We start from the raw sequence: 45,016 nt of genomic DNA, 5'->3' as shown, positions 1-45,016 counted from the left end.
CGCCGTGCGACAGGCCGGGATACATAGCGAAGGCCATGTTCGCAGAGATCATATATTCCTGGAACGCGGTCGAGACGACGTGGGGCATGCCCTGCCCGCCGAATGCCTCGGGAGCGCCGAGCGTGCCCCAACCCGACTCGACGAACTGCGCATAGGCAGCTTTGAAGCCGTCGGGAGTCGTCACCGATCCGTCGTCGTGCCGGGTGCAGCCCTGCTGGTCGCCGGAATAGTTGATCGGGAACAGGACCTCGGCGACGAATTTGCCGCCCTCGTCCAGCACCGCATCGACCACGTCGGGAGTCGCGTTCCGGAAGCCGGGGATGTTCGCATGGCCCTGCAGGCCGACGACGTGCTCCAGTACGAAGCGCGTATCGCGGACGGGTGGCGTATACTGTGGCATGGGATCAGTGTCCTTTGGTATCTTGCGCGCGACCGGCTTCCAGCAGCGTGACGAAATCGGTGAGTTCGGCGATGGCGGCATCGATGTCGCGCTTCTGCACCTCGAGCAGTTCGATCCGTGTCCGGCCACGATCGATCGCGACCTGGCGCTGAAGACGGCGACCGTCGCCGATATCGTATAGGTCGATCATCTCGCGGATTTCGCCGAGCGAAAAACCGACCCTCTTGCCGCGCAGGATCCAGGCCAGCCGTGCGCGATCCCGGTGCGAATAGAGCCGCTGCGTCCCCCGGCGCTGCGGCGCGATAAGCCCCTCGTCCTCGTAGAAGCGAAGTGCGCGCGCGGTCACGTCGAATTCTGCGGACAAGTCCGAGATCGAGAATTGATCCTGCCCGGGCCGTAACGGCACCGCCGCCTGGGCGACGGACATTGTTGAATTTCGAGCGGCTTTCGGCATGAAGCGTTCAAAATAGATACGCCTTACGTATACGTCAACCGGCGCAGAGCGATCGTCCGCCGGGTGTGCGAAGCGTTGCGGCCTCCGACACGGATCCGCTTTGCCGATCGACCGCAAGCGCAGCGAACGACGCGCGGCCGACGCACAATTGGTTGCAGGCGCCCGGCACTTCGGGCGGGAAGATGATCCGTTCGCCATCGAAGATTGCGGTCATCCGGCACGCACCGAAACGTATGTCGAGCCGGCCACCCGATCGCACCACCGTCCCCGACGCCGCACAACCCTGACCCTCGCCGTAATCGACCAGCGCACCAATCCGCTCATCGCCGCCCGGCCGCCCCGGAACGATGCACACGCGGTCGGTATCCCGCGCCCAGGAACCGAGGATGGGAGAGCCCGGGTCGGGGACAAGACCGCGGACCAGCGCCGCGGCTTCCAGTCGGCCGCCGGGCGTATCGGTATTGCCGACCGCGGTATCATGTCGGGAACATCCGGCGAGCAGCAGCAGAGCAAGGGCGACAAACCTCACAGCGCGATCAGCCCGTTACCCTCGACACGGCGATAGAAACAGCTGTCGGCACCGGTATGGCATGCCGGGCCCGCGGGATCGACGATCAGCCACAGCACATCCTGGTCGCAGTCGATCCGCATCTCGACGACGCGCATGACGTTACCCGAGGTTTCGCCCTTCTTCCACAACCGCCCCCGGCTGCGCGACCAGAAAACCGCTTCGCCGCTCGCTTGTGTCGCCGCCAACGCATCGGCGTTCATGTGCGCGACCATCAGCAGCGCCCCGGCACGATTGGTAACCACGGCCGTGACGAGGCCGGAAGCATCGTATTTCGGGTCGAGCATCAACGAGGTTTCGCGGGGATCGGGCATGCCGCTGTTCTAGCCTTCCGGCCGGCCAAGAGAAAGCGGGTGTGCGGTTCGGCGGTGGCCGCACGCGGATGCACTCGGCTCAATCCTTGCGGATAGCCTTTATCAGCTCCGCTTTCGACATCGCCGATCGCCCCGCAACTCCGATCTCCCGCGCCTCCCTCAGTATATCGACCTTGGTGCGATCCTCCAGCCTGGTCGCCCGCTGATCGAGCGTGCCGGCGGCTTTCGCATTGGCGATCCGCGCCGCCTTTCCCTTCGACGCGCCTTGCTTGCGCAGGTCGTCGTACAGCGTGTCGTCCTTCACGGACGGGCCATGATCCGTCGCCATCTGAGTGCTCCTGTCCGAAGCGTCCCGAACGAGCGATGCGACGGATCGCTCCTTTGATCATGACAAAAGCGCGACAAACGCGGATGTCGGACCTATATGGCGGTCGCTTCGCAAGTGGACCCCCACCCCATGCCGACGACCCATCCGTTCGATGACGACACGCTGCACGAGGAGTGCGGCATCTTCGGCGTGTCGGGAAGTGATGGCGCGGCCGCGCTCGTCGCGCTCGGGCTCCACGCGCTTCAGCACCGGGGTCAGGAGGCCGCGGGGATTACCAGCTTCGACGGGTCGAACTTTCACACGCACCGCGCGATGGGGCACGTCGCGGGCAATTTCGACCGTGACGATATCATCCGCGCGCTGCCGGGCACCGTCGCGTCGGGCCATGTCCGCTATTCGACGACCGGCGAGACCGCGCTTCGCAACGTACAGCCGCTTTACGCCGACCTGTCGACCGGCGGCTTTGCGATCGCACACAACGGCAATATCTCGAACGCGATGAAGCTGCGGCGCGATCTCGTCCGGCGCGGGTCGATCTTCCAGTCTACCAGCGACACGGAGACGATTATACACTTGGTCGCGACCTCGAACTACCGCACGCTGATGGATCGGTTCATCGATGCGCTGAAGCAGATCGAGGGTGCCTATTCGCTGATCGTCATGACGCCGGAGGGAATGATCACCTGCCGCGATCCGCTCGGCATCCGGCCGCTCGTCATGGGGCGGCTCGACGAGTCGATCATCTTCGCGAGCGAGACGGTGGCACTCGACGTCGTCGGCGCGACGTTCGAGCGCGCCGTGGAACCCGGCGAGCTCATCATCGTGCAAGGGTCCGACATCCGTTCGATCCATCCGTTCGCACCCGTCGCGTCGCGGCCGTGCATCTTCGAATGGGTCTATTTCTCGCGCCCCGATTCGATCGTCGATGATCACTCGGTCTATTCGGTGCGGAAGAACATCGGCGCGCAGTTGGCGGAAGAATCGCCGGTGGAGGCGGATATCGTCATTCCCGTCCCCGATTCGGGCGTGCCCGCCGCCATCGGCTATGCGCAGGCGTCGGGCATTCCGTTCGAACTCGGGATCATCCGGTCGCATTATGTCGGCCGTACGTTCATTTCGCCCGGCGACAAGGTCCGGCATCTGGGCGTCAAACTGAAGCACAATGCCAATCGCGCGCTCATCAAGGGCCAGCGGGTCATCCTCGTCGACGACTCGATCGTCCGCGGCACGACCAGCCTCAAGATCGTCCAAATGATGCGCGATGCGGGGGCGGCGGAGGTGCATATGCGGATCGCCAGTCCGCCGACGCGGCACAGCTGCTTCTACGGCGTCGACACGCCCGAGCGCGCCAAGCTGCTCGCCGCCAAGCACGATGTCGGCGGGATGACCGATTTCATCCATGCCGACAGCCTGGCCTTCGTGTCGATCGATGGGCTGTACAAGGCGCTGGGTGAGGCGCGGCGCGCGGACATCCGTCCCAAATATTGCGACGCGTGCTTCACCGGCGACTATCCCACCACGCTCACGGACCAGGACGAAAGCGTTCAGGTCGACCAGTTTGCGCTCCTTGCCGAGCGGATGAACTGAGGGTTCCCATGACGAAACCATTGCAGGACCAACTCGCGCTCGTGACGGGCGCCAGCCGGGGCATCGGCGCCGCAACCGCGATCGCGCTCGGCGCGCTCGGCGCGCACGTCGTGCTGACCGCGCGGACGGCCGGCGGGCTGGAGGCGGTCGAGGAGGCGATCCACGCCGCCGGCGGCTCGGCGACCATCGCGCCGCTCGATCTGACCCAGGCCGACAGCATCGCCAGGCTGGGCACCGCGATCGGCGAGCGGTGGCAGGCGCTGGACATGCTGGTCCTGAACGCCGCCACGCTTGGATCGCTGGCGGCAGTGCCCGCGATCGACCCGAAGGAATTCGCGCACCTGCTGACGCTGAACGTCAGCGCGCAGGTCGCGCTGATCGCGGCGTTCGATCCGATGCTGCAAAAGGCGAAGGCCGCGCGTGTGGTCGGCATCACCTCGAGCGTCGGTCGTAAACCGCGCGCCTTCTGGGGGGCGTACGGCGCATCCAAGGCGGCGTTCGAGACGATCGTGCAGGCGTATGGCGACGAGATGGCGGGGATCAGCGGCATCCGCACCGCGATCGTCGATCCGGGCGCGACCCGAACGGCGATGCGGGCAAGGGCCTATCCGGGGGAGGACCCGGCATCGGTCAAGGACCCGCAGGTCGTCGCGGTGCGGATCGCGGCCTTGATGGAAGACGGGTTCGCGCAGGGGCATTTCGAGCGGGTAGGATAAAGCCACTACTCCTTGACCAACGTGACCTGCGCCACGGTGATCCCACCGCCGCGAAACCCGCCCTCGCAATACATCAGGTAATAGCGCCACATCGCGACGAACCGCGTGTCGAACCGCGCGGGGAGCCGCCCCTCGGCCACCGCCGCATCGAACGCCATCCGCCACCGACGAAGCGTTTCGGCATAGTCAGGACCGAAAGTGACGTGATCCATCCATGCCAGCCCCCGCGCCCCGGCCAGCGCGCGAAACCGGCTGTCGGACAGCAGCATCCCGCCTGGAAATACATGGCGCTGGATGAAATCCACCCCGACCGCGTAAGCCGGAAATATGTCGTCGGCGATCGCGATATACTGGATTGCGGCGCGGCTGCCCGGTTCAAGGACGCGAGCGATCGTGTCGAGATACGCACCCCAATAATGCTGACCGACGGCTTCGACCATCTCGATACTGACCACCGCGTCGAAGGTGCCGACGACGTCGCGGTAATCGGTCAGCGTGACGGTCACGCCGTCCGGTATCCGCGCCTCGACCGCCGCCTTCTGTTCGGTCGAAAGCGTCAGCGCCTGGACGCGCCGCCCCGCCGCTACCGCGACTTGCGCGAACGAGCCCCAGCCGCAGCCGATCTCCAAGATCGTGTCGCCGGGCGCGGTGCCGGTCCGGTCCAGGATCGCCGTGAGCTTGCGATCCTGCGCCGCCGCCAGCGTATCGCCATCGCCGAAGATCGCGCTGGAATAGGTCATCCCCGGATCGAGCCATTCGCGGTAGAAATCGTTGCCGAGATCGTAATGCTCGGCGATATTGCGTCTCGCCCCCGCGCGGTGGTTGCGGCGTAGCGCGTGCCAGCCGCGGAGCGCGAGCCGCTGCCATCCGCCCGCCCGCGCCGACGCCCCGAGCGATACGCGGTTGCGCATGAACAGATCGAACAAGGGCACCGGATCGGGGCTCGACCAGTCGCCCGCCGCCCAGCCCTCGTACCAGCCGACCGATCCTGCGGTCGCGAGCCGGACAAGCGCGCGCCAGCGGTGGATGGCCACGATCGGCAACGGGCCCTCCCGCCGCCCGCCGAGCAGCCGGCGCGTTCCGTCCGGCAGGCTCGCCTCGATTCCCCCTTCGACCAGTCCGGCGTCGATCCGGTCGAGCAGACGGTGGAACATGGGCGCGAGCATCCGTGCGATCGCGCCGCCACTTCGCTTCTCCACCGTCATGCCTTGCGCGTTCATCGCGCCGGTCCATGCCGGAGCGGCACGGTGTAGGAAAGGTCAGACCGCCGCGTTCGCCGCCAATGCCCGCTCGCGCCCCTCGCGGTGACCGATGATCTTCGCCGGATAGTCGCGCGGACGGCATCCCGCCTCGTCCGGATCGTGGATAGCGGCACCGGCGACACCCGCCAGTTCGGGCACCCAGGTCCTGATATAATCGCCCGCGTCGAACTTCTCCGACTGGCCGAGCGGCGCCATGATCCGCCCGAACATGTTCGAATCGACGCCTGTGCCCGCGACCCATTGCCAGTTGACGCTGTTGTTGCCGTAATCGGCATCGACCAGACAGTTCCAGAACCAGCGTTCCCCCTCGCGCCAGTCGATCAGCAAATGCTTCACGAGGAAACTCGCGGTGATCATCCGGACGCGGTTGTGCATCCAGCCGCTCGTCCAGAGTTGCCGCATCCCGGCATCGACGATCGGATAGCCGGTGCGGCCCTGCTCCCACGCCTTCAGGTCCTGCGGGCTGTTCCGCCAAGGCAGCGTGTCGTAGCGCGAACGGCCGTTGATCTCGCCGTAATCGGGCATTTCGAGGACCACGCCGTCGGTGAAATCGCGCCAGGCCAGTTCCTTGCGGAACGTCTGCAGCCCCACTCCCTGCCCATCCAGGGCGTGCCAGACATGCCGCGCGCTGACCTCGCCGAAATGCAGATGCGGCGACAGACGCGATGTACCCTCGACGGCGGGCAGGTTGCGATCGGTGTCGTAACCGGCGGTGCTCTTCGCGAACCGCTCGACCGCGCGGCGCGCATCCGTTTCGCCCGGCGTCCAGTCCCTGAAGCCCGCTGACCAGTCGGGCCTGGTCGGCAGCAACGCCCAGCCGGCGAGCGCGTCGCTTTTCGGCCAGGCATCGGGCGCTGCGATCCGGTCGGGAACGGGTAGCGGGCGGTCGGGCGGCATCCGCTGCGACAATGCCTTCCAGAACGAGGAATAGACCCTGAACTGGTTACCGGAACCGGTGGTGACGCTCTCGATCCGCGCGAGATGGTTGCCTTCGTGCAAGTACAGAGCATCGCCAAGCGCATCCTCAGCCTTGCGCCACCACGGTTCGTAATGGCGGATGGCATGGATCCGGGTCGCGCCGGTTTCGGCCATCAGTTCCTTCAGGACGGTGACGGCATCGCCGCGGCGAAGGATCAGGCTGCTGCCCTTGGCTTTCAGCGCTTTGCCATGCGACTCCAGGCTATGGTGAAGCCACCAACGCTGCGCGCCGCCCATCGCCCATTCCCCGGGGGCGTCGTCGTCGAGGATGTAGACCGGGATGACCGGGCCCTCACCGGCCGCGGCGATCAGCGCCGGGTGATCGTGGAGGCGCAGGTCCTGGCGAAGCCAGAGGAGGGTGGATTGGGTCAATCAAATCCTCCCCGCTCGCGAGGAGGGGAACCGCGCTCGCAGAGCGTGGTGGAGGGGGTTCTCCACGAGCCATATCGCCTGTGGAGAACCCCCTCCACCAGCTTCGCCGGTGCCCCTCCCCGTGCGGGGGAGGAATTAGATAACATGCGGTTCCTTTTCCACCTGCCAGGTCTGCCCCTTGCTCAACAGCTTTTGTAGATCAGGCATCTTCCCCGCGCTCGCCTGCGCGTTCTGCGCGATTACCGCGCTTTCGAAGGTCGGGGCGGGGTCGTCGTACAGGACGCCGAGCGCCATCGGATGGCTGCCGAACGGCATCTCGACCAGCATGTGCGCGAGGCTGCGGTTGGTCTGGTCGTGGACGACCAGCGCGGAGACATCGCCGTCCACCACATCGACCACGTCGAGCGTCAACGTCGCGGTGTTCAGGGTCAGCCCCCTGGTACCGCCCGCGAACACCAGCGGCTTGCCATGCTCGACCCACATCTGCGCACCGGCGGCGTTCGCCTTTTCAGTGAAGGGCGCGAACACGTCGTCGTTGTAGACGATGCAGTTCTGGAAGATCTCGCAGAACGCCGTGCCCTGATGCGCGTACGCCGCCTTCAGGACGCCCACGAGGTTCTTGTGCACGTCGATCCCGCGCGCCACGAACCGCGCCCCGCTGCCGAGCGCGAACGCGCACGGGTTGGCGGGGCGATCGACCGAGCCGAGCGGGGTCGAGGGGCTGAGCGTGCCGACACGCGAGGTCGGCGAATATTGGCCCTTGGTCAGCCCATAGATCTCGTTGTTGAACAACAGTACCTGGCAGTTCAGGTTGCGGCGGATCAGGTGCATCGTGTGGTTGCCGCCGATCGACAGCGCGTCGCCGTCACCGGTTATGATCCATACGTCGAGGTCCGGATTGGCCAGCTTCACCCCCGTCGCCACCGCCGGCGCGCGGCCATGGATGGTGTGGAAGCCGTAGGTCTCCATATAATAGGGGAAGCGCGAGGAGCAGCCGATGCCGCTGACGAACACGGTGTTCTCCGGCCGCGCGCCGATTTCCGGCATGGTGCGCTGCACCGCCTTCAGGATCGCATAGTCGCCGCAACCGGGGCACCAGCGCACCTCCTGATCGGTTTCCCAATCCTTGGGCTTGGTGGCGGAAATTGGCGTCATGTCGTTCATGGTCGCGGGAGCCTTCGAACTGGCCGGAAGTGGAGGAAGTGGAGGAGTGCCATCACATCCTCCACATCACGCGAAATAGCCGTCGATCGCCGCCTCGATCTCCGCGATCTTGAACGGCTGGCCGCTGACCTTGTTCAGCGGTCGCGCGTCGACGAGATACTGGTCGCGAAGAACCGTCTTGAGCTGGCCGGTGTTCATTTCGGGGACGAGGATATGCTGATAGCCGCGCAGTAGGACAGCCATATTGCGCGGCATCGGCCAGATGTGGCGGATGTGGATGTGATGGACGTCCAGCCCCCGCTTGCGCGCCCGCCGCACCGCCTGGTGGATCGGGCCGAAGGTGGATCCCCAGCCGACGATCGCGAGCATGCCCGACGTCTCGCCCAGCTCGACCTGCTGGTCGGGCACGACGATACCATCGACCTTGGCCTTGCGGATGTCGGTCATTTCCTGGTGGTTGGCCGGCGCATAGTCGATATTGCCGGTGCCGTTCTTCTTCTCGATCCCGCCGATGCGGTGGAGCAGCCCCGGCGTCCCCGGCTTGGCCCAGGGGCGCTTGAGCGTATCGGCATCGCGGGCATAGGGAAGAAACCCACCCTCGGGCTTTTCCGTGGCGAACGTCACCGGGAACGGCGCGTACGTGCTCATGTCGGGCACCTTCCACGGCTCGGCGGCGTTCGCGATATAGCCGTCGGTCAGCACCATCACCGGGGTCATATATTGCGTCGCGATCCGCACCGCCTCGATCGCCACGTCGAAGCAGTCCGCCGCCGACCGCGCGGCGATGACCGGCATCGGCGCGTCGCCGTTGCGGCCATAGACCGCCTGGTACAGGTCAGACTGTTCCGTCTTGGTGGGCAGACCCGTGGACGGCCCGCCACGCTGCGAATTGACGATCACCAGCGGCAATTCGGTCATGATCGCCAGACCCATCGCCTCGCCCTTAAGCGCGATGCCTGGGCCCGAGGATGAGGTAACCCCCAGATGCCCGGCATAGGACGCGCCGATCGCCGAAGCGATCGCGGCGATCTCGTCCTCCGCCTGGAACGTGGTGACGCCGAACTCCTTCAGCCGCGACAGGCTGTGCAGGATGGCGGACGCCGGGGTGATCGGATAGCCGCCGAAGAACATCGGCAGCCCCGCCAGCTGTGCGCCCGCGACGAGGCCCAGGCTGATCGAATCCGCCCCCGTCACCGTCCGCCACAGCCCCGCCTCGACCGGCGCGACGCCGACATGATGCTGCTTCATCGGGCCCGCCAGCTCGGCGGTCTCGCCGTAAGCGTGACCCGCGTTCAGGGCCGCGATGTTCGCCTCCGCAAGCGTCGGTGCCTTGGCGAACTTCGCGGTCAGCCAGTCGACGATCGGCTGCCGGTCCCGGTCGAACATCCAGAGCGCAAGCCCGAGCGTCCACATGTTCTTGCATCGAAGCGCTTCCTTGTTGCCGAGCCCGAACGGCTTCACCGCATCCATCGTCAGCTGCGAGATATCGAAGCTCATCAACTGCCATTTGCCGAGCGATCCGTCGGTCAGCGGGTTGGCAGCGTACTTCGCCTTGGCGAGGTTGCGGTCGCCGAACTCGCCCTCGTCGGCGATGATGAGACCGCCGGGGCGGAGCGCGTCGACATTCGTCTTGAGCGCCGCCGGGTTCATCGCGACCAATACGTCCAGCTCGTCGCCCGCGGTCTCGATCGCGGTCGAGCCGAAGTTGATCTGGAATGCGGAGACGCCGAACAGCGTGCCCAGCGGGGCGCGGATCTCGGCGGGGAAATCGGGGAAAGTCGCGAGGTCGTTGCCCGCCAACGCGGTGGACAGCGTGAACTGCCCGCCCGTCAGCTGCATCCCGTCGCCGCTGTCGCCGGCAAAGCGCACGACGATCGACTCGGATGGCGGATGGGCGGACGCCTCGGCGGGGGTCACTTCATGCGCGGCGGTGGCCATCATTATTCCTGTGAGACTATCGAATTCGCACATCCTCTATGCCCGGGATGCACGGGAACCAAGTTAGAATGATCCGGGTAGGAGACAAGCGGGGGTTGGGGCCGGGTATCGACCGCGAGCGCCTCGCCGAGCGTCAGGATCGCCGCGACGTGCCGCCGCGCGATCTCCAGCGTGTCGTCGCCATAGCCGCCGCCGACCGTGCTGGCGAGCGGGATGCCACGCTCGCGGACCAACCGTGCCACCAGATGTTCGCGCTGCGCCAGTCCATCCAGCGTCAACGCCAACCGCCCCAGCCGATCGCCGGCGAACGGATCCACCCCGGCCTGGTACAGGACGATCTCGGGCCGCATCTCGTCGAGGAACGGTGCCAGCGTTTCCTCCAGCGTCATGAGGTAGGCGGCGTCTTGCAACCCGTCCGCCAACGGCACGTCCAGCGTCGATCGCGCCTTTCGCGCCGGAAAATTCTTCGCCGCATGGATCGAATAGGTCGCGATCCCCGGGCGGCCGGCGAGCAGCGACGCGGTGCCGTCGCCCTGATGGACGTCGACATCGACGACCGCGACACGCGCCACGACGCCCTCTTCGATCAGCCGCACCGCCGCGATCGCGAGATCGTTGAACACGCAATACCCCGCCCCCGTCGCGGCGAGCGCATGGTGGCTGCCGCCTGCGCTGTTCGCCGCGAAGCCATGCTCGAGCGCCAGCTGAGCCGCGAGCCACGTGCCGCCCGGCACGACCTGTGCGCGGCGCGCGACCGTATCGGTCACCGCGAAGCCGATCCGCCGTTCCTTTTCGCGCGGCACCTGCGCGGACAGCACTTCGCCGACATAGTCCGCGTCGTGCACCGCCTCCAGCCAGCGGCGCGGCATCGGTTCGGGTTCGTGCCACGCAATCCGACCCCCCTCGTCATGCAACAGATCGCGGATCGCGCCGTTCTTGCCCCAGCGATAGGTCGATCGCACCGAGGTCTTGAACACGTAATCGGGGTGGTGGATGATCGGGATCACGGGGCACAGGTAGCGATGAAGGACCGATCGCCCAAGCAACCGATATCAAGAGCGACGGCAAAAGGAGAGTGCGCATGACCGATACGCTGATCGATGTCCCCGCAGCGAAGCCTGCCGAAGCCGCGCCCTATGTGCGGCCGGATGCGCGCGGCTTCCTGGCGTATCTCAACAGCGTGCCCGGCCCCAAGATGCACGAGATGGACGCACCGGCGGCCCGGCAGGTGTATCTGGCGATGAAGGACGTCGCCGATCTGCCGCTCGGCGAACTCGGCGCGGTGGTCGATCTGGAAATTCCGGGCCCGGCAGGCACGATCCGCGCGCGACTGTTCGATGTCGCGGCCACTCGCGCGCCCGGGCCGGCGATGATGTTCTTCCATGGCGGCGGGTTCGTGATCGGCGATATCGACACGCATGCCAGCGCCTGCGCGGCGATATCGCGCGGGCTGGGCATGCCCGTGATTTCGGTCGATTATCGCCTGGCACCCGAATGCCCCTGGCCCGCCGCGCCGGAGGATTGCGAAGCGGCGTCGCGCTGGGTCGCGGGAAGCCCGGCCGCGCTCGGACGGACCGTGACGAGCCTCGTCCTGTGCGGCGACAGCGCCGGGGGCACGTTGACGATCACGACCGCCATGGCGTTACGCGACGAACCCGCCGCGGTACCCGTCATCGTCCAGGCCCCGTTGTATCCCGCTGCCGATGCGATGAAGGAATATCCGTCCTATGCGCAGTTCGCGGAGGATCATCTTCTCACGCGCGACGGCATGGAATGGTTCATGGCGGCGTATCGACCCGATGCGACGCACTGGCGCGCATCGCCTTTGTCGGGTGACCTGACAGGCTTGCCACCCGCCGTTATCGTTACCGCCAGCCTCGACCCGATCCGCGACCAGGGCCGCGCCTATGCCGCCGCGCTGATCCAGCATGGCGTGCCCGTGGTGTACCGCGAGGCGGTGGGCAATGTGCATGGCTTTCTCAGTCTGCGGCAGGCGATCCCGTCGAGCCAGGGCGACGTCGCCGGCTTCCTGGCGGCGGTGAAGGCGATGGTCGCGGAGGTCGAAGGTGCGCGGGTATCGGCGCAGGCCGCGGGAGGATCTGTCACATGATCGACCCCGTCTCCCTGCCCTACCGCCCCTGCGCCGGCATCATGCTCCTCAACCGGCAGGGCCAGGTTTTCGTCGGGCAGCGGATCGATTCGACGCTCGAGGCGTGGCAGATGCCGCAGGGCGGGATCGATCCGGGCGAGGACGCACGGGATACCGCGGTGCGCGAACTGGGCGAGGAAACTGGGATCGCGCCCGAACATGTCGAACTGATTGCGACCGCGCCCGAGGACCTGACCTACGACCTGCCGGCCGAGATGGTCGGCAAGGTCTGGAAGGGCCGATATCGCGGCCAGCGGCAGCGGTGGTTCCTGTTCCGGTTCCTCGGCACCGACACGGACGTCGATATCGCGACCGCGCACCCGGAGTTTCGCGCGTGGCGCTGGATCGATCCGGACGACCTTCCGCACATGATCGTGCCCTTCAAGCGCGATCTGTACGAGCAGGTGCTGGCCGTCTTTCGGCCCCATCTCGACGCAGCGGCCGCCGGGACGGTTCCCAACCGCGGCGGCTGACGGTAAGGCCTGCACGTGTCGCTTATCCTCGTGTCCTTGCCTGCGCTGGTCCTGATTGCCGCCGCGCCGATCCCGGCGGCGACCGCGCATAATCCGGGCGGCGCGGCGGACCAGACCGACGTCCCCATTCCGGAGGCGATCCGCGCGATGCTGGATGCGGCAATCGCATCGGGCAACGACACCGACGTCGCGACGATCGTCAAATATGCCCGTACCGCCGATCCGCTGAGCGGCGACGCGGTGTCCGCCATCGCGCAGGCATGGCGGACCGACCGCGACCGCCAGCATACCGACCGGGTCCGTGAGGCGCGGTTCGTCGATCTGTGGACCGGCAAGGCCGAGCTGGGCGGTTTCCTGACGACGGGCACGTCGGATACCAAGGGGCTGACCGGTGCCTTGTCCGCCACGCGCGAGGGCATTCTCTGGCGCCAGAAATTCCATGCACAGATCGATTACCAGGAAAGCCTCGGCATCACGACGCGCGAGCATTTTCTTGCCTCGTACGAGCCGAACTACAAGCTCGACGAGCGGGCCTATGTCTACGGCGCGTTCAGTTATGAAAGCGATCGGACCCTGGGGTTCTACGATCGTTATTCCGGATCGGTCGGGCTTGGTTACAGCGCGATCAAGAAACCTGCCATGTCGCTCGATATCGAACTCGGCCCCGGCTACCGCGACACCGGCTTCACCGACGACACGCGCCAGAGCAGCATCGCCGTCCGCGGGACGCTGGATTTCAAATGGCATCCGCTGTCGGGCGTGACGGTCAGCCAGGCGGCATCCGCCTATGTCCAGCGTTTCGACAGCACGCTGGGCGGTACGACGGCGCTCGCCGCGAAACTGATCGGGCCGTTGTCGGGGCAGGTGTCATACAATATCCAGTATGAAAGTGAGCCGCCGGCGGGGTCGTCCGGCACCAACACCACGACACGCGCCGGGCTGGTCTACAGCTTCTGACGCTTTGCGCCCGCGCGTCGCGGACGATAGGGTCCGGCGATGACGCTTTCCGCCACCGAGACCGACGCCGTCGCCGCGCTCGACGCCGAAGCGATGCTGGCACAGGTCGAGACATGGGCCGCAATCAACAGCGGCACGGGCAACCTGTCCGGGCTGGCGACGATGGCGGCAATGTTGGGCGACTCGTTCGCTGTGCTCCCGGGAGAGATACAGCTGGTCGAACCGGCGCCCGTCGAAACCATCGCTGCGAACGGACGAGCCGTGGCGCTCGACCATGGCCGGCACCTGACGCTGTCGGTTCGCCCGGACGCGCCGGTGCAGCTGTTGCTCACGGGGCACATGGATACGGTGTACCCGGTGGATCACGCGTTCCAGACGGTCGCGCGGATCGATCAGGCGACGTTGGGCGGCCCCGGCGTCGCCGATATGAAGGGCGGTTTGGCGGTGATGCTTGCGGCATTGCGCGCCGTGGAGACGACGCCGCTGGCGGCCCGGATCGGTTATACCGTCGTCGTCAATTCGGACGAGGAGACGGGTTCGCTGTCCTCCGCCGCGCTGCTCGCCGAAACCGCGCGGGGCAAGCTGGCCGCGCTGACCTACGAACCGGCCTTGCCCGACGGCACGCTCGCAGGTGCCCGCGGCGGAACGGGCAATTTCTCGATCCTGGTCCGGGGCCGCAGCGCGCATGCCGGGCGCAACCCGGAAGACGGTCGCAACGCAATCGTCGCCGCGGCCGATCTGGCGCTACGGTCGAGCAAGACGGCGGGCGCTGGGCTGACCGTCAACCCTGCACGGATCGATGGCGGCGGGCCGAACAATGTCGTGCCGGACCAAGCGGTGCTTCGCATCAATTTCCGCCCCGCGGACGACGCCGCGATCGACCGTGCACGCGCGCAGCTCGACGCCGCCGTCAGCGCGGTCGCGGCGGACCACGACGTCGCCATCACCGTCCATGGCGGCTTCAACCGGCCACCCAAGCCGATCGACGCCGATGCCGCGCGGCTTTTCGCGCTGGTGAAGGACGCGGGCGCGGACCTGGGTCTCGACATCGGCTGGCGCGCGACGGGCGGCGTGTGCGACGGCAACAACATCGCCGCGGCCGGCGTACCGGTCATCGACACGATGGGCGTCCGTGGCGGCGCGATCCATTCGCCCGACGAATTCATGCTGATCGACAGCCTGGCCGAACGCGCCGCCCTGTCCGCGGTCACCATCCTCCGCCTCGCCGGGCGGGGCCGGCTGTGAGCTTCCGGATCCGCGCCGCGAACGACGGCGACCTGGCGCATCTGTACGAGATGGCGAAGCTGACCGGCGGTGGTTTCACCAACCTGCCGGCGGACCGGCGAGCGCTGGAGGCCAAGCTGGACCGCAGCCGCGAGGCGTTCGCGCGCGATGCCGAAACCATCGCCGACGAATTGTTCGTGCTGGTGCTGGAGGACACGGCGACGCACGAGGTGCGCGGTACGTGCCAGATCTTCACCCAGGTCGGACAGACGCACCCCTTCTACAGCTACCGAATCGGCATATTGACGCAGCACAGCCGCGCGCTCGACCGCACGTTCCGCGCCGAGATGCTCAGCCTTGCCACCGATCTGGAGGGGTCGAGCGAGGTCGGTGGGCTGTTCCTTCATCCGGGCGAGCGCGCGGGCGGATTGGGGCTTTTGCTGGCCCGCGCGCGCTATCTCTTCATCCGGATTCACCGCGCGCGTTTTGCCGATCGCATATTGGCGGAGCTGCGCGGGGTGATGGACGAAACCGGCGGATCACCCTTCTGGGACGGGCTGGCGGGCCGGTTCTTCGCGATGAATTTCCAGGATGCCGACAGCTTCAACGCCATGAACGGCCACCAGTTCATTGCCGACCTGATGCCCAAACACCCGATCTATACCGCGATGCTCTCCGACCATGCGCGCGCCGCGATCGGTCTGCCGCACCCGTCGGGTCGGGCGGCTATGCGGATGCTGGAGAACGAGGGGTTCGCGTTCGAGAATTATGTCGACATCTTCGATGGCGGCCCGACTATGACCGCACGCACCGATCGCGTGGCGACGATCGCCAATGCGCGGGAGCGCACGATCCTGGCGGTGGACGGCGAAGGCGGCACCGAATCCCTGGTCGCGACCGGCCGCCTGCAGGATTTCCGCTGCGCCTACGGCAAGGTGCAGGTGGCCGGCGACGGGATCGCGATCGACGCGGAGGGTGCGGCGGCGCTGGGCGTCGGCACCGGCGATGTCGTCCTGCATATCGGCCGGTTGTGATGGCGGTGGTGGAAATCAACTTCGACGGGATCGTCGGTCCGAGCCATAATTATGCCGGGCTTGCACCGGGCAATCTCGCCGCCACGCAAAATGCCGGCGCGATCTCGCGCCCGAAGGCGGCGGCGCTGCAGGGGCTGACCAAGATGCGCGCGGCGATCGACCTCGGGCAGGTTCAGGCCATCCTGCTGCCGCACCCGCGCCCGAACCATCGCTGGCTGACGTCGCTGTCGACCGATTACGATGCGGCGAGCGCACATCTGCGCGCGCAGGCGCTGTCCGCATCGGCGATGTGGGCGGCGAATGCGGCGACGGTATCCCCCGCGGCGGATACCGTGGACGGGCGCTGCCACCTGACGATCGCGAACCTGATGACGATGCCGCATCGCAGCCACGAATGGCCAGCGACGCTGGCACAGTTGCGGCTCGCCTTCGCCGACCCGGCATTCGCGGTCCACGCCCCCGTCCCCGCCCCGTTCGGCGACGAAGGCGCGGCAAACCATATGCGGCTGGGCGACCCAGCCGCGGCGGGTGTCGAGATCTTTGTCCACGGCGCGCCAGGCGGCCCCTTCCCGGCGCGCCAGCACCGCGAAGCCAGCGCGGCGGTCGCGCGGTCGCACGGCGTGAAGACGGCGCTGTTCGTCCAGCAATCCGCTGAGGCGATCGCCGCCGGCGCGTTCCACAACGATGTCGTCGCGGTCGCGAACCGCAACATCATCTTCGCGCATGAACAGGCGTTCGCCGACCGGGTGCGCTTCTATGCCGACCTGAAAGCCGCCTGCCCGGCGATCGAGATCGTGGAAGTTCCGGCGTCTGCGGTATCGCTCGACGATGCGATCCGATCGTACCTCTTCAACGCGCAATTGCTGTCGACCGATCGCGGCACGACGCTGTTGCTGCCCGACGAAGCACGCGAGAACCCGCGCGTCTGGCGCTGGCTGGAGACGATGGTCGCCGGGAACGGCCCGATCCGCCGGCTGCGGACGATCGACGTTCGCGAATCGATGGCGAATGGCGGCGGCCCGGCGTGCCTGCGCCTGCGAGTCGCCGCCGACCCGGCGACGATCGATCCGCGCTTCCTGGTCGACCAGGCGAAGATCGGCCGGATCATGCGGATCGTCGAGGCGCATTGGCCCGACGCCATCGACCCGTCCGCGATCGGCGATGCGGCGCTCATCGCGCAGATCGAACGGGCGCGGGCGGCGTTGCTCAAGGCGCTGGACCTCCCGGAACTTTAGACCCGCGTGCCGCCGTCGCGCTCGGGGCTTATGCCGGTCCCGCCGCCTGCCAGCCGGATCGGCCTGTCGGGTTAATTGACAGCTAACCATATCCTTCAATCCCGGATCGGCGGAAATCCGCAATCGGCACGCGCTTTGCTGAGCCCCCGTCATGTGGATCAAACTCGCCAGGCTGTTCGTCATCAAGACCAAGTTCGAGGCCTTCCTCGTGATCTACGGTTTGGGTACAGGGGCGGTGGAACGCGGGTTTCACTATATGCAGCAATATCCCGGCTGGGGCGGCCGCATGCTGTTCGCCGCCTGCCCGATCGCGGTGTTCATGGCGGGCGCGCGGATCCTCGACTCGATCGAGCGCGCGGGGGCGGATTGACCCTCTCGCCCGGCGCGGCCGGTCGTGGCATGATCGCCGACATGGAACCGACGGACGCCGCCATCGCCCGCATGATCGCCGATGAAGCGGGGGCGTTGCTGCTCGACCTGCGCACGCGCGGCGGGTCGGGCAAGGCGCTGGGTGATGCGGGGGATCATGCCGCGAACGCGTTGATCGTCGGCCGACTTCGCGCCTTGCGGCCCGACGACTTCGTCTTGTCCGAAGAGGCGCGCGACGACCCGGCTCGCTGCGCGGCGCGGCGGGTGTGGATCGTCGATCCGCTGGACGGGACGCGCGAATATGCGGGCGGACGCGACGACTGGGCGGTGCATGTCGGGCTGGCGATCGATGGCGTCGCCGTGGTGGGCGCGGTCGCGCTGCCGGCGATGGGGCGAAGCTATGCGACCGACGACGCTCGCGCCGCGCCGGCAGCCGAGGGACGCCCGCGGATGGTCCTCAGCCGCACCCGCCCGCCCGCAATCGCATTGGCCGTCGCCGAACGGCTGGGGGCGGAAATGATCGCGATGGGATCGGCAGGCGCGAAGGCGATGGCGGTCGTTTCGGGGGATGCGGACATCTATCTGCACGACGGCGGCCAATATGAATGGGACAATTGCGCGCCCGCCGCGGTGGCGGTCGCGGCAGGGCTTCACGCATCGCGGATCGACGGATCGCCGCTCGTATATAATTGCCGCAACCCGTTGCTGCCGGATTTGCTGATCTGCCGGGCGGAACTGGCGACAGGGGTGCTGGCGGCAGTCGAAGCGGGTGACTGGGCCGCCAGCCCGTAATGCCTGAGCAGCGCATCCGGCCTGGCGGCACGCCCCCGATAGGCCGCAAAACTATCCGCCGCCGGTCGACTCGCGCCGCGCGACAGGATCTCGCGCCGAAACACGTCACCCGCCGCCGGGCCGGCCTCCGCGAACCCCTCGAACGCGTCCGCCGACAGCAATTCCGCCCATAGGTAACTGTAATAGCCCGCCGCATAGCCGCCGGCGAACACGTGCCCGAACGCATTGGCGAAGCGCGACCATTCAGGCGGTGCCATCACCGACACCTCCGCCCGAACTTCGGCGAGCGTCTGCTCGACCTGCGCACCGACCGCGGGGTTGAAATCGCGGTGCAGGCGCAGGTCGAAGGTCGCGAACTCGATCTGGCGAAGCAGGAACAGACCCGCCTGGAACCGCCGCGCGCCGAGCATCCTGTCGTACAGATCGTCTGGCAGCGCCGCGCCGGTGTCGACATGCCCTGACACCTCGGCAAGCGTCGCCTTGTCCCAGCCAAAATTCTCCATGAACTGGCTTGGTAATTCGACTGCATCCCATTCCACCGACGATATGCCGCCGATCGACGGCAGGTCGATCTCGGTCAGCACGTGGTGAAGCGCATGGCCAAATTCATGCAGCAACGTCAGCACGTCGTTGTGGCTCAGCAAGGCCGGCCGATCGGGCGTCGGCGGCGCGAAGTTGCACGTTAGATAGGCGACCGGCGTATAAGTCCGGTCGGCGTCACGGAAACGCGGTCGGCAGACGTCCATCCATGCCCCGCCCCGCTTGCCGCCGCGCGCGTGCAGATCGAGATAGACCCCCGCGAACGGGACGCCGGACACGCCGGCCAGATCATAATATAAGACGCCGGGGTTCCAGACCGAAACGTCTTCGCGCGCGATCAGACGCACGCCGTACAGCCGCTCGATCAGCGACCGGACGCCCGACAGGACACGCGGCAACGGGAAATACGCCTTGATCGCTTCCTCATCGACGCCGTGGCGCTGGCGGCGGAGGGCTTCGGTAACGAAGCCCATGTCCCAGGGCATCAGCGTTTCGATTCCGAATTCCGCCTTCGCGCACGCACGCGCGTCCGCCAGATCCGCCTCCGCCAGCGGGCGCGCACGTCGGGCGAGATCGGCGAGGAACGCCAGCGCCTCTTCCGCGGACTGCGCCATCTTGGTCTCGACCGAGCGTGCGGCGGCATCGGTAAAGCCAAGCAGCAGTGCGGATTCGTGCCGAAGCGCCACGATCTGCGCGATCCGCGCCGCGTTATCGAATTGCGGGCTGTCTGACTGGTCCGATGCCCGCGTATTGTACGCGCGGTAGACCCGCGCGCGCAGATCGCGGTCGGTCGCATAGGTCAGTATTGCCTGAACGCTTGGCTGACGAAGCGTCACCAGCCAGCCGTCCAGCCCCTTCTCGACGGCATAGCTTTTCAGGATGGCCAGCGCCGAGGGTGGCACCCCGGCAAGCGCGGCTTCGTCGGTCACCTGCTCGCTCCACGCCTCGGTCGCGTCCAGCACGGCGTTGCCGAATTCGGTGCCGAGCCGGCTGAGCGTCGTACCGATCTCGCGGAACCGCGCCTTTGCGTCACCCTCCAGCGCGACACCCGACAAGCGAAACGCGCGGATAGCGAGTTCGACGGCGCGACGATCGGCGGCGGGCAGGTCCGTAAAACCGGCACCATCGGCAACGCGAAGCAGCGCGGCGTACAGATCGCGATTCTGACCGGCGACGGCGAAATATTCGGACAGCATCGCCTGCGCATGCGCATGCGCGGCGCGAAGGTCCGGGGTATCGGCGACGCCGTGGAGATGCCCGACCGGCGACCAGCCGCGGCTGAGCGCGAAGTCCGCGCGTTCGCTTGCGAGCACGACATCGCCAAAGCCGCTCGCACTCGAACTGGTGATGCGATCGACCGCTGCGCGGTGGCCGTCGACCAGTGCCGTGACCGCGGGAACGACGTGCTCCGGTCTGATCGCGGCGAAATCGGGCAGGTCGGTATCGGTCAGCAGCGGATTGCCAATCGGAGCGTCGGTCATCGGTGTCCTCGAATCGTCTTCGCGCCGGATGTAGGGGAGCGGACGGCGCGGTGCGAGGTCGTGACCACGGCAAGTGCGGCTTAAGAGACACATAGTATTGCTGACTTAAAACTTTCACATAACTGTCCGACAAGAGTCATGAGGCCCGACTAGCGGCTCAATCGACCGGCGACGGGCCGGCATCCAAGGGGGACCCCATGACCGTGAAGACTTCTCTGCTCGCCGGAGCCGCCGTGCTCGCGCTGACCGGCGCTGCTGGCGCAGAGGCGGCGCCCGTCCGTCACCATGCTGCCTCGAGGCCCGCCGCCAACAAGGGCGAGATCGACGCGCTGAAGGCGCAGGTCGCCGAACTCACCGCGCGACTCGACGCGCAGGAAGAGGCGCAGCGCGCCACCCAGGCCCAGGCTTCGGTCGCCCAGACCCAGGCCGCCGACGCGACCGTGAAGGCGGATACCGCGCAATCGACCGCGCTCGCCGCGCAGCAGGCCGCACCGGCTCAGGTCGCGGCTGCGATGGGCAAACTGCCCAAGCCCAAGCCGAGCTGGGCCGACTCGACCGTGCTGTCCGGCCGCATGTATTTCAACTTCAGCAACCTCAACCAGCTGAACAACGGTGCCCGTCAGGGCAATGACGGCACCGGGTTCGACATCAAGCGCTTCTATTTCGGCGTCGATCACAAGTTCAACAACGTCTTCGCCGCCAACCTGACGATGGATGTCTCCAACGTCGTGGGCAACACGTCGAACAACAACTTTCCCGGCGCGCAGTCGAACGGCGCAACCACCGTCACGATCCCCGCGACGTGCGTGACGGGTACGGTCGCCTGCACTATCCCGGTACCGGCGGAAACGATCAACAACAACCTCGCGCTCGTCGGCCGCGGATTCTATATCAAGAAGGCCTATCTGCAGGCGACGCTGTCGCCGATGCTCGTCATTCGTGCGGGTTCGGCCGATCTGCCGTGGGTTCCCTTCATCGAGAGCCAATATGGCTATCGCCATATCGAGAACACGCTGATCGATCGTACCGGTTACGGCACCTCGGCGGACTGGGGCATCCACGTCCTCGGCGACTTCTTCGACAAGATCCTGTCCTATCAGGTGTCGTTCATCGACGGCGGCGGGTATCGCAACGTCAAGGTGACGAACTCGGTAGACGTCGAAGGCCGCGTATCGCTGCAGTACAAGGGTGCCTTCGCGGGTGTCGGCGGCTATAGCGGCAAGCGCGCCAACGACGTCCAGGGGCTGGTGCTGCCGACCGGGCTTGCCAAATTGCACACCGCGACGCGGCTCGATGCGGCAGCCGGGTACAAGTCCGCGCTGTTCACCGTCGGCGGCGAGTATTTCCACACCAAGGACTGGAACAACGTCGCCACCCTCGCCGAGGACAAGTCGAGCGGCTACACGGTGTTCGGCAACATCAATCCGATCCCCAAGTGGAGCGCATTCGGGCGCTACGATTGGGTCAAGCCGGCCGAGCTGACCAATCCCAATTTCAAGGATCATTACTTCAACGTCGGCCTGCAATATGAGCCGGTGAAGATCGTCGATCTGGCGCTGGTCTACAAGCGCGAGGCGGTCGATAACGGCCTGTTCGCGACGCAGAACGGCACGATCGGCGGAGCCAATGCGGCGGGTCTGCTGACCGGCGGGCGCGGCACCTATGACGAAATCGGCCTGTTCGGCCAGCTGCGCTTCTAGGTCCAAGCGCCAGACACTCGAAGGCTCGCGAGGAAAGGCCCGCGAGTCTTCGAGTTGTAACATCCGCACGTCATGAACAAATCATCACCCGGAGCGCTCGACGGCGTCCCAGACGGAGATCGGCTATGTACAAGAAACTCACTCTGGCGCTTGCGGGCGTCGCGATCACTGGTGCCGCGATGGCGGCCGACATCTCGGGCGCAGGCGCGACGTTCCCCGCCCCGGTCTATGCGCGCTGGGCCGAACTGTACAAGCAGCAGACCGGCCAGGCGCTGAACTATCAGGCGATCGGCTCGGGCGGCGGCATCAAGCAGATCAAGGCCAAGACCGTCGATTTCGGCGCCAGCGACAAGCCGCTGAAGCCCGAGGAACTCGCCGCGTCGGGCCTTTACCAGTTTCCGACCGTGGTCGGGGGCGTCGTGCCGATCATCAACCTGCCCGGCCTGGCCGCCGGCCGGATCAAGCTGAACGGCAAGATCCTGGGCGACATCTATCTCGGGAAGGTCAATCGCTGGAACGATCCCGAAATCCAGGGCGTGAACCAACAGCTGAAGCTGCCGGGTACGCCGATCACCGTCGTCCACCGTTCGGACGGGTCGGGCACGTCGTTCCTGTACACCTCGTTCCTGACGATGACGAACCCGGAATGGGCGTCGAAGGTCGGCGCGAGCGACTCGGTCCAGTGGCCGACGGGTCTGGGCGGCAAGGGCAATGACGGCGTCTCCGCCTTCGTGAAGCAGACGGTCGGTTCGATCGGCTATGTCGAATATGCCTATGCCAAGCAGAACAAGGCCGCCTACGCGCTGGTCTGCAACAAGACGGGCAAGTGCCCGGTGCCGGACGCGGCCGCATTCTCGGCCGCCGCTGCCGGCGCGCAGTGGAGCAAGGCACCGGGCAACTACCTGCTGCTGCTCAATCAGCCGGGCGCGAATTCGTGGCCGATCACGGGTGCGACGTTCATCCTCGTCTATCGCAACCAGGCCAACCCGGCCAGTGGCGAGGCCGTGCTGAAGTTCTTCGACTGGGCGTACAAGAGCGGCGACGCAGAAGCTGCGAAGCTCGATTACGTGCCGCTGCCCGCATCGGTGAAGACGCTGGTGCGTCATCAGTGGGCGGCGATGATCCAGTCGGGCGGGAAGCCGGTCTACGTCTCGCGTTGATCTTGCCCTGACGAAATGCGGGCGGTCCTTCGGGCCGCCCGTTTTCTGCGCCTGACGAAGAGGTAATCGTGGCCGTCGCATCCACCGCCGCTGGCAGCCCCGCTCCCCGCGAAGTCGCCGATCGCGGCGCTGCCCAGGAGGCGATCTTCCGCACGCTGTGCGCCACCGCGGCGACATTGCTGCTCGCGACGCTTGGCGGCGTGATCATAAGCCTGATCATCGGCGGCTGGCCGATCATCCGGAAATTCGGCTTCGGGTTCCTGACCAGCACGACCTGGGATCCGGTAGGCGACGTCTATGGCGCGGCGGGTCCGATCGTCGGCACGCTGGTCACCGCCTTCCTGTCGCTGCTGATGGCGCTGCCGCTGGCGACGGGGATCGCGGTATTCCTCGTCGAATTCTGCCCCAAGCGCGCGGCGCGACCGATCGCGATCGCCATAGAACTGCTCGCCGGCATTCCCTCGATCGTCTACGGCATGTGGGGGCTCTTCGTCCTCGCGCCCTGGTTCGCGCAGCACGTCCAGTTGCCGCTCATCATGAATGCGCAGCCGGGCTCCTGGATGGAGAAGATCGTCCAGGGTACCCCCAACGGCGCGAACATCCTGACCGCCTCGATCATCCTGGCGATCATGATCCTGCCCTATATGGCCGCGGTCTTCCGCGAGCTACTGCTGACCGTGCCGCCCCAGGTGCGCGAAGCCGGCTATGGCCTTGGCTGCACACCGTTCGAGGTCATGAAGTCGATCGCGATCCCCTATGTCGGCAAAGGCATGATCGGCGTGATCATGCTAGGCCTCGGCCGCGCGCTGGGGGAGACGATGGCGGTGACGTTCATCATCGGCAACTCGCACGGCTTCCCCCACGGGCTGTTCGACAGCGGATCGACGATCGCATCGACGATCGCGAACGAATTTGCCGAGGCGACCGGGGAAATGCACACCTCCGCGCTGATCGCGCTCGGCCTCGTCCTGTTCCTCATCACCTTCGCGGTGCTCGCCACCGCGCGGGCGCTGCTCGCTCGCAACGATCGATAGGGAGCAGCGACATGGCCCATCCCTCGTCCCGCACCGCCCGCTCGCAGCGGCGTCGCGTCGTCAACGGCGTGTTCGTCGTCGCCTGCGGCGGCGCCGCCGCCGTCGCGCTGCTGATGCTGGCCTTCATCCTGTGGTCGCTGGTGCTCAAGGGCATCGGCGGGATCAACCTGAACCTGTTCACGATGACCCAGCCTGCACCGGGTTCGGTCGGCGGTCTGGGCAATGCGATCGTCGGATCGCTGATGCTGTGCGGTCTGGGCATGGTCATTGCGCTGATCGTCGGCATTCTCGCGGGGACATGGCTCAGCGAATATGGCGGGCGGACCCGCTACGGCCATACGGTGCGGTTCCTGAACGACGTCCTGCTGTCCGCACCGTCGATCCTGATCGGGCTGTTCGTCTATCAGATCATGGTCGCGCACGTCGTCGGCCATTTCTCGGCGCTGGCAGGTGCCGTCGCGCTGGCGATCCTGGCGATGCCGGTCGTCACCCGCACCACCGAGGACATCCTGTCGCTCCAGCCGACCGCGCTGCGCGAAGCGGGCATGGCGCTGGGCGCGACGCGCGCGTTCGTCACGCGCAAGATCATATGGCGCGCAGGGCTTGCCGGCCTCGTCACCGCCGGGCTGCTCGGCTTCGCACGCATCTCGGGCGAGACCGCTCCGTTGCTCTTCACCTCGCTCGGCAACCAGTTCTACAGCACCAGCCTGACGAAGCCTATCGCCAGCCTGCCGACGACGATCTTCCAGTTCGCGCTCAGCGCCTATGACGATTGGCAGCAGCTCGCCTGGTCGGGTGCGCTGCTGATCGCGGCGTTCGTCCTCGCCATCAACATCGCCGGCCGCATGCTGGCACGGGAAAGCCGCTGATCATGGATATGATGACCGATCCCACCGCCTCCGAACAGGCGATGACGGTGCCGTCGAAGGAAAGCCTGATCCTGGAGGCGCGCAAGCTGGATTTCTTCTACGGCAAGACGCAGTCGCTGTTCGGCGTCGATCTGCCCGTCGAACGCAGCAAGATCACCGCGCTGATCGGTCCCTCGGGCTGCGGCAAGTCGACCCTGCTGCGCGCAATCAACCGGATTTACGAACTTTATCCCAAGCAGCATGCGACGGGCCGGATCCTACTGGACGGCATCGACGTGATGGCGGACCGTGCCAGCATCGCGCGGTTGAAGACGCGCGACGGCGAGGTCGAGGTTACCCAGTCGAAGCTGGATCTCGCGCATCTGCGCGCGCGGATCGGCATGGTGTTCCAGAAGCCGACACCGTTCCCGATGTCGATCTACGACAATATCGCGTTCGGCGTGAAGCTGTACCGCAAGCCTTCGCGGTCCGAGATGGATGGCATCGTCGAACGCGCGTTGAAGCGTGCGGCGTTGTGGGAAGAAGTGAAGGACAAGCTCAACACCTCCGGCCTCGGTCTGTCGGGCGGGCAGCAGCAGCGGCTGTGCGTCGCGCGCGGGATCGCGATCGACCCCGAAATCCTGCTGCTCGACGAACCGGCGTCCGCGCTCGACCCGATCTCGACGGCGAAGCTGGAGGAGACGCTGACCGAGTTGAAGCGCGAGCTGACGATCGTGATCGTCACGCACAATCTGCAGCAGGCGGCGCGGCTGTCGGATCATACCGGCTTCATGTTCCTGGGGCGGATGGTCGAATTCGGCCCCACCGCCGATTTCTTCGCGAACCCGCGGCTGAAGCGGACGCGGGATTATGTCACGGGGCGGTTCGGATAGGTTTCTCGCCCCCCCCACGCCACCCCGTCTCCGGCATGACGGAGGGGGTAGAGGACGCTATCGACGCGGCAAAGGATCCCGCCCATGCCCCTCTACGAACTCGCCGGACAACGCCCCGCTCTTGGCACCGACGCCTGGGTTGCCCCGAGCGCGGACCTGATCGCCGAGGTCGTGTTGGGTAACGAGGCCAATGTCTGGTTCGGGGCCGTGATCCGCGCCGACAACACGCGGATCGACATCGGCGCGCGCACCAATGTGCAGGAGGGTGCGATGCTGCATTCCGACCCTGACGCGCCGCTGACCGTCGGCGAGGACTGCACCATCGGCCATCACGCCATCCTGCACGGCTGCACGATCGCCGACCGGGTATTGATCGGGATGGGCGCGATCGTGCTGAACCGCGCAGTGATCGCCGCGGACTGTATCGTCGGCGCGGGCGCACTGGTGACCGAGGGCAAGACGTTTCCGCCCGGCAGCCTGATCGTCGGCAGCCCGGCGCGCGCGGTACGCGAACTGGATGCGACACAGCGCGCGATGCTGCCAGTGTCCGCGGCGCATTATGCGGCGAAAGCGAGGGCGTACGCGGCGGGCCTGGTGCGGGTGGATTGAGCCCCGTGCTCCTGCGAACGGAGGAGCCGAGGATCACAAGCGCCGTTCTTCGTTACCCTGGACTCCTGCGTTGGCAGGAGCATGTGGTCACTTTGCCCCCTGCCCCAACCACGCCGTCACGGCCGGCCGCAGCCGATCCGCGGTCGCCTTTCGCACCGCCATGAAGGCGAGCGTGCGCTTCATGCCGCCCTGCGCCGCCGCCGGCAGGTTCTTTTCCCCCCAGGCGCGGATCTTGCCCGGCATCGCCGGATCGTTCGACGCGCCGCCCAGCCCGACGATGTAGCCGGAAATCGTGCTCGGCTCCACGAAGGTATCGACCAGCGCCTTGTTCGCGATCGCCCAACCGAACGCCATATCGGCATGTCGACCGGCGACCGACCGGAGCAGCGACGCCTTTTGGGGAGTCGTAATCCGGTCGGTCTTGAGCAGATCGAGCGCCCGCTGGGCGAGCGCCGGATCGCGCGCGACACCCAATAGCGACACGAAGCGGTTCTTCGCGACCGGGCTCTTCTCTGCCATCGTCAGCGCCAGCAGCGTGTCCCACTCCGCGGGCGTCGCGTTGACCGCGTAGGTCGACAGGATCGGTGCGCGGATCGCCGGCGGGATCGCGGTCGGGTCGCTCGCCAACTGGCCGACATAGGCCCGCGCCTGCGCCACGACCGCGGCGTCGCCGTCCGACCCCAACCGACCGATCAGAGCTTCGCGCAGGTTGGTCGTCTGCGGCGATTCGCCCTTACGCTCGGTCAAGCCGATCCGTTGCAGTTCGGGCGACAGGATCGCACCGGTCTTGGCGCGCAGCGGCACCTCGAGCGCCGTATCGCGGTAGAGACCGGCCAGCCCACCGACATCGCCCGCCACCATTGCCCATTCCAGCGGTTGCGCCGATGCACCGACTTGCGCCGTCAGCGCAAAATAGCGCGACAGGTCCTGATAGCCGCCCTCCGCCAGCGCGAAATCATCACCCAGCGTGCCCAGCCGGTCGGTCAGCGCCAGTTTCGCATAATCTCGCACGATCGCGGCATGGCCGGCGTCGTCGTACATGGTACGGGTATAGCTTGCCTTGCCGTGGTTGATGACGAGCGTCCCGCAACCCTTGACCGAGACATCGGTCGCCGGCCCGGTCACCACCGCGCCGGTCGTCCCGCCGCCGATCGCAGCGATGGTCAGCGGCACATGCCAGGTCTGCGGAACCTTCGATGCGGCATCGAGGCCGAAGCGCCCCTGCGCGAGCGTCACCACAGTCTTCCCGTTCACGCACCGCGCGCCCGTTTCCATGACCAGCGGCACCCCGCCCTGCAACGTGAAGTCGTGCGCGATCTGGGTCACCGGCAATCCGGCCGCGCCGGAAAGCTCGGTCCATAGCTGGTCGGTGACGGTGTTCCCGTACCGGTACTTCGCCATGTACCGGCGGATGCCGTCGCGAAACACCTCCGGCCCCAAGGTCGCCTCCATCATGCCGATGACGGCCTGGCCCTTGGCATAGGTGATGCCGTCGAACGCCTCGCCGATCTGATCGACCGTTTCGACGTGACGGACGATCGGATGCGTGGCCGCGGTCGCATCGATCCCCATCGCGCCTTCGCGGGCAAACGCAACCGCCGCAGCGTCCGAATCCCAGCTGGGATTGAGCACGCCCGCGGTCTTGTTCTCCATCCAGGAGGCGAACCCCTCGTTCAGCCACAGATCGTCCCACCACGACATGGTGACGAGATCGCCGAACCATTGATGCGCCGTCTCATGCGCAACGACGGTGTAGATCCGCTCACGCCCGCTTTCCGTCGTGCGCGCGGGATCAAACAGCAATTCGTTCTCGAAATAGAAAATCGCGCCCCAATTCTCCATCGCGCCAAAGAACTGGCTGGAACCGGGCCCCGCGATCATGTCGAGCTTGGGCAGCGGATAAGGCTGCGCGAAATAATTATTATAGTATGCGAGCACCCGCTTGGCCTGCGACAGCGCATAATCGCCCTGGTCCGACACGCCGCGGCGCGTGATGACGCCGATCTCGGTCTTGCCGGCCTTTACCGTCTTGCGGTCCATGTCGCCGATGCCCAAGAACAGGAGGTAGCTCGACATCACCGGCGTCTCGCCGAACCGGTACAGTTGCGTCCCGTCCGGCTGCTTGGCGATCGATGTCGCGGGCATGTTCGAAAAGGCGGTCTGACCGGCTGGGGCAACCGTACCGAGGCGGAAACGCGCCTTGAACGACGGTTCGTCCCACAATGGCGCGAAGCGGCGCGCGTCGGGTGCTTCGAACTGCGTGGCCAGCATCTGCGCCTTCGACCCGTCGGTATTGGTATAGTCGATCGCGAACAGCCCGGCCGCGGATTTGCCGATCGTCCCCTTCCACGCGAAGGTCATCACATGCTGCCCGGCGCGCGTGGCGACGGGCAGCGTGACGGTCAGCGTCTGCGCGGCGGGATCGAGCTTGTAGGTCGACGTGACCCCGTCGAACGTCACGTCGCTGAACACCAGATCGGCGGCATTCAGCTGGATCGTGTTCGTCGCCTGGCGGACGTCGATCGTCGCCGTTTCGGTACCGGTGAAGGTCATCGACTTCGCATCGGGCTTCACCGCGATGTCGTAAAGGACGGGTGCCACATTGGTCGGCAACCGGCCATTCGCGGCGATCGCGGGCGCGGAAACGGTGGCGGCAAGCATGATCGACAGCGGCACGGCGAATTTCATGGGAAGGGGGCTCTCCTGTTGCGATGTCAGACCTAACCGTTACGTCCCCGGACCGCAAATCCGCTGCATGATGCGCTCGCTGGACAGTGTAGCGGGTTGCGGTATGAAACCGGTTCATGACCCTTCCCCCCCTATTGTCGTCGTTGCGGCTGCCCGTCATCGGATCGCCACTGTTCATTATTTCCGGTCCCGATCTCGTGATCGCGCAGTGCAAGGCGGGAATCGTCGGCTCCTTCCCCGCGCTGAACGCGCGACCGCAGGCGCTGCTCGACGAATGGCTTCACCGCATCACGCAGGAACTGTCGGCGCATAATCGCGCGAACCCTGACGCCCCGGCCGCACCGTTCGCGGTCAACCAGATCGTCCACAAGTCGAACGACCGGCTCGAGGCGGATCTGGCAACCTGCGCGAAGTGGCAGGTGCCGATCGTCATCACCTCGCTCGGCGCGCGTGAAGACCTCAACACCGCAGTCCATGGGTGGGGCGGCATCACGCTGCACGACGTCATCGACGATCGTTTCGCGCGCAAGGCGGTCGAGAAGGGGGCGGACGGCCTGATCGCGGTCGCAACGGGCGCCGGCGGTCATGCGGGAAGGCTGTCGCCCTTCGCGCTGATCGCGGAAATCCGCCAGTGGTTCACCGGGCCGCTCGCCTTGTCGGGGTCGATCGCGACGGGGGATGCTGTCCTTGCGGCACAGGCGATGGGCGCGGACCTGGCCTATATCGGTTCCCCCTTCATCGCCACGACCGAGGCGAATGCGGAGGAGAACTACAAACAGGGCATCGTCGAAGGTCGCGCAAGCGACATCGTCTATTCCAACCTGTTCACCGGCGTACACGGCAATTACCTGCGCCGTTCGATCGAGGCGGCCGGGATGGATCCCGATAACCTGCCCGAGGGCGATCTGAAGACGATGGACTTCGGCGGCGGCAACGGTTCCAAGGCGAAGGCGTGGCGCGACATCTGGGGATCGGGCCAGGGGATCGGATCGGTCGACAGGGTCGAGCTGGTGGCGGACCGTGTCGCGCGGATGCGTGCGGAATATTCGGCGGCACGGGCGCGGTTGGCGGTCTGAAGGGCATTGCGCAGGTAAGGCTTCAGAACGCCAGCGCCAGTCGCTGTTGCATCGACCGCGCCGGGCTGACCGCGGCCATTTCGCGTTCCTGCAACGCGTCGAGCCGGGCAACGCGGCGATGGAGGTCGATGCTGGCGTCGATCAGGCGACGGGCACCCGTCGGCATCTCGGCCAGCGATTCCGCGTCGGACATGGGTGCCGTTCCCAACCGGCGCGCGGGGTCGAGCGCCTCGCACGGGCGCAGTTCACCCGCCGCGACCGCGCGCTGGGTCAGCAGCCAGGCGATGGCGTGCATCAGCCGAGTCGTGACCTTCAGCGATTCGCAACTGAACGCGACGCGTGCCATCGGCGGCAGCGCCTCGCGCTCCACGCGGCTGCCCTCGTCGAAATAGCTCCTCGCCTCGTCGGCGAGCAGCATCGCCTCGACATACAGCGCGTCCTGCAGTCGCCGCTGCACCCGCGATTCGGTAAACGCGCCGTTCATTCCTGGACGCTCGCACAGGACGACGGCGGAGCAAAGGACGACTCGGGGGATTTCCTCGCGCTTCGTCTCGAAATGACGCGGCGAACGGTTCACGACAGCGATTAACCAAGCCCGATTTCGTCAGGCGATGATGTCGGGGATCAGTTCGTCCTCCAGCATCGCGATCTCGTCACGCAATCGGAGCTTGCGCTTCTTCAGCCGGGCGGTGCGAAGCTGATCGGGCGCGGCAGACAGCGCCAGCGCATCGATCGCGGCGTCGAGGTCGCGGTGCTCCACGCGCAGGATGTCGAGCCGCGCGGCGATCTGTGCTTCGTCCATCGGCGAACCCCCTTCGCGGTCGATCGGCTTTCGCGCTCTAGCAAACGCGACCACCCCGACGCGAGTGCGAAATATACGGGCCGGCTCGGCCGAACGGATCGTCTCATCCGTACGTTCGACCCGTCGCGCTCGCGCACAAGGGGCGCGACTTTTGGCGCGGATGATGGTTTAATCACTTCCCCAAACCGAATGCAGGAGGCAAGACCCATGCAGACGACTCACCAGACCGCGCTGGAAACCAAGCATGCGACGATCGATCGCAGGATTGCGGAGGAATCGCGGCGGCCAATGCCCGACGCGACGATCCTGGCCGGGCTGAAGAAGCAGAAACTGCATTTGAAGGAAGAGATCGTCGCGCTCGACTGATATGTCGGCCTCGAACGGACACCCCGGCATGCGGCCGGGGTATCCAGGCGGTCAGCCCCGCGACCCTGGCGTCAGAGGTAGCTTTACCGGAAGAACACCGGGGGCTTTGCATAGATCGGGGTCTGAGCGCCCTTCCCAACCGGCTTACGCGCAAGCTGCGGATCGATCTTGCGATCGAACACGATGCCCATCCGCCCCTCTGCGCACCAGGCGACCTTGCCCGTCAGATCCGGGATTCCGCGAAGATCGATCTTAACCGGCGTATCCGGGTTCACGACCCGCGGCAGCTCCGCCATCAGGCCGCCTTCGGACAGATTGCGGATGCGCACGTCGCGCGCGACCGGCTCGTCGGCCAGCGTGATCGATGCCTGCAGGAACAGGCTGTCGCGCTTGCGCTTGCGCTGCCCGTCCTGTGCGGCCCCGCTCTCCGCCGTCAGCGGGCCGCGGTTGATGCTGTCCATGCCACCGTCTCGCCATCCAGTCGTCGCCATTGCCCATGTGTCGGCGCAACGGATGTATCGCCCACCGGTAGCGAAAGCGTTAAGCCTCGCTCAATCCTCACGCGACACCTTTTCATGACGTTCGTGGCGCTCCTGCGCTTCGACCGTCATCGTCGCGATCGGCCGTGCCTCCAGCCGGGCAAGGCTGATCGGTTCGCCGCTCACTTCGCAATAACCATATTCGCCCTCGTCGATCCGGCGGATCGCGGCGTCGATCTTCGCGATCAGCTTGCGCTGCCGGTCGCGGGTGCGCAGCTCGATCGACCAATCGGTCTCGCTCGACGCGCGGTCGGTCAGGTCCGCCTCGCGCAGACTATCGACCTGCAGCTGCGACAGCGTGCCTTGCGCCTCCACGAGGATCGCCTCTTTCCATGCCATGAGCTTGCGGCGGAAATAGGCCTGTTGGCGCAGACTCATGAAAGGTTCGTCCGATGTCGGACGATAGCCGGTATCGGCATCGTTCGCCGGTGCCGCCTCGAAATTTTTCGTTTGTTCTACGCGATTCGCCATCGTCGCCATGCCACTCTCCCCTTCGGCACCGACACGGCAGACGTCGCGTCGGTAGACCGCCCCCCAAAATGGTAGGCGCGCCTATACGCGTGGGTTTCCCTGCTCACAAGCGCCAGCGAACGCAGGGCTACATTACCGCGGATATGGTTGATCCAGGACCATCGCCTTGTCGGGACGGCGAGCAAAGCTGTTCCACGTTGGCACGTTAACGCTGATATTGCTGAGACATAGCCGATGATTTCGCCGCGGCGGGCAGATAACGTCGTTAATACGGTTGCGCTTAATCCTTTGTTTTGCACTTGGTCGCATAGCAATGTCGCGTTGCTGAACCCGGATCTGGCGCAGGGATCGCGCCGGCAACGAGAAAGAGAATGCTATGTCGGTGCGTATGGCCTTGGCGAAACTTTGTGCATGCGCATGCGGCGGGGCCGTGATCGGCGGAGGGGCCGTGCACATCGCCGAGAAACCGCATCACACCTATGCGCGGCATATCGTCCGACGCGTCACCACCGCGCAGGTCGCCGGGCACGGCCCGCGGAGGATCGTCACCTCGACGACCACGCGCGGCGCTTGCGGGCCAACGACCGTCACGGTCGCGAATCAGGCCGCGCCGGTTCCGCTGCCGGTGAGCGAGGGCTTTATTGGCGGCGGTGGCAATGTCCCGCTCGTCGTCGGTGGTAGCGGCGGGTTCTTCGGCGGCGGGTTCGGGGGCGGCTTCGGCGGCGGCTTCGGCGGCGGGGGATCGGCCGGCAGCGTCGTGATCTCCTCCACCAGCAGCGGCGGATCGACTTCCAGTTCGGGCGGCAGCATCAGCAGCACGTCGTCGACCGGAGGGCTGAGCAGCACGTCCTCCAGCGGTAACGTCAGCAGCACGTCGTCGAGCGGCGGATCGTCCAGCGGCAATGTCAGCAGCACATCGTCCGGCAGCACGGGCGGTGCAACGGTGTCCAGCACCTCTTCCTCCGGCGGATCAAGCGGTAACGTCTCATCCGGCGGTTCCAGCTCCAGCGGTACCATCTCGTCGGGCGGCTCGAGCGGCAACGTATCGTCCTCGTCGAGCGGTAACGTGTCGTCGTCCGGGTCGTCGAGCGGTAACGTTTCCTCGACGGGCAACGTCTCGTCCACAGGCAACGTCTCGTCCACAGGCAATGTCTCGTCCACGGGCAACGTGTCTTCCAACGGCAACGTCTCCTCGACAGGCAATGTATCGTCGAGCGGCTACAGCTCGAGCAGCAACGGATGGAGTTCGAACGGCAGTTCGTCGTCCAGCAGTTCTTCGAGCAGTTCTTCCAGCAGCAGCTCATCCTCCTCCTCGTCGGGCGGCAGCTCGGGCTCCAACGGCGGCAACCCCGCGCCGGTCCCGGCCCCGCCGATGGTCCTGCTGTTCGGTGCCGCCGCAGCGGCGCTGGTCATGCGCCGCCGGTTCGCGAAGCCGGGCACCGTCACCGCCTGATCGGTTTCCGCCGAACGACAAGGGGTTCCGCCGCAATGCCGCGGCGGAACCCCTTTGTCGTTACCGCGCGGGTTGCGCGGTCTTGCCGCGCTCGCCATAGCCGCGGCCATGCACGACATCCGTACGATCCGCGAAGACCCGGCCGCCTTCGACGCCGCGCTGGCGAAGCGCGGGGCGGGACCGATCGCCGACAGGCTGATCGATCTGGATCAGGTTCGTCGCCAGCAAGTGACCGATCAACAGAACAATCTCAACAAGCGCAACCTGCTGTCGAAGCAGATCGGTCGAGCGATGGCGCAGAAGGATTCCGGCCGGGCGGAGGCACTGATGCGCGAGGTCCAGTCTCTCAAGGACAAAGCACTCGATTTCGTCGATACCGGCGATGAGTTGCACGAACTGCTGGCCGCGCTGCCCAATTCACCCTATCCCGATGTGCCCGAGGGCAAGGATGAGGATGATAACGTCGTCGTCACCGAGCGTGGCGCGCGCCCGGCATTCGATTTCGTGCCGCGCGAGCATGACGCGATCGGCCCCGCGATCGGCATGGATTTCGAGACGGGCGTAGCGATCGCCGGCGCGCGTTTCACGCTGCTGCGTGGCCCCGTCGCCAAGCTGCAGCGCGCGCTCGGACAATTCATGCTCGACCGGCTGGTCGCTGACCATGGCTATGAGGAGGTTGCACCCCCGCTGCTCGTCCGCGACGAGGCCGTATACGGCACGGGACAATTGCCTAAATTTGCAGAGGACCTGTTCCGGACGACCGACGGCCGCTGGCTGATCCCGACCGCCGAGGTCAGCCTGACCAACATTGTCCGGGAGAAGATTCTCGCCGAAGCCGAACTGCCACTGCGCTTCGCCGCGCTGACCCCCTGTTTCCGCTCCGAAGCCGGTGCGGCGGGGCGCGACACGCGTGGGCTGATCCGCCAGCACCAGTTCGACAAGGTCGAGATGGTGTCGATCGTCACCCCCGACGTGTCGGAGGCGGAGCATGAACGCATGACCAGCGCGGCGGAGGGTGCGCTGGAAGCGCTCGGCCTGCCCTATCGCCGGATGCTGCTGTGCGCGGGCGACATGGGCTTCACCGCGGCGCGGACCTACGACCTTGAGGTCTGGCTGCCCGGCCAGGGCCGATACCGCGAGATTTCAAGCTGCTCGACATGCACCGATTTCCAGGCGCGGCGGATGAACGCGCGTTACCGGCCGGAGGGCGAGAAGGGCACGCGGTTCGTCCATACGCTCAACGGCTCCGGGCTCGCGGTCGGGCGGACCTTGGTCGCGGTCATCGAGAATTATCAGCGTGCGGACGGATCGGTCGCGGTGCCGGCGGTGCTCGTGCCCTATCTGGACGGCCTGACCGAACTGACGCCGCGCTGATGCGGATTTTGCTGACCAACGACGACGGCTATCACGCGCCCGGTCTCGCGGCGCTGGAGACGATCGCGGCCACATTGTCGGACGATGTCTGGATCGTCGCGCCCGCGGACGAGCAGTCGGGCGCGGCGCGGTCGCTGACGCTCAGCCGCCCGCTTCGGGTGCGGCGGTTCGGCGAGCGGCGGTTCGCGGTCGCGGGCACACCGACCGATGCGGTGCTGATGGCGCTCGGCGAGTTGATGGACGCGAAACCCGACCTCATCCTGTCGGGGGTCAATCGCGGCGGCAATCTGGCCGAGGACGTGCTGTATTCGGGCACCGTCGCCGCAGCGATGGAGGGGGCGATGGCAGGCATCCGATCGATCGCCCTCAGCCAGCTGTACGACAAGGAGGGCGTCGGCAATGCGGTGTCCTTCGCGACTGCCGAGGCCTGGGGCGAGCGGGTGTTGCGGCCGATCCTGACCCTCCCGTCCGATCCGCTCACGCTGGTCAACATCAACTTCCCGGTGACCGCGCCGGATGCGGTCAAGGGCATCCGCGTCGTCGCGCAGGGGCACCGCGATCACGGTCAGGTCCGGATGGATCACCGCACCGACCCGCGAGGGTTCGATTATTACTGGCTGGCGATGCGTCGCGAATCGATCGAGGCGGGCGTGGCGACCGACCTGCAGGCGGTCGCGGCGGATCACATCGCGGTCACGCCGCTGCATCTCGACCTGACGCACCGCGGTTCGCTCGCTATGCTCGCGCAAGCCTACGGATAGGAACGACGAGGATGCGTGGACCATGGCGCGGGGCGATGGCAATATTGGCCGCGGGCATCACGGTTGCCGATTGCATCCCCCGCGCCGACCCGCCCTACCAGAGCCAGCCGGTGCCCGACTCCCGGCCGACCGCCACTCCGCGCTATCGCCGTACACCCCCACCGAACGACCAGCGCGATCGGCCGCGTGACGACGAGGATCGGAACGCCGCCGCCGACCGCCCCGACGCGCAGGGTGTGAGCACGCTGCCCGCCTCTCGCCCCGCGTGGGAAGCGCGACCGGTCGCCGCCGACGCGGCGATGGTCGCGCAGGCCAGCTACACGGTGCAGCCGGGTGACACGATCGGCCGGATCGCCGACCGGACCGGCGCTGGGGTGGACGCGATCGCGCGCGCGAACGCGATCGAACCGCCCTATCCGGTCCATGTCGGACAGCGGCTGAAGATACCCGCCGGACGGTATCATCTCGTCCGCCCCGGCCAGACCGGCATCGCGATCGCGCGCGCCTATGCCGTCGAATGGTCGCGGATCGTCGCCGCGAACGATCTGCAGGACCCCTATACGTTGCGCGTCGGACAGCGTGTGCTGATCCCCGGCACCGCGCCGGGCCAGCCAGCCCCCACCCGGGCGGAACGTGCGTCCGCGTTCAAGCTCGACATCGACGACATCCTGACCGGCGGCGAACCGGCGCTCGCGCGGAACGAGACCCCCGTTCGCCCGGCACCGACCGCGACGCGCGTCCTGCCCCCCACCGCCGCGGTAGTCGCGCCGACCCGGCTGACCGGCGGGTTCCTCTGGCCGGTCGATGGGCACGTCGTGAAGCGCTTCGGCCCAGGTGCCAGTGGCGAACGCAACGACGGGATCGAGATCTCGGTGCCCGTGGCCACTCCGATCCGGGCGACGGCGGACGGCGTCGTCGCCTATGTCGGCGACGGCATCGCGGCCTTGGGCGGCTTGGTCATCGTCAAGCACGGCGATGGCTGGACCAGCGTCTACGGGCACGCTTCGAAGCTGCTCGTCCAGCGCGGTCAGAGCGTGAAGCGCGGGCAGACGATCGCACTGTCGGGCGATACCGGCTTCGCGGACCGGCCCGAGGCGCATTTCGAACTGCGCAAAGGACGGACGCCCGTGGACCCGTTGGGACAATTGCCGCAAACCTAGGGAGGGTCAGCCCTTCGCCGGTTCGGGGTGACGAACGATATGCGTCAGTGCTAACCGCGCGCCCATGACCCACCAGTCCCTCCTGCTGACCACATTGTCGACACGCGGCTATATCCATCAGATGACCGATGTCGCCGCGCTCGATAGGCTCGCGGCGGAGCAGATCGTCCCCGGCTATATCGGCTTCGACCCCACCGCGCCCTCGCTGCATGTCGGCAGCCTCGTTCAGATCATGCTGCTGCGTCGGCTCCAGCAGGCGGGGCACAAGCCTATCGTCCTGATGGGCGGCGGGACCGGCAAGATCGGCGATCCCAGCTTCAAGGACGAGGCGCGCAAGCTGTCGAGCGACGACACCATCGCGACGAACATCGCCTCGATCCGCCGCATCTTCGAACGGTTCCTGACCTTCGGCGACGGGCCGACCGACGCGGTAATGCTCGACAACGCGCAGTGGCTCGACGCGCTGGAATATATCCCGTTCCTGCGCGAGATCGGGCAGCATTTCAGCGTAAATCGGATGTTGGGCTTCGATTCGGTCAAGCTGAGGCTCGACCGCGAGCAGTCGCTGAGCTTCCTCGAATTCAACTACATGATCCTCCAGGCTTACGACTTTCTGGAACTGTCGCGGCGTGCCGGGTGTCGCCTGCAGATGGGCGGCAGCGACCAATGGGGCAATATCGTGAACGGCGTCGAACTCGCGCGGCGGATGGACGGGGCCGAGGTGTTCGGCGTCACCACCCCGCTCATTACGACCGCGGACGGCGGCAAGATGGGCAAGACTGTGGCGGGTGCGGTGTGGCTGCACGAGGATCAGCTGCCGCATTTCGACTATTGGCAATTCTGGCGCAACACCGACGACCGCGACGTCGGCCGGTTCCTGCGATTGTTCACCGACCTGCCGCTGGACGAGATCGCCAGGCTGGAGGCGCTGTCGGGGGCGGAGATCAACGCGGCGAAGATTGTCCTGGCGAACGAAGCCACCGCGATGTGCCGCGGCCGGGCGGCGGCCGAGGCGGCGGCGGAGACCGCGCGGCGTACGTTCGAAGAGGGCACATCGGGGGATAGCTTGCCGACCGTCGTGGTGCCGGTCGAGGGGCTGAGCATCGTTGCCGCGCTTACGGCAATCGGCTTCGCTTCGTCGAACAAGGAAGCGAAGCGGAAGATCGAAGAGGGCGCGGTTCGTGTGAACGACGACCGGGTTGGCGGGGTGGAAACGGTCGTCATCGCTGGCGACAAGATCAGTTTCGGGAAGAAGCTGCACGGGACGGCGGTGGCAGAGTAGACTTTCCCCCCGCGAAGGCGGGGGCCCAGACCGGGTTCCCGCCTTCGCGGGAACACAAGGGTTCAAAACGGCAGCTTGAACCCCGGCGGCAGCGGAATACCGCTCGTCATCTTCGCCATCGCCGCCGAAGACGCCGCATCCGCCCGCGCCCGCGCATCGTTGAACGCGGCGACCACCAGATCCTCCAGCATCTGCTTCTCCGCCGGCACCACCAGCGAATCGTCGATCGACAGGCCGATGATGCGGCCCTTGGCGGACGCCCGGACCTTCACCAGACCGCCGCCGGACGCACCCTCGACCTCCACGGTGTCGAGCCCGGCCTGCGCCTTTTCCAGTTCGGCCTGGACGTTCTGCGCCATGGCCATGATGTCGTCGAGATTGTTCATGCATTGGTCCTCTTGGTCGGCCATGCCTCGAGCACGGCATCGGGGAAGGCATCGCGCGCGGCGCGGACGATCGGGGAGTCCCAGGCGGCGATACGTTCGGCCTCGGCCGATGTCTCCTGTCGCTCTTTCAGCGTCGGCGCGCCGGGCACGTCGTCGAAAGCGATCTTCCATGGTGTACCGGTCAGCCCCTTCAACGCTGCGGTCAGATCGGCGAGCGTGTCGGTCGCCATCGGCCGGCTGCCGCTGAAGACGATCTCGGGCGGCGCGTAACGCACGACGCGCGCGCCATTGTGCAACCGCGCGGCCAGCGCGAGCGATCCGGCGGCGTCCAGCCGCCGCACCAGTGCATCGAACGTCTCGGGCAAGCGCGACGCTGGAGCCGCGACCGGCGCAACCGCGATCGGTGCCTGGGGGACAGCCACCGGCGCGGTTCCGTTCGCGATCGCCCGCGCCAGTTCACCCGGGTCTGGCAAGGTGGAAGCATGGATCGCGCGCAGCAACGCCATCTCCGCCGCCTCGATCGGCAATGCGGCCCGCGCAATCTCGTCATGACCTTTCAGGAACAGCTGCCACAGCCGGTGCAGCACGGGATAGGACAGCGACCCCGCCCATTCGCCAAGCGCGGCACGTTCCTCCTCCGCCTGCGCGGCGTCTGCCGCGGTCCCGAGCTTCGCAAGCGTGATGCCGTGCACCGTCTCCATCAGCGACTGGAACACCGACAGCGGATCGACGCCATAATCATATTGCCGCCGCAGCGCGGCGAGCGAACGCATACCGTCCCCGGCCAGCACATGGCCGAGCAGATCGCGCACCGCGCTGCGATCGGACAGGCCGAGCATCTGCCGCACCGCTCCGGCGGTCACGCCGCCACCCTCGATCCCGGCATGCGCCATCGCCTGGTCGAGGATCGACAGCCCGTCGCGTGCCGACCCTTCCGCGGCGCGTGCGATCAGCATCAGCGCCTCGGGCTCGGCGGGCGCATCCTCCTTCACACACACGTCCGCGAAATGCGCGGCGAGCCTGTCGGCGGGGATACGGCGCAGGTCGAACCGCTGGCAACGCGACAGGACCGTCACCGGCACCTTGTTCACTTCCGTCGTCGCCAGCAGGAACTTCACATGCGCGGGCGGCTCCTCCAGCGTCTTCAGCAGCGCGTTGAACGCGGGCTTGGACAGCATGTGGACCTCGTCCACGATGTAGATCTTGAAGCGCGCCGAGACGGCGGCGTAGCGCGTGGCGTCGGTAATCTCGCGGATGTCGTCGACGCCGTTGTGGCTGGCAGCGTCGATCTCGATCACGTCGATATACCGCCCCTCCGCGATCGCACGGCATGGCTCGCAGGTGCCGCACGGGTCGATCGTCGGGCCGCCCTGCCCGTCCGCGCCGATGCAGTTCAGCGCCTTCGCGATCAACCGCGCAGTGCTCGTCTTGCCCACACCGCGCACCCCGGTCATCAGGAACGCATGGGCCAGCCGGTCGCGCTTGATCGCATTGCCAAGCGTCTGGACCATCGCATCCTGACCGATGAGTTCGGAAAAGGTCTGCGGCCGATATTTCCGCGCGAGGACACGGTACGCGCCGGCCTTCGCAGCGGGTTGGGGCGGTTCGCCGAGATCGAGGCCGTCAGCCACTGCGATTCGCGCTTCTGCGGGCGTGGAAGTGGAGGAAGTGGAGGCGTGCCATCGTCCCTCCAGATAGGGGGTTTGAGGCGGAAAGCGAAGAGGGTCCGGTGGAGGTGCGCGGGTAACCGGGCGATGATGGTTGGTCGCCGGCGTGTAGGACAGGGGGTCTGGGGAGGGGTTTCGGTCAAGGCACGCCGCGCGAAGCCGCGTCGTAGGTCAGCGCCTGGCGCTGCCTGCCGCACTGGCGCGTCTCGATGCCAGCTTGCTGGCAGCGTGCGCGCTGCGCGGTGGGAGCCGGACGACCCGTGGCGGAATCGTTGCGGCTGCTTCCTTCCGGACCTGACCGGGTTGGCGACGACCACGCCCGCCCGACTCCCGCGCGCCCTATGCGCGAGCGGGGTCGGACGGGTCAAGTCGCGTTACCGGCAGACGCGGACGCGGCGATGATGCTCGTAGCGGGTCGTGCAAACCTGCCGGTGGTGCATCCGCGGGCCGTCATGGCGAACGACGGTGCGCTCGCGCTCCACGCGGTGCTGCGCGCTGGCGGGGGCAACGGCGAAGAGGGCGGAGGCGGCGACGGCGCCGGCGGCGAGCGTGGTGAGGATCTTCATGGTCTTGGGTCCGTTCTCTTGGGGGGTGTCGGCAGGATCGCTGGCACCGGGTCATCGGGAAACGTCAGATACGGTGGCAGCGGCCGAAGCGGTTGCAGACCACGCGGTGGTGGCGATACCCGTGCCAGCCGCCACGATAGCCGCCATGGCGATAGCCGTAATCACCGCGATAGCCGCCGCCGTGATGGCCGTAGCCACCACGATAGCCGCGATGATCGCCATGGTGATATTGGGCAGCGGCCGGGGTTGCCGCGACCCCGCCGACGGTCAGCGCTGCCGCGCCGAGCAATGCGATCATCTTCATGGATGCTCCTTTCGTTCGCCCGGGGGATCGGGCATGGACGGCACAATGATCCTGACCCGCTGGACGTTCCCTGAATGCGCCGTTGTCGCAGCGACAGGCTTGCGGCGTTAGCCCTGGGGTATCCGGACGTGCAGCCCATCCAGCGCCGGATCGAGCCGGATCTGGCACGCCAGCCGACTCGTCCGCGTCGCGCCGGGCGCGAGGTCGAGCATCTCCTCCTCGTCCGCGCTGGCGATGGGAAGCCGTTCGAAATCAGCGGGATCGATGATCACGTGACAGGTCGCGCAGGCCATGTCGCCGTCGCACGTCCCCTCCAGCGGCTGCCCTGCGGCTTGGGCCAGGTCGAGCAGGCGCTGACCCGTCGTTCCCTCCACCTCGACCGGCGAACCACTGCGTCCGATGAATATTATTTTCATGCGCCGCGCCGCTGCGCATCCGCCGCGGCGGCGATCATTTCCATCGCCGCGCCCAGGTCGGCCGGGGTGGTGTAGCGCCCGAAGCCGATCCGAACCGAGGTCCGCGCCTCCGTCTCGGTCAGCCCGATCGCGCGAAGGACATGGCTCGACCGGCCGGATCCGCTCGCACAGGCCGAACCGGCGGAAAACGCGATGTCTCGGCATAGCGACATCAGCCGGTTCACGTCGAGCCCGTCGCGGCGAATATTGAGGTTGCCGTGATAGCGCGCCTCGATCGATCCGTTGACCATCCAGATTGGCCCAAGCCGGCCGAGCGCGGCCTGCCACATCCGGTCGACCGCAGACATGTCCGCTGATTGCCGATCGCGCATCAGGGCCGCCGCGACGCCGAAGCCGGCGCACAGAGCGGGCGACAGCGTCCCCGATCGCCCCGGTGCCTCCTGCCCGCCGCCGTGCATCAATGGCGCAAGCTCGACGCCGTGGCGGACCCACAACGCGCCGATGCCCTTCGGCCCATAGACCTTGTGCGCCGAGATCGCGACCAGGTCGCAGCCTTCGGGAACGGGCATCCGGCCATAGCCCTGCACCGCATCGCACAGCATCGCCGCGCCGGCAGCCTGCGCGATATCGGCGAGCGCGGCGATGGGTTGGACGACCCCGATCTCGTTGTTTACCAGCATCGCCGCGACCAGCCCGGTACCCGGCACGATCGCGGTGCGCGCGGCCTCCAGATCGATCAGCCCGTCCGCGCGGACCGGCAGCACGGTCACCGTGCGTCCCAGCGCCGCCTCCGCCGCGACCGTGTCCAGGACCGCGGCATGTTCGGTCGCGACAGTGACGATCGGGCCGGTCGTGCCCTTGATCGCCCAGTTCAGCGCCTCGGTCGCGCCGCTGGTGAACGCGACACGCCCCCCGCGCGGCAGCAACGCGGCGACCCGGTCGCGCGCGACCTCCACCGCGGCGCGCGCCCGCCGCCCCTCGCGGTGCGGGGAATGCGGGTTGGCATGGCCGTCCCGCAACCAGGGGATCATCGCCGCCAGCGCCTCGGGCGCGAGCGGGGTCGTCGCCTGGTAATCGAGATACGTCATACCCGAAGTTTATCTGCCATCGAGCGATAAGCGTCGGCAAACCGCTCGAGGTCGGACGATGTCGTAGACCAGCCGATGCTGACGCGTATTGTCCGTACAGCAACCTCTGGAGGTACGCCAAATGCGGCCAGTGCGCGGCTTTCCTTAAGCGTACCCGACGAACAGGCACTGCCCGCTGATACCGCGAATCCCAGGGCATCGAGCCGAATCAACTGGGCAACCGCGCTCATGCCCTCCATCGCAACGGCAAAGATGTGCGAACATTGCACACCCGGCGAAATCACTTCGCCGCCCTCGTACAGGCGATCCTTGAAGGCGAACCGATCTTCGACGCTAGTTTGCCACTCGTCGATACCGCCCGCTTCCAGCGCCGCTGCGAAACCAAGCGCGCCGGGCAGGTTTTCCGTGCCCGCTCGATAGCCGAATTCATGACCACCCGTCGGTATTATGGTTGCAAGGTCGCGCACCAGCAGCGCGCCTATTCCCACCGGACCGCCCAGTTTATGTCCGGAGACAACGATCATATCGGCGTCCGGCAACCGTCTTTCAGCTGCTGATTGGGAGCAATCGGTCAACAATAGACCACCCGCCTCTCGGATAGCGGCGATCGCGGGATTACGAACGTACGGCAGCAGTCCCGTGCCGGTTTCTGAATTGATTGACTGGATCGCGACGACCGGCGGCGGTCCACTAGTTAGATAGGTGTTCAGAAAATCCGCATCGGGCTCACCATCCACGATAGGCAAAATGTCGGCCTGCGGCGCTGCTCGCAGCACGGCGTCATGCTCGACCGCGGAAATCAGTCGCCGTTCTCGTTTAACCCGACCAAGCCCGATCGAAAGCGCTTCGCTCGCCCCGCTCGTCAGGATCACCTCGCCGTCCCAACCGAGCGCCGCCGCGATGCGCGCGCGCGCATCCTCCAGCGCGCGCCGCGCCGCGCGCCCCTCGCCATGCGGCGACGACGGATTGGCCCAACGCGCCATCCCCTCGGCGACCGCGACGATCGCTTCGGGTCGCATCGGCGTGGTCGCGGCGTGGTCGAGATAGATGCGCGGGGTCAAAAATGTTCCAATCGGGCGGGCCTTGCCTATATAGCGCGCAACCGCGTGCGCTTCAGCCCCCGCCCCGCTTGCTTAAGGTCCTCCATGCCCGAAGTTATCTTTCCCGGTCCCGAAGGCCGTCTCGAGGGGCGTTTCGCCCCCGCTCCCCGCCCCCGCGCACCCGTCGCGATGATCCTGCATCCGCATCCCTCGTCGGGCGGCACGATGAACAACAAGATCGTGCAGGAACTCTACAAGACGTTCCAGCGCCGCGGCTTCGCGACGTTGCGCTTCAATTTCCGCGGGGTCGGCAAGAGCCAGGGCGTGTTCGACAACGGCATCGGCGAACTGTCCGACGCGGCGTCCGCGCTCGACTGGGTGCAGAGCTTCCATCCCGAGGCGTCGACCACCTGGGTCGCGGGCTTCGGCTTCGGCGCGTGGATCGGGATGCAGCTGCTGATGCGCCGCCCCGAAGTCCGTGGCTTCATCTCGATCGCGCCGCCCGCGAACATGTTCGACTTCACCTTCCTCGCCCCCTGCCCGTCGAGCGGGATCATTATCCAGGGCGAGAATGACGAAGTCGTGACCCCGGCGGCGACGCAGAAGCTGGTCGATAAGCTGCGCACACAGCGACACATCACGATCCACCACGATACCATTCCGAAGGCGAACCATTTCTTCGAATATGAGATGCCGCAGTTGATGGGGTCGGTCGATAAATATCTGGACATGCGGCTCGACCCGAACTCGCCGATCCGGTGAGGCTCGGCGCAGCGGATTAACGACGCGGCTTTGCCGCGGCCGGGTCACCTTCAGGTCAGGTGGCTAGGCTCTCCTTCTGCGCCTTTGCGATAAAAGGTGTGCCATATCTTGATCGGCACCGCGACGACGACGAACAGCATCAACGCGCCGAAACCCAAGACGAGTTCTTTTTCATTCTCCATTCTAGGACGCGGTGACATTTTAGGGATTCCACTGAGCCGATAGTTCTGATTCAA

At 66.5% G+C, this 45,016-nt stretch carries 48 protein-coding genes, 1 other RNA gene and 1 pseudogene; 23 read left to right on the top strand and 27 right to left on the bottom strand.

Translation table 11 applies throughout. The annotated features are described in order from the left end of the window. From ACFE7D_RS04040 to ACFE7D_RS04020, 5 genes are all read right to left on the bottom strand, one after another. The coding region (locus ACFE7D_RS04040) for an acyl-CoA dehydrogenase N-terminal domain-containing protein (protein WP_375394144.1) at nucleotides 1–400 on the bottom strand (400 nt) is incomplete at its 3' end. A 4-nt stretch (nucleotides 401–404) separates the two neighbouring features. After that, on the bottom strand, nucleotides 405–827 hold the full coding sequence (locus tag ACFE7D_RS04035) for a MerR family DNA-binding transcriptional regulator (RefSeq protein ID WP_375394143.1): 423 nt from the start codon (nucleotides 825–827) through the stop codon (nucleotides 405–407). A gap of 61 nt (nucleotides 828–888) precedes the next feature. Continuing rightward, on the bottom strand, nucleotides 889–1,383 hold the full coding sequence (locus ACFE7D_RS04030; protein WP_375394142.1) for a hypothetical protein: 495 nt from the start codon (nucleotides 1,381–1,383) through the stop codon (nucleotides 889–891). Beyond that, the gene (gene hisI, locus ACFE7D_RS04025) at nucleotides 1,380–1,736 is read right to left on the bottom strand and encodes a phosphoribosyl-AMP cyclohydrolase (RefSeq protein WP_375394141.1); all 357 of its coding nucleotides are present in this window, start codon (nucleotides 1,734–1,736) and stop codon (nucleotides 1,380–1,382) included. The genes ACFE7D_RS04030 and hisI overlap by 4 nt, the downstream gene beginning before the upstream one ends. A gap of 79 nt (nucleotides 1,737–1,815) precedes the next feature. Continuing rightward, nucleotides 1,816–2,064 carry a Rho termination factor N-terminal domain-containing protein gene (locus ACFE7D_RS04020; RefSeq protein WP_375394140.1) on the bottom strand — a complete coding sequence of 83 codons (249 nt, stop codon included), beginning with the start codon at nucleotides 2,062–2,064 and terminating at the stop codon, nucleotides 1,816–1,818. A 129-nt stretch (nucleotides 2,065–2,193) separates the two neighbouring features. On the opposite strand from ACFE7D_RS04020, the gene purF reads away from it, so the two are divergent. Together purF and ACFE7D_RS04010 are read left to right on the top strand one after the other, a co-directional pair. After that, the gene (purF, locus tag ACFE7D_RS04015; protein WP_375394139.1) at nucleotides 2,194–3,651 is read left to right on the top strand and encodes an amidophosphoribosyltransferase; all 1,458 of its coding nucleotides are present in this window, start codon (nucleotides 2,194–2,196) and stop codon (nucleotides 3,649–3,651) included. A gap of 8 nt (nucleotides 3,652–3,659) precedes the next feature. After that, entirely contained in the window at nucleotides 3,660–4,367 is a 708-nt protein-coding gene (locus tag ACFE7D_RS04010) for an SDR family NAD(P)-dependent oxidoreductase (protein ID WP_375394138.1), read from the top strand. A 5-nt stretch (nucleotides 4,368–4,372) separates the two neighbouring features. Here the strand turns inward: ACFE7D_RS04010 and ACFE7D_RS04005 are convergent, their stop codons facing one another. From ACFE7D_RS04005 to ACFE7D_RS03985, 5 genes are all read right to left on the bottom strand, one after another. Continuing rightward, nucleotides 4,373–5,587, bottom strand: coding sequence for a class I SAM-dependent methyltransferase (locus ACFE7D_RS04005; protein WP_375394137.1), 1,215 nt, complete (start codon nucleotides 5,585–5,587; stop codon nucleotides 4,373–4,375). Between the two features lie 39 nt (nucleotides 5,588–5,626). Further along, nucleotides 5,627–6,979: a cryptochrome/photolyase family protein gene (locus ACFE7D_RS04000; protein WP_375394136.1), complete on the bottom strand. Its 1,353-nt coding sequence runs from the start codon at nucleotides 6,977–6,979 to the stop codon at nucleotides 5,627–5,629. A 135-nt stretch (nucleotides 6,980–7,114) separates the two neighbouring features. Beyond that, entirely contained in the window at nucleotides 7,115–8,143 is a 1,029-nt protein-coding gene (locus ACFE7D_RS03995) for a 2-oxoacid:ferredoxin oxidoreductase subunit beta (RefSeq protein ID WP_375394135.1), read from the bottom strand. Between the two features lie 66 nt (nucleotides 8,144–8,209). Then, nucleotides 8,210–10,081 (bottom strand): 2-oxoacid:acceptor oxidoreductase subunit alpha, encoded by a 1,872-nt coding sequence (locus ACFE7D_RS03990; protein WP_375394134.1) that lies wholly within the window; start codon nucleotides 10,079–10,081, stop codon nucleotides 8,210–8,212. Between the two features lie 2 nt (nucleotides 10,082–10,083). Then, nucleotides 10,084–11,088: a histone deacetylase gene (locus tag ACFE7D_RS03985; protein WP_375394133.1), complete on the bottom strand. Its 1,005-nt coding sequence runs from the start codon at nucleotides 11,086–11,088 to the stop codon at nucleotides 10,084–10,086. 74 nt (nucleotides 11,089–11,162) lie between these two features. Between ACFE7D_RS03985 and ACFE7D_RS03980 the strand changes: the two genes are divergently transcribed. From ACFE7D_RS03980 to ACFE7D_RS03945, 8 genes and pseudogenes are all read left to right on the top strand, one after another. Next, complete coding sequence (locus tag ACFE7D_RS03980) at nucleotides 11,163–12,191, top strand: alpha/beta hydrolase (protein WP_375394132.1); 1,029 nt, start codon at nucleotides 11,163–11,165, stop codon at nucleotides 12,189–12,191. Next, on the top strand, nucleotides 12,188–12,703 hold the full coding sequence (locus tag ACFE7D_RS03975) for an RNA pyrophosphohydrolase (RefSeq protein WP_375394131.1): 516 nt from the start codon (nucleotides 12,188–12,190) through the stop codon (nucleotides 12,701–12,703). The genes ACFE7D_RS03980 and ACFE7D_RS03975 overlap by 4 nt, the downstream gene beginning before the upstream one ends. A gap of 15 nt (nucleotides 12,704–12,718) precedes the next feature. Next, on the top strand, nucleotides 12,719–13,660 hold the full coding sequence (locus ACFE7D_RS03970; protein ID WP_375394130.1) for a YdiY family protein: 942 nt from the start codon (nucleotides 12,719–12,721) through the stop codon (nucleotides 13,658–13,660). A gap of 39 nt (nucleotides 13,661–13,699) precedes the next feature. Then, complete coding sequence (locus tag ACFE7D_RS03965) at nucleotides 13,700–14,905, top strand: hydrolase (RefSeq protein ID WP_375394129.1); 1,206 nt, start codon at nucleotides 13,700–13,702, stop codon at nucleotides 14,903–14,905. Then, entirely contained in the window at nucleotides 14,902–15,918 is a 1,017-nt protein-coding gene (locus ACFE7D_RS03960; protein ID WP_375394128.1) for an arginine N-succinyltransferase, read from the top strand. Before ACFE7D_RS03965 ends, ACFE7D_RS03960 begins: the two co-directional genes overlap by 4 nt. Further along, a complete protein-coding gene (locus ACFE7D_RS03955) occupies nucleotides 15,918–17,153 on the top strand; it encodes an N-succinylarginine dihydrolase (protein WP_375394127.1) in 1,236 nt (411 codons plus the stop codon). The genes ACFE7D_RS03960 and ACFE7D_RS03955 overlap by 1 nt, the downstream gene beginning before the upstream one ends. A 151-nt stretch (nucleotides 17,154–17,304) precedes the next feature. Then, nucleotides 17,305–17,523: a hypothetical protein gene (locus ACFE7D_RS03950; protein ID WP_375394126.1), complete on the top strand. Its 219-nt coding sequence runs from the start codon at nucleotides 17,305–17,307 to the stop codon at nucleotides 17,521–17,523. A 29-nt stretch (nucleotides 17,524–17,552) separates the two neighbouring features. Then, nucleotides 17,553–18,290: pseudogene (locus ACFE7D_RS03945) on the top strand (3'(2'),5'-bisphosphate nucleotidase CysQ); the annotation flags it as partial. Here the strand turns inward: ACFE7D_RS03945 and ACFE7D_RS03940 are convergent. Beyond that, complete coding sequence (locus tag ACFE7D_RS03940) at nucleotides 18,173–20,335, bottom strand: M3 family metallopeptidase (RefSeq protein WP_375394125.1); 2,163 nt, start codon at nucleotides 20,333–20,335, stop codon at nucleotides 18,173–18,175. The pseudogene ACFE7D_RS03945 and the gene ACFE7D_RS03940 overlap by 118 nt on opposite strands. 197 nt (nucleotides 20,336–20,532) lie before the next feature. Between ACFE7D_RS03940 and ACFE7D_RS03935 the strand changes: the two genes are divergently transcribed. From ACFE7D_RS03935 to ACFE7D_RS03910, 6 genes are all read left to right on the top strand, one after another. Then, a complete protein-coding gene (locus tag ACFE7D_RS03935; RefSeq protein WP_375394124.1) occupies nucleotides 20,533–22,035 on the top strand; it encodes a hypothetical protein in 1,503 nt (500 codons plus the stop codon). 125 nt (nucleotides 22,036–22,160) lie between these two features. Beyond that, the gene (pstS, locus tag ACFE7D_RS03930) at nucleotides 22,161–23,195 is read left to right on the top strand and encodes a phosphate ABC transporter substrate-binding protein PstS (protein ID WP_375394123.1); all 1,035 of its coding nucleotides are present in this window, start codon (nucleotides 22,161–22,163) and stop codon (nucleotides 23,193–23,195) included. 68 nt (nucleotides 23,196–23,263) lie between these two features. Then, nucleotides 23,264–24,229 carry a phosphate ABC transporter permease subunit PstC gene (gene pstC, locus ACFE7D_RS03925; RefSeq protein ID WP_375394122.1) on the top strand — a complete coding sequence of 322 codons (966 nt, stop codon included), beginning with the start codon at nucleotides 23,264–23,266 and terminating at the stop codon, nucleotides 24,227–24,229. A gap of 11 nt (nucleotides 24,230–24,240) precedes the next feature. Continuing rightward, nucleotides 24,241–25,098 (top strand): phosphate ABC transporter permease PstA, encoded by an 858-nt coding sequence (gene pstA, locus ACFE7D_RS03920; RefSeq protein WP_375394121.1) that lies wholly within the window; start codon nucleotides 24,241–24,243, stop codon nucleotides 25,096–25,098. A gap of 11 nt (nucleotides 25,099–25,109) precedes the next feature. Continuing rightward, nucleotides 25,110–25,970 carry a phosphate ABC transporter ATP-binding protein gene (locus tag ACFE7D_RS03915; RefSeq protein ID WP_375394120.1) on the top strand — a complete coding sequence of 287 codons (861 nt, stop codon included), beginning with the start codon at nucleotides 25,110–25,112 and terminating at the stop codon, nucleotides 25,968–25,970. An 84-nt stretch (nucleotides 25,971–26,054) separates the two neighbouring features. Next, nucleotides 26,055–26,579 (top strand): gamma carbonic anhydrase family protein, encoded by a 525-nt coding sequence (locus ACFE7D_RS03910; protein WP_375394119.1) that lies wholly within the window; start codon nucleotides 26,055–26,057, stop codon nucleotides 26,577–26,579. Between the two features lie 87 nt (nucleotides 26,580–26,666). On the opposite strand, the gene ACFE7D_RS03905 is transcribed toward ACFE7D_RS03910, so the two are convergent. Continuing rightward, on the bottom strand, nucleotides 26,667–29,267 hold the full coding sequence (locus ACFE7D_RS03905; RefSeq protein WP_375394118.1) for a M1 family metallopeptidase: 2,601 nt from the start codon (nucleotides 29,265–29,267) through the stop codon (nucleotides 26,667–26,669). A 116-nt stretch (nucleotides 29,268–29,383) separates the two neighbouring features. Between ACFE7D_RS03905 and ACFE7D_RS03900 the strand changes: the two genes are divergently transcribed. Then, nucleotides 29,384–30,343, top strand: coding sequence for an NAD(P)H-dependent flavin oxidoreductase (locus ACFE7D_RS03900; RefSeq protein WP_375394117.1), 960 nt, complete (start codon nucleotides 29,384–29,386; stop codon nucleotides 30,341–30,343). A 22-nt stretch (nucleotides 30,344–30,365) separates the two neighbouring features. Here the strand turns inward: ACFE7D_RS03900 and ACFE7D_RS03895 are convergent, their stop codons facing one another. Both ACFE7D_RS03895 and ACFE7D_RS03890 read right to left on the bottom strand, forming a co-directional pair. Beyond that, nucleotides 30,366–30,827 carry a DUF1465 family protein gene (locus ACFE7D_RS03895; RefSeq protein WP_375394145.1) on the bottom strand — a complete coding sequence of 154 codons (462 nt, stop codon included), beginning with the start codon at nucleotides 30,825–30,827 and terminating at the stop codon, nucleotides 30,366–30,368. 120 nt (nucleotides 30,828–30,947) lie between these two features. Further along, on the bottom strand, nucleotides 30,948–31,145 hold the full coding sequence (locus tag ACFE7D_RS03890) for a YdcH family protein (RefSeq protein ID WP_174284739.1): 198 nt from the start codon (nucleotides 31,143–31,145) through the stop codon (nucleotides 30,948–30,950). A gap of 207 nt (nucleotides 31,146–31,352) precedes the next feature. Between ACFE7D_RS03890 and ACFE7D_RS03885 the strand changes: the two genes are divergently transcribed. Continuing rightward, nucleotides 31,353–31,511, top strand: coding sequence for a YdcH family protein (locus tag ACFE7D_RS03885; protein ID WP_174284632.1), 159 nt, complete (start codon nucleotides 31,353–31,355; stop codon nucleotides 31,509–31,511). Nucleotides 31,512–31,594: 83 nt separating this feature from the next. Here the strand turns inward: ACFE7D_RS03885 and ACFE7D_RS03880 are convergent, their stop codons facing one another. The 4 genes from ACFE7D_RS03880 to ACFE7D_RS03865 form a co-directional block, all read right to left on the bottom strand. Further along, nucleotides 31,595–31,972: a PilZ domain-containing protein gene (locus tag ACFE7D_RS03880; protein WP_375394116.1), complete on the bottom strand. Its 378-nt coding sequence runs from the start codon at nucleotides 31,970–31,972 to the stop codon at nucleotides 31,595–31,597. 90 nt (nucleotides 31,973–32,062) lie between these two features. Beyond that, nucleotides 32,063–32,530 carry an RNA polymerase-binding protein DksA gene (dksA, locus tag ACFE7D_RS03875; RefSeq protein ID WP_375394115.1) on the bottom strand — a complete coding sequence of 156 codons (468 nt, stop codon included), beginning with the start codon at nucleotides 32,528–32,530 and terminating at the stop codon, nucleotides 32,063–32,065. Between the two features lie 591 nt (nucleotides 32,531–33,121). Then, nucleotides 33,122–33,700: a hypothetical protein gene (locus tag ACFE7D_RS03870; RefSeq protein WP_375394114.1), complete on the bottom strand. Its 579-nt coding sequence runs from the start codon at nucleotides 33,698–33,700 to the stop codon at nucleotides 33,122–33,124. 39 nt (nucleotides 33,701–33,739) lie between these two features. Next, the gene (locus tag ACFE7D_RS03865; protein ID WP_375394113.1) at nucleotides 33,740–34,072 is read right to left on the bottom strand and encodes a hypothetical protein; all 333 of its coding nucleotides are present in this window, start codon (nucleotides 34,070–34,072) and stop codon (nucleotides 33,740–33,742) included. A gap of 10 nt (nucleotides 34,073–34,082) precedes the next feature. On the opposite strand from ACFE7D_RS03865, the gene serS reads away from it, so the two are divergent. The 4 genes from serS (at nucleotide 34,083) to tyrS (ending at nucleotide 38,551) form a co-directional block, all read left to right on the top strand. After that, the gene (gene serS / locus ACFE7D_RS03860) at nucleotides 34,083–35,348 is read left to right on the top strand and encodes a serine--tRNA ligase (protein ID WP_375394112.1); all 1,266 of its coding nucleotides are present in this window, start codon (nucleotides 34,083–34,085) and stop codon (nucleotides 35,346–35,348) included. Then, nucleotides 35,348–36,109 (top strand): 5'/3'-nucleotidase SurE, encoded by a 762-nt coding sequence (gene surE / locus ACFE7D_RS03855; protein ID WP_375394111.1) that lies wholly within the window; start codon nucleotides 35,348–35,350, stop codon nucleotides 36,107–36,109. Before serS ends, surE begins: the two co-directional genes overlap by 1 nt. Before the next feature lie 35 nt (nucleotides 36,110–36,144). Next, the gene (locus ACFE7D_RS03850; RefSeq protein WP_375394110.1) at nucleotides 36,145–37,269 is read left to right on the top strand and encodes a peptidoglycan DD-metalloendopeptidase family protein; all 1,125 of its coding nucleotides are present in this window, start codon (nucleotides 36,145–36,147) and stop codon (nucleotides 37,267–37,269) included. Between the two features lie 64 nt (nucleotides 37,270–37,333). Beyond that, complete coding sequence (tyrS, locus tag ACFE7D_RS03845; RefSeq protein ID WP_375394109.1) at nucleotides 37,334–38,551, top strand: tyrosine--tRNA ligase; 1,218 nt, start codon at nucleotides 37,334–37,336, stop codon at nucleotides 38,549–38,551. A gap of 62 nt (nucleotides 38,552–38,613) precedes the next feature. Here tyrS and ACFE7D_RS03840 read toward each other — a convergent pair whose 3' ends face one another. The 8 genes from ACFE7D_RS03840 to ACFE7D_RS03805 all read right to left on the bottom strand — a co-directional run bounded on the left by ACFE7D_RS03840 (nucleotide 38,614) and on the right by ACFE7D_RS03805 (nucleotide 44,039). Next, the gene (locus ACFE7D_RS03840; RefSeq protein WP_174284624.1) at nucleotides 38,614–38,937 is read right to left on the bottom strand and encodes a YbaB/EbfC family nucleoid-associated protein; all 324 of its coding nucleotides are present in this window, start codon (nucleotides 38,935–38,937) and stop codon (nucleotides 38,614–38,616) included. Then, nucleotides 38,934–40,568 carry a DNA polymerase III subunit gamma/tau gene (locus ACFE7D_RS03835; RefSeq protein ID WP_375394108.1) on the bottom strand — a complete coding sequence of 545 codons (1,635 nt, stop codon included), beginning with the start codon at nucleotides 40,566–40,568 and terminating at the stop codon, nucleotides 38,934–38,936. The genes ACFE7D_RS03840 and ACFE7D_RS03835 overlap by 4 nt, the downstream gene beginning before the upstream one ends. Before the next feature lie 274 nt (nucleotides 40,569–40,842). After that, an RNA gene (ffs, locus tag ACFE7D_RS03830) (signal recognition particle sRNA small type) lies at nucleotides 40,843–40,939 on the bottom strand. A gap of 39 nt (nucleotides 40,940–40,978) precedes the next feature. Next, nucleotides 40,979–41,170, bottom strand: a complete 192-nt coding sequence (locus ACFE7D_RS03825; RefSeq protein ID WP_375394107.1) for a hypothetical protein — start codon at nucleotides 41,168–41,170, stop codon at nucleotides 40,979–40,981. A gap of 64 nt (nucleotides 41,171–41,234) precedes the next feature. Beyond that, nucleotides 41,235–41,474, bottom strand: coding sequence for a hypothetical protein (locus ACFE7D_RS03820; RefSeq protein WP_375394106.1), 240 nt, complete (start codon nucleotides 41,472–41,474; stop codon nucleotides 41,235–41,237). 107 nt (nucleotides 41,475–41,581) lie between these two features. Beyond that, nucleotides 41,582–41,890, bottom strand: coding sequence for a 2Fe-2S iron-sulfur cluster-binding protein (locus ACFE7D_RS03815; protein ID WP_375394105.1), 309 nt, complete (start codon nucleotides 41,888–41,890; stop codon nucleotides 41,582–41,584). Continuing rightward, nucleotides 41,887–42,978, bottom strand: a complete 1,092-nt coding sequence (locus tag ACFE7D_RS03810) for a cysteine desulfurase family protein (RefSeq protein ID WP_375394104.1) — start codon at nucleotides 42,976–42,978, stop codon at nucleotides 41,887–41,889. Before ACFE7D_RS03810 ends, ACFE7D_RS03815 begins: the two co-directional genes overlap by 4 nt. Beyond that, nucleotides 42,975–44,039 carry a cysteine desulfurase family protein gene (locus tag ACFE7D_RS03805; RefSeq protein WP_375394103.1) on the bottom strand — a complete coding sequence of 355 codons (1,065 nt, stop codon included), beginning with the start codon at nucleotides 44,037–44,039 and terminating at the stop codon, nucleotides 42,975–42,977. Before ACFE7D_RS03805 ends, ACFE7D_RS03810 begins: the two co-directional genes overlap by 4 nt. A gap of 84 nt (nucleotides 44,040–44,123) precedes the next feature. Here ACFE7D_RS03805 and ACFE7D_RS03800 point away from each other — a divergent pair, with 84 nt between their 5' ends. Continuing rightward, on the top strand, nucleotides 44,124–44,780 hold the full coding sequence (locus tag ACFE7D_RS03800; RefSeq protein ID WP_375394102.1) for an alpha/beta hydrolase: 657 nt from the start codon (nucleotides 44,124–44,126) through the stop codon (nucleotides 44,778–44,780). Nucleotides 44,781–44,830: 50 nt separating this feature from the next. On the opposite strand, the gene ACFE7D_RS03795 is transcribed toward ACFE7D_RS03800, so the two are convergent. After that, nucleotides 44,831–45,016: hypothetical protein (locus tag ACFE7D_RS03795; protein ID WP_375394101.1), on the bottom strand; the 186-nt coding region annotated here is incomplete at its 5' end.

The organism is uncultured Sphingomonas sp. (assembly GCF_964244235.1).
GTDB lineage: Bacteria > Pseudomonadota > Alphaproteobacteria > Sphingomonadales > Sphingomonadaceae > Sphingomonas.
Note: the sequence above shows the minus strand (reverse complement) of the source record. Positions and strands in the feature narration are given on the sequence as shown.

What these genes read in the sequence shown, in the direction of transcription:
- ACFE7D_RS03850 (WP_375394110.1), top strand. Translation starts at nt 36,145, where the DNA reads ATGGCAATATTGGCCGCGGGCATCACGGTTGCCGATTGCATCCCCCGC.
- ACFE7D_RS03975 (WP_375394131.1), top strand. Translation starts at nt 12,188, where the DNA reads ATGATCGACCCCGTCTCCCTGCCCTACCGCCCCTGCGCCGGCATCATG.
- pstS (WP_375394123.1), top strand. Translation starts at nt 22,161, where the DNA reads ATGTACAAGAAACTCACTCTGGCGCTTGCGGGCGTCGCGATCACTGGT.
- ACFE7D_RS03940 (WP_375394125.1), bottom strand. Translation starts at nt 20,335, where the DNA reads ATGACCGACGCTCCGATTGGCAATCCGCTGCTGACCGATACCGACCTG.
- ACFE7D_RS03965 (WP_375394129.1), top strand. Translation starts at nt 13,700, where the DNA reads ATGACGCTTTCCGCCACCGAGACCGACGCCGTCGCCGCGCTCGACGCC.
- ACFE7D_RS03935 (WP_375394124.1), top strand. Translation starts at nt 20,533, where the DNA reads ATGACCGTGAAGACTTCTCTGCTCGCCGGAGCCGCCGTGCTCGCGCTG.
- ACFE7D_RS03885 (WP_174284632.1), top strand. Translation starts at nt 31,353, where the DNA reads ATGCAGACGACTCACCAGACCGCGCTGGAAACCAAGCATGCGACGATC.
- hisI (WP_375394141.1), bottom strand. Translation starts at nt 1,736, where the DNA reads ATGCCCGATCCCCGCGAAACCTCGTTGATGCTCGACCCGAAATACGAT.
- ACFE7D_RS03955 (WP_375394127.1), top strand. Translation starts at nt 15,918, where the DNA reads ATGGCGGTGGTGGAAATCAACTTCGACGGGATCGTCGGTCCGAGCCAT.
- ACFE7D_RS03980 (WP_375394132.1), top strand. Translation starts at nt 11,163, where the DNA reads ATGACCGATACGCTGATCGATGTCCCCGCAGCGAAGCCTGCCGAAGCC.
- ACFE7D_RS03900 (WP_375394117.1), top strand. Translation starts at nt 29,384, where the DNA reads ATGACCCTTCCCCCCCTATTGTCGTCGTTGCGGCTGCCCGTCATCGGA.
- ACFE7D_RS04035 (WP_375394143.1), bottom strand. Translation starts at nt 827, where the DNA reads ATGTCCGTCGCCCAGGCGGCGGTGCCGTTACGGCCCGGGCAGGATCAA.
- ACFE7D_RS04020 (WP_375394140.1), bottom strand. Translation starts at nt 2,064, where the DNA reads ATGGCGACGGATCATGGCCCGTCCGTGAAGGACGACACGCTGTACGAC.
- ACFE7D_RS03915 (WP_375394120.1), top strand. Translation starts at nt 25,110, where the DNA reads ATGACCGATCCCACCGCCTCCGAACAGGCGATGACGGTGCCGTCGAAG.
- ACFE7D_RS03950 (WP_375394126.1), top strand. Translation starts at nt 17,305, where the DNA reads ATGTGGATCAAACTCGCCAGGCTGTTCGTCATCAAGACCAAGTTCGAG.
- tyrS (WP_375394109.1), top strand. Translation starts at nt 37,334, where the DNA reads ATGACCCACCAGTCCCTCCTGCTGACCACATTGTCGACACGCGGCTAT.
- ACFE7D_RS03825 (WP_375394107.1), bottom strand. Translation starts at nt 41,170, where the DNA reads ATGAAGATCCTCACCACGCTCGCCGCCGGCGCCGTCGCCGCCTCCGCC.
- surE (WP_375394111.1), top strand. Translation starts at nt 35,348, where the DNA reads ATGCGGATTTTGCTGACCAACGACGACGGCTATCACGCGCCCGGTCTC.
- ACFE7D_RS03895 (WP_375394145.1), bottom strand. Translation starts at nt 30,827, where the DNA reads ATGAACGGCGCGTTTACCGAATCGCGGGTGCAGCGGCGACTGCAGGAC.
- ACFE7D_RS03905 (WP_375394118.1), bottom strand. Translation starts at nt 29,267, where the DNA reads ATGAAATTCGCCGTGCCGCTGTCGATCATGCTTGCCGCCACCGTTTCC.
- ACFE7D_RS03880 (WP_375394116.1), bottom strand. Translation starts at nt 31,972, where the DNA reads ATGGACAGCATCAACCGCGGCCCGCTGACGGCGGAGAGCGGGGCCGCA.
- ACFE7D_RS03820 (WP_375394106.1), bottom strand. Translation starts at nt 41,474, where the DNA reads ATGAAGATGATCGCATTGCTCGGCGCGGCAGCGCTGACCGTCGGCGGG.
- ACFE7D_RS03800 (WP_375394102.1), top strand. Translation starts at nt 44,124, where the DNA reads ATGCCCGAAGTTATCTTTCCCGGTCCCGAAGGCCGTCTCGAGGGGCGT.
- ACFE7D_RS04010 (WP_375394138.1), top strand. Translation starts at nt 3,660, where the DNA reads ATGACGAAACCATTGCAGGACCAACTCGCGCTCGTGACGGGCGCCAGC.
- ACFE7D_RS03890 (WP_174284739.1), bottom strand. Translation starts at nt 31,145, where the DNA reads ATGGACGAAGCACAGATCGCCGCGCGGCTCGACATCCTGCGCGTGGAG.
- ACFE7D_RS03995 (WP_375394135.1), bottom strand. Translation starts at nt 8,143, where the DNA reads ATGAACGACATGACGCCAATTTCCGCCACCAAGCCCAAGGATTGGGAA.
- ACFE7D_RS03810 (WP_375394104.1), bottom strand. Translation starts at nt 42,978, where the DNA reads ATGACGTATCTCGATTACCAGGCGACGACCCCGCTCGCGCCCGAGGCG.
- ACFE7D_RS03990 (WP_375394134.1), bottom strand. Translation starts at nt 10,081, where the DNA reads ATGGCCACCGCCGCGCATGAAGTGACCCCCGCCGAGGCGTCCGCCCAT.
- ACFE7D_RS03815 (WP_375394105.1), bottom strand. Translation starts at nt 41,890, where the DNA reads ATGAAAATAATATTCATCGGACGCAGTGGTTCGCCGGTCGAGGTGGAG.
- dksA (WP_375394115.1), bottom strand. Translation starts at nt 32,530, where the DNA reads ATGGCGACGATGGCGAATCGCGTAGAACAAACGAAAAATTTCGAGGCG.
- purF (WP_375394139.1), top strand. Translation starts at nt 2,194, where the DNA reads ATGCCGACGACCCATCCGTTCGATGACGACACGCTGCACGAGGAGTGC.
- serS (WP_375394112.1), top strand. Translation starts at nt 34,083, where the DNA reads ATGCACGACATCCGTACGATCCGCGAAGACCCGGCCGCCTTCGACGCC.
- ACFE7D_RS03865 (WP_375394113.1), bottom strand. Translation starts at nt 34,072, where the DNA reads ATGGCGAGCGCGGCAAGACCGCGCAACCCGCGCGGTAACGACAAAGGG.
- ACFE7D_RS03910 (WP_375394119.1), top strand. Translation starts at nt 26,055, where the DNA reads ATGCCCCTCTACGAACTCGCCGGACAACGCCCCGCTCTTGGCACCGAC.
- ACFE7D_RS03840 (WP_174284624.1), bottom strand. Translation starts at nt 38,937, where the DNA reads ATGAACAATCTCGACGACATCATGGCCATGGCGCAGAACGTCCAGGCC.
- ACFE7D_RS04005 (WP_375394137.1), bottom strand. Translation starts at nt 5,587, where the DNA reads ATGAACGCGCAAGGCATGACGGTGGAGAAGCGAAGTGGCGGCGCGATC.
- pstA (WP_375394121.1), top strand. Translation starts at nt 24,241, where the DNA reads ATGGCCCATCCCTCGTCCCGCACCGCCCGCTCGCAGCGGCGTCGCGTC.